This is a genomic window from Leucobacter fengyongliangi, assembly GCF_050971685.1.
Classification (GTDB): Bacteria; Actinomycetota; Actinomycetes; order Actinomycetales; family Microbacteriaceae; genus Leucobacter.
The window spans coordinates 1-57,341 of sequence record NZ_JBPCEU010000014.1 but is presented as its reverse complement, the minus strand read 5'-3'; the positions used below and the strand labels follow the sequence as shown (position 1 = coordinate 57,341).

52 protein-coding genes and 1 tRNA gene (1 of these 53 running past the window's edge) are annotated in these 57,341 nt (G+C 63.6%); 38 read left to right on the top strand and 15 right to left on the bottom strand.

The window, feature by feature from the left end:
- The 3 genes from ACR0R4_RS11095 to ACR0R4_RS11085 all read left to right on the top strand — a co-directional run.
- A protein-coding gene (locus ACR0R4_RS11095) for a hypothetical protein (RefSeq protein WP_433647509.1) crosses the window boundary here: on the top strand, window positions 1-542 show its 3' portion. The gene continues 13 nt to the left of window position 1, outside the view; 542 of the gene's 555 nt are visible here — the last part of the coding sequence; its start codon lies off the left edge, out of view; its stop codon occupies window positions 540-542.
- 140 nt (window positions 543-682) lie between these two features.
- Complete coding sequence (locus ACR0R4_RS11090; RefSeq protein WP_433647507.1) at window positions 683-1,123, top strand: thioredoxin family protein; 441 nt, start codon at window positions 683-685, stop codon at window positions 1,121-1,123.
- A 52-nt stretch (window positions 1,124-1,175) separates the two neighbouring features.
- Entirely contained in the window at window positions 1,176-1,667 is a 492-nt protein-coding gene (locus tag ACR0R4_RS11085; protein ID WP_433647550.1) for a DUF4395 domain-containing protein, read from the top strand.
- 232 nt (window positions 1,668-1,899) lie between these two features.
- On the opposite strand, the gene pdxY is transcribed toward ACR0R4_RS11085, so the two are convergent.
- Window positions 1,900-2,751, bottom strand: coding sequence for a pyridoxal kinase PdxY (pdxY, locus tag ACR0R4_RS11080; RefSeq protein ID WP_433647505.1), 852 nt, complete (start codon window positions 2,749-2,751; stop codon window positions 1,900-1,902).
- Window positions 2,752-2,802: 51 nt separating this feature from the next.
- Between pdxY and ACR0R4_RS11075 the strand changes: the two genes are divergently transcribed.
- Window positions 2,803-3,633, top strand: coding sequence for an SDR family oxidoreductase (locus ACR0R4_RS11075; protein ID WP_433647503.1), 831 nt, complete (start codon window positions 2,803-2,805; stop codon window positions 3,631-3,633).
- Here ACR0R4_RS11075 and ACR0R4_RS11070 read toward each other — a convergent pair.
- Complete coding sequence (locus tag ACR0R4_RS11070; RefSeq protein WP_433647502.1) at window positions 3,630-5,129, bottom strand: DUF2252 domain-containing protein; 1,500 nt, start codon at window positions 5,127-5,129, stop codon at window positions 3,630-3,632. The two genes, ACR0R4_RS11075 and ACR0R4_RS11070, sit on opposite strands and share 4 nt — an antisense overlap.
- Window positions 5,130-5,161: 32 nt before the next feature.
- On the opposite strand from ACR0R4_RS11070, the gene gluQRS reads away from it, so the two are divergent.
- Window positions 5,162-6,076 carry a tRNA glutamyl-Q(34) synthetase GluQRS gene (gluQRS, locus tag ACR0R4_RS11065; protein WP_433647501.1) on the top strand — a complete coding sequence of 305 codons (915 nt, stop codon included), beginning with the start codon at window positions 5,162-5,164 and terminating at the stop codon, window positions 6,074-6,076.
- 3 nt (window positions 6,077-6,079) lie between these two features.
- On the opposite strand, the gene ACR0R4_RS11060 is transcribed toward gluQRS, so the two are convergent.
- Genes ACR0R4_RS11060 through ACR0R4_RS11050 form a run of 3 tightly spaced genes read right to left on the bottom strand, consistent with a single transcriptional unit; the run spans window position 6,080 to window position 8,484 of the window.
- On the bottom strand, window positions 6,080-7,252 hold the full coding sequence (locus tag ACR0R4_RS11060; protein WP_433647500.1) for a glycoside hydrolase family 3 N-terminal domain-containing protein: 1,173 nt from the start codon (window positions 7,250-7,252) through the stop codon (window positions 6,080-6,082).
- Window positions 7,253-7,296: 44 nt separating this feature from the next.
- Window positions 7,297-7,629: a spore germination protein GerW family protein gene (locus ACR0R4_RS11055; RefSeq protein WP_433647498.1), complete on the bottom strand. Its 333-nt coding sequence runs from the start codon at window positions 7,627-7,629 to the stop codon at window positions 7,297-7,299.
- Window positions 7,630-7,689: 60 nt separating this feature from the next.
- On the bottom strand, window positions 7,690-8,484 hold the full coding sequence (locus ACR0R4_RS11050) for an SGNH/GDSL hydrolase family protein (protein WP_433647549.1): 795 nt from the start codon (window positions 8,482-8,484) through the stop codon (window positions 7,690-7,692).
- Window positions 8,485-8,663: 179 nt separating this feature from the next.
- Between ACR0R4_RS11050 and ACR0R4_RS11045 the strand changes: the two genes are divergently transcribed.
- The 7 genes from ACR0R4_RS11045 (at window position 8,664) to ACR0R4_RS11015 (ending at window position 16,233) form a co-directional block, all read left to right on the top strand.
- A complete protein-coding gene (locus tag ACR0R4_RS11045) occupies window positions 8,664-10,469 on the top strand; it encodes a DEAD/DEAH box helicase (RefSeq protein WP_433647497.1) in 1,806 nt (601 codons plus the stop codon).
- A gap of 173 nt (window positions 10,470-10,642) precedes the next feature.
- A tRNA-Leu gene (locus tag ACR0R4_RS11040) sits at window positions 10,643-10,727 on the top strand.
- Between the two features lie 120 nt (window positions 10,728-10,847).
- Window positions 10,848-12,470: a DHA2 family efflux MFS transporter permease subunit gene (locus tag ACR0R4_RS11035; protein WP_433647495.1), complete on the top strand. Its 1,623-nt coding sequence runs from the start codon at window positions 10,848-10,850 to the stop codon at window positions 12,468-12,470.
- Window positions 12,471-12,599: 129 nt separating this feature from the next.
- Window positions 12,600-13,604, top strand: coding sequence for a metal ABC transporter substrate-binding protein (locus ACR0R4_RS11030; protein WP_433647493.1), 1,005 nt, complete (start codon window positions 12,600-12,602; stop codon window positions 13,602-13,604).
- Entirely contained in the window at window positions 13,601-14,368 is a 768-nt protein-coding gene (locus ACR0R4_RS11025; RefSeq protein ID WP_433647491.1) for a metal ABC transporter ATP-binding protein, read from the top strand. Before ACR0R4_RS11030 ends, ACR0R4_RS11025 begins: the two co-directional genes overlap by 4 nt.
- Before the next feature lie 9 nt (window positions 14,369-14,377).
- Window positions 14,378-15,313 (top strand): metal ABC transporter permease, encoded by a 936-nt coding sequence (locus tag ACR0R4_RS11020; RefSeq protein WP_433647489.1) that lies wholly within the window; start codon window positions 14,378-14,380, stop codon window positions 15,311-15,313.
- On the top strand, window positions 15,310-16,233 hold the full coding sequence (locus tag ACR0R4_RS11015; RefSeq protein ID WP_433647487.1) for a metal ABC transporter permease: 924 nt from the start codon (window positions 15,310-15,312) through the stop codon (window positions 16,231-16,233). The genes ACR0R4_RS11020 and ACR0R4_RS11015 overlap by 4 nt, the downstream gene beginning before the upstream one ends.
- On the opposite strand, the gene ACR0R4_RS11010 is transcribed toward ACR0R4_RS11015, so the two are convergent.
- Entirely contained in the window at window positions 16,162-16,881 is a 720-nt protein-coding gene (locus ACR0R4_RS11010; protein WP_433647485.1) for a metal-dependent transcriptional regulator, read from the bottom strand. The two genes, ACR0R4_RS11015 and ACR0R4_RS11010, sit on opposite strands and share 72 nt — an antisense overlap.
- A gap of 72 nt (window positions 16,882-16,953) precedes the next feature.
- A complete protein-coding gene (locus ACR0R4_RS11005) occupies window positions 16,954-17,595 on the bottom strand; it encodes a LysE family translocator (protein WP_433647483.1) in 642 nt (213 codons plus the stop codon).
- A gap of 59 nt (window positions 17,596-17,654) precedes the next feature.
- Here ACR0R4_RS11005 and ACR0R4_RS11000 point away from each other — a divergent pair, with 59 nt between their 5' ends.
- From ACR0R4_RS11000 to mshC, 3 genes are all read left to right on the top strand, one after another.
- The gene (locus tag ACR0R4_RS11000; protein ID WP_433647481.1) at window positions 17,655-18,980 is read left to right on the top strand and encodes a M20/M25/M40 family metallo-hydrolase; all 1,326 of its coding nucleotides are present in this window, start codon (window positions 17,655-17,657) and stop codon (window positions 18,978-18,980) included.
- 103 nt (window positions 18,981-19,083) lie between these two features.
- Window positions 19,084-19,971 (top strand): undecaprenyl-diphosphate phosphatase, encoded by an 888-nt coding sequence (locus ACR0R4_RS10995; protein WP_433647479.1) that lies wholly within the window; start codon window positions 19,084-19,086, stop codon window positions 19,969-19,971.
- Window positions 19,968-21,239: a cysteine--1-D-myo-inosityl 2-amino-2-deoxy-alpha-D-glucopyranoside ligase gene (gene mshC, locus ACR0R4_RS10990; RefSeq protein WP_433647477.1), complete on the top strand. Its 1,272-nt coding sequence runs from the start codon at window positions 19,968-19,970 to the stop codon at window positions 21,237-21,239. Before ACR0R4_RS10995 ends, mshC begins: the two co-directional genes overlap by 4 nt.
- Window positions 21,240-21,281: 42 nt before the next feature.
- Here mshC and ACR0R4_RS10985 read toward each other — a convergent pair whose 3' ends face one another.
- Window positions 21,282-22,211, bottom strand: coding sequence for a PAC2 family protein (locus ACR0R4_RS10985; RefSeq protein ID WP_433647475.1), 930 nt, complete (start codon window positions 22,209-22,211; stop codon window positions 21,282-21,284).
- A gap of 40 nt (window positions 22,212-22,251) precedes the next feature.
- Here ACR0R4_RS10985 and ACR0R4_RS10980 point away from each other — a divergent pair, with 40 nt between their 5' ends.
- The 8 genes from ACR0R4_RS10980 (at window position 22,252) to lnt (ending at window position 31,877) form a co-directional block, all read left to right on the top strand.
- A complete protein-coding gene (locus ACR0R4_RS10980; RefSeq protein WP_433647473.1) occupies window positions 22,252-22,971 on the top strand; it encodes an HAD family hydrolase in 720 nt (239 codons plus the stop codon).
- A 26-nt stretch (window positions 22,972-22,997) separates the two neighbouring features.
- Window positions 22,998-24,038, top strand: a complete 1,041-nt coding sequence (locus ACR0R4_RS10975; RefSeq protein ID WP_433647548.1) for a tRNA (adenine-N1)-methyltransferase — start codon at window positions 22,998-23,000, stop codon at window positions 24,036-24,038.
- Between the two features lie 213 nt (window positions 24,039-24,251).
- Window positions 24,252-25,019 (top strand): peptidylprolyl isomerase, encoded by a 768-nt coding sequence (locus ACR0R4_RS10970; RefSeq protein WP_433647471.1) that lies wholly within the window; start codon window positions 24,252-24,254, stop codon window positions 25,017-25,019.
- Window positions 25,020-25,030: 11 nt separating this feature from the next.
- Complete coding sequence (locus tag ACR0R4_RS10965) at window positions 25,031-26,110, top strand: helix-turn-helix transcriptional regulator (protein WP_433647469.1); 1,080 nt, start codon at window positions 25,031-25,033, stop codon at window positions 26,108-26,110.
- On the top strand, window positions 26,107-27,072 hold the full coding sequence (locus tag ACR0R4_RS10960; protein ID WP_433647467.1) for a helix-turn-helix transcriptional regulator: 966 nt from the start codon (window positions 26,107-26,109) through the stop codon (window positions 27,070-27,072). The genes ACR0R4_RS10965 and ACR0R4_RS10960 overlap by 4 nt, the downstream gene beginning before the upstream one ends.
- 70 nt (window positions 27,073-27,142) lie before the next feature.
- The gene (gene tatC, locus ACR0R4_RS10955; protein WP_433647547.1) at window positions 27,143-27,913 is read left to right on the top strand and encodes a twin-arginine translocase subunit TatC; all 771 of its coding nucleotides are present in this window, start codon (window positions 27,143-27,145) and stop codon (window positions 27,911-27,913) included.
- 5 nt (window positions 27,914-27,918) lie between these two features.
- Window positions 27,919-30,273, top strand: a complete 2,355-nt coding sequence (locus ACR0R4_RS10950) for a DEAD/DEAH box helicase (RefSeq protein WP_433647465.1) — start codon at window positions 27,919-27,921, stop codon at window positions 30,271-30,273.
- A complete protein-coding gene (lnt, locus tag ACR0R4_RS10945; RefSeq protein WP_433647463.1) occupies window positions 30,270-31,877 on the top strand; it encodes an apolipoprotein N-acyltransferase in 1,608 nt (535 codons plus the stop codon). Before ACR0R4_RS10950 ends, lnt begins: the two co-directional genes overlap by 4 nt.
- Here lnt and ACR0R4_RS10940 read toward each other — a convergent pair.
- A complete protein-coding gene (locus ACR0R4_RS10940; RefSeq protein ID WP_433647461.1) occupies window positions 31,874-32,236 on the bottom strand; it encodes an RNA polymerase-binding protein RbpA in 363 nt (120 codons plus the stop codon). The genes lnt and ACR0R4_RS10940 overlap by 4 nt on opposite strands.
- Window positions 32,237-32,433: 197 nt before the next feature.
- Here ACR0R4_RS10940 and ACR0R4_RS10935 point away from each other — a divergent pair, with 197 nt between their 5' ends.
- From ACR0R4_RS10935 to ACR0R4_RS10905, 7 genes are all read left to right on the top strand, one after another.
- A complete protein-coding gene (locus ACR0R4_RS10935) occupies window positions 32,434-33,195 on the top strand; it encodes an SDR family oxidoreductase (protein ID WP_433647459.1) in 762 nt (253 codons plus the stop codon).
- A gap of 263 nt (window positions 33,196-33,458) precedes the next feature.
- Window positions 33,459-38,093, top strand: coding sequence for a glutamate synthase large subunit (gene gltB / locus ACR0R4_RS10930; protein ID WP_433647457.1), 4,635 nt, complete (start codon window positions 33,459-33,461; stop codon window positions 38,091-38,093).
- Window positions 38,086-39,537, top strand: coding sequence for a glutamate synthase subunit beta (locus tag ACR0R4_RS10925; RefSeq protein WP_433647455.1), 1,452 nt, complete (start codon window positions 38,086-38,088; stop codon window positions 39,535-39,537). The genes gltB and ACR0R4_RS10925 overlap by 8 nt, the downstream gene beginning before the upstream one ends.
- 78 nt (window positions 39,538-39,615) lie before the next feature.
- Complete coding sequence (locus ACR0R4_RS10920; RefSeq protein WP_433647453.1) at window positions 39,616-41,190, top strand: class I SAM-dependent methyltransferase; 1,575 nt, start codon at window positions 39,616-39,618, stop codon at window positions 41,188-41,190.
- 9 nt (window positions 41,191-41,199) lie between these two features.
- On the top strand, window positions 41,200-42,531 hold the full coding sequence (hisD, locus tag ACR0R4_RS10915) for a histidinol dehydrogenase (protein ID WP_433647546.1): 1,332 nt from the start codon (window positions 41,200-41,202) through the stop codon (window positions 42,529-42,531).
- Window positions 42,531-43,022 (top strand): transcriptional regulator NrdR, encoded by a 492-nt coding sequence (gene nrdR, locus ACR0R4_RS10910; protein WP_433647451.1) that lies wholly within the window; start codon window positions 42,531-42,533, stop codon window positions 43,020-43,022. The genes hisD and nrdR overlap by 1 nt, the downstream gene beginning before the upstream one ends.
- A gap of 13 nt (window positions 43,023-43,035) precedes the next feature.
- Entirely contained in the window at window positions 43,036-44,076 is a 1,041-nt protein-coding gene (locus ACR0R4_RS10905; RefSeq protein WP_433647545.1) for a quinone-dependent dihydroorotate dehydrogenase, read from the top strand.
- A gap of 24 nt (window positions 44,077-44,100) precedes the next feature.
- Here the strand turns inward: ACR0R4_RS10905 and ACR0R4_RS10900 are convergent, their stop codons facing one another.
- Entirely contained in the window at window positions 44,101-44,667 is a 567-nt protein-coding gene (locus ACR0R4_RS10900; RefSeq protein WP_433647449.1) for a DUF3043 domain-containing protein, read from the bottom strand.
- 135 nt (window positions 44,668-44,802) lie between these two features.
- Here ACR0R4_RS10900 and erpA point away from each other — a divergent pair, with 135 nt between their 5' ends.
- The 6 genes from erpA (at window position 44,803) to ACR0R4_RS10870 (ending at window position 49,366) form a co-directional block, all read left to right on the top strand.
- Window positions 44,803-45,159, top strand: coding sequence for an iron-sulfur cluster insertion protein ErpA (gene erpA, locus ACR0R4_RS10895; protein ID WP_433647448.1), 357 nt, complete (start codon window positions 44,803-44,805; stop codon window positions 45,157-45,159).
- 206 nt (window positions 45,160-45,365) lie between these two features.
- Window positions 45,366-46,214 carry an aa3-type cytochrome oxidase subunit II gene (gene ctaC, locus ACR0R4_RS10890; protein ID WP_433647447.1) on the top strand — a complete coding sequence of 283 codons (849 nt, stop codon included), beginning with the start codon at window positions 45,366-45,368 and terminating at the stop codon, window positions 46,212-46,214.
- Between the two features lie 16 nt (window positions 46,215-46,230).
- The gene (gene ctaD / locus ACR0R4_RS10885) at window positions 46,231-47,877 is read left to right on the top strand and encodes an aa3-type cytochrome oxidase subunit I (protein ID WP_433647445.1); all 1,647 of its coding nucleotides are present in this window, start codon (window positions 46,231-46,233) and stop codon (window positions 47,875-47,877) included.
- 21 nt (window positions 47,878-47,898) lie between these two features.
- Window positions 47,899-48,321: an aa3-type cytochrome oxidase subunit IV gene (ctaF, locus tag ACR0R4_RS10880; protein ID WP_433647443.1), complete on the top strand. Its 423-nt coding sequence runs from the start codon at window positions 47,899-47,901 to the stop codon at window positions 48,319-48,321.
- Between the two features lie 35 nt (window positions 48,322-48,356).
- Window positions 48,357-48,800 carry a GNAT family N-acetyltransferase gene (locus ACR0R4_RS10875; protein ID WP_433647441.1) on the top strand — a complete coding sequence of 148 codons (444 nt, stop codon included), beginning with the start codon at window positions 48,357-48,359 and terminating at the stop codon, window positions 48,798-48,800.
- A 53-nt stretch (window positions 48,801-48,853) separates the two neighbouring features.
- Window positions 48,854-49,366 carry a TetR/AcrR family transcriptional regulator gene (locus ACR0R4_RS10870; RefSeq protein ID WP_433647439.1) on the top strand — a complete coding sequence of 171 codons (513 nt, stop codon included), beginning with the start codon at window positions 48,854-48,856 and terminating at the stop codon, window positions 49,364-49,366.
- 68 nt (window positions 49,367-49,434) lie between these two features.
- Here ACR0R4_RS10870 and qcrB read toward each other — a convergent pair whose 3' ends face one another.
- Genes qcrB through ctaE form a run of 4 tightly spaced genes read right to left on the bottom strand, consistent with a single transcriptional unit; the run spans window position 49,435 to window position 53,630 of the window.
- On the bottom strand, window positions 49,435-51,054 hold the full coding sequence (qcrB, locus tag ACR0R4_RS10865) for a cytochrome bc1 complex cytochrome b subunit (RefSeq protein WP_433647438.1): 1,620 nt from the start codon (window positions 51,052-51,054) through the stop codon (window positions 49,435-49,437).
- A complete protein-coding gene (gene qcrA, locus ACR0R4_RS10860) occupies window positions 51,051-52,139 on the bottom strand; it encodes a cytochrome bc1 complex Rieske iron-sulfur subunit (RefSeq protein ID WP_433647436.1) in 1,089 nt (362 codons plus the stop codon). Before qcrA ends, qcrB begins: the two co-directional genes overlap by 4 nt.
- A 57-nt stretch (window positions 52,140-52,196) precedes the next feature.
- The gene (qcrC, locus tag ACR0R4_RS10855) at window positions 52,197-52,997 is read right to left on the bottom strand and encodes a cytochrome bc1 complex diheme cytochrome c subunit (protein WP_433647435.1); all 801 of its coding nucleotides are present in this window, start codon (window positions 52,995-52,997) and stop codon (window positions 52,197-52,199) included.
- A gap of 18 nt (window positions 52,998-53,015) precedes the next feature.
- Complete coding sequence (ctaE, locus tag ACR0R4_RS10850; protein ID WP_433647433.1) at window positions 53,016-53,630, bottom strand: aa3-type cytochrome oxidase subunit III; 615 nt, start codon at window positions 53,628-53,630, stop codon at window positions 53,016-53,018.
- 206 nt (window positions 53,631-53,836) lie between these two features.
- Here ctaE and trpD point away from each other — a divergent pair, with 206 nt between their 5' ends.
- Complete coding sequence (gene trpD, locus ACR0R4_RS10845) at window positions 53,837-54,904, top strand: anthranilate phosphoribosyltransferase (protein WP_433647432.1); 1,068 nt, start codon at window positions 53,837-53,839, stop codon at window positions 54,902-54,904.
- A gap of 12 nt (window positions 54,905-54,916) precedes the next feature.
- Here trpD and ACR0R4_RS10840 read toward each other — a convergent pair whose 3' ends face one another.
- On the bottom strand, window positions 54,917-55,675 hold the full coding sequence (locus ACR0R4_RS10840; RefSeq protein WP_433647431.1) for a M23 family metallopeptidase: 759 nt from the start codon (window positions 55,673-55,675) through the stop codon (window positions 54,917-54,919).
- A gap of 368 nt (window positions 55,676-56,043) precedes the next feature.
- On the opposite strand from ACR0R4_RS10840, the gene ACR0R4_RS10835 reads away from it, so the two are divergent.
- Window positions 56,044-57,300, top strand: a complete 1,257-nt coding sequence (locus ACR0R4_RS10835) for an integrase catalytic domain-containing protein (protein WP_433645266.1) — start codon at window positions 56,044-56,046, stop codon at window positions 57,298-57,300.
- Window positions 57,301-57,341 lie beyond the last annotated feature (41 nt).

The following is a 57,341-nucleotide window of genomic DNA, read 5'->3' as shown; positions in this document are numbered from 1 at the left end:
GGAAGCACCTCGTGCTAGTCATTCCTGTGATCGTTTCGGGCCTACTGTTTGGCTGCGCCAGCGAACCTGCACTCGTTGAAACTCCTGAGAGTAGTACCGGCACCACTCCGACCTCGGCACCGGAATCCGCCACGGCTGCCCCGGTAGAAACTGAGCCAAACGCAGTCTCGCAGGAGGCGAGTTGCGGGTGGGATGTTGGTCCAGCTACTTGGTCGGGAGAAATGCCGGGTCGGCAACCCGATAGCCTCGTTCCCGGCATTGTGGGGGCGTGGCAACACACTCATGTCAACGACGGTGGCGGAATGAAGCCGGTATCTGGTGACATCAGGTACATTTTTCCCTCTGAGAACGAGATGATCTACTGCCAAGACATTCCTGGCATCACCGACAAAGCAGAGCAACCGACGCTCATCACGATCACAGACAACAGAATCAGCCCGCCCGCGCCCCATCCTGGTTTTGACGTCATGCTCATGGACGAAAACACCATGGTCTGGATCAACAACCTTGACGGCAGCAGTTACGTACTCGTTCGCAGATAACACCATGCGGCAACACCCGACCGGATGACCGGGTTGAAGATCCGAGCGATCTTCAACATATGCTGTGAAGTTATGGTAATTATTGCCAATTGTGACGCGTTCGCTTGGGCGGATCGCCTCTGGCCCCTAGCCTTGAACGCATGGATGTCACTCTCGCACTGACCGTGCTCGGCGCGCTGGTGTTGTCGGCTGGAGGGCTCGGCGTGTTTCTGAAACGCAATGCCGAACGGGCCCGGACCGTTTCGGGGGAGGCGCGAGTTGACGTTGCCTCTCTCGGCCTCGATCGCCTCGGCGCGCGCGCGACCATCGTGCAGTTCAGCACTGAGATGTGCTCGAGGTGCCCGGGCGTGCAGCGAACCATCTCGGGCCTCGTTGAGGAGCAGCCGGGGGTGGCCTTCGTTCACGTCGACGTCACCCACCGACCCGAGCTCGCGAGCGAGTTCAAGCTGCTGCAGACGCCGACTGTGCTGGTGCTCGACGAGGCGGGCCGCCCCCGCACGCGACTGAGCGGTGCGATCAGCCGGCAGTCACTCTCACACGAACTCGACTCAATCACCGGAGGCCTCAGTGTCGCACGATAGTCACGAAGCACAGGCGGTCGCCACCGGTCAGGGAGCCAGGCCGCAGGGATCCATCGACGCGCGCGCGCCTCGCTTCGGCGCGGCCATCACGTCGGTGCTGCTGCTTGTTGGCGTGTTTCTCGCGCTCATCGGTGTCTCAACTGAGGGTTCGCTGGGTGCTGCCTCGCTGGCGCAGCGGGCCCTCGACCCGGGATTCCTCGTGCTCGCCATCGTCGCGGTGCTCTTCACCTGGTCGCTCGTGTCGCCTGGTACTCAGCCCATTCAGGCGCTGTTCCGCGGTGTGGTGCAGCCGAAGCTTGCCGCGCCGTCCGAGTGGGAAGACCCCAGGCCGCCGCGCTTCGCGCAGGGCGTAGGCCTCTTCGTCGTCGGCGTGGGGCTGGTGCTGCACCTCGCGGGCGTGCCATGGGCGCTCGTGATCGCCGGTGCCGCCGCGTTCCTCGCTGCCGCGCTCAACGCGACCGTGGGCTTCTGCCTCGGCTGCGAGCTGTACCTACTGCTCACCCGCGCGGGTGTGATCCGCTCGAAGCGGCCGGCGAGCGCGTAGGTCGGCCTCGCCGGTGCGTGAGTCCACGCCGCCGGTGCGTGGATCGCTTTCGCCGGTGTGTGGATCACTTTCGCCGGTGTGTGGATCCCTTTCGCCGGTTCTGGGTAGGGCGCTAGTGGTTGCTTCACGGAGTTGAAGCAACCACTAGCGCCCTACTCTACGTGGCGCGCGGCAGGGGCGCGGGCGCGCGGCAGGGCCCGGGCGCGCGGCAGGGGCGAACGCGCGTGATCCGCTAGCGAACCCGGCGCACCTCGAAGGTGTGCTTCGGACGCACATACGCCTCCTGCGACTCGATCAGCTGCAGCTCGCGCTCGCCCGAGTTGATGGTGTTCTCGAGCAGTTCGAACACGCTCGCGGCGGTACGCGCCAGCGAGCCCGCTACGTCGCCGGACTCGCGCAGCAGCGTCGCGAACAGCGCCGTCGTCACGTCGCCCGAACCGTTCGCCTTGAACGGCAGGTGCGGGGTCTGCACGATCCACGCGCCCTCGCCGTTGACGGCCAGCATCTCGATCGTGCCCTCGGGCCGGTCGGGGCGCATCACGCTCGTCACCAGCACGGTCTGGGGGCCGCGGGCGCGAACCTGATCCACTGAGGCCAGCGTGTCTTCGAGCGTGAGCGGATCGGTGCCCGTGATGAACCCGAGCTCGAACTGATTCGGGGTGATGAGGTCAGCCTGCGGCACCACGCGATCGCGAATGAGTGACTGCACCTCGGGCGCGACGAAGCAGCCGGATGTGGCGCTGCCCAGCACCGGGTCGCACGCATAGATGGCTTCGGGATTGCGCTGCTTCACGAGCGCGACCGCGTCGAGAATCGCGTCGCCGATGTCGTTGCCGCCCTGATACCCCGAGAGCACGAGTTGCACGTCGTTCAGTCCGCCGCGATCGTCGATGCCGCGCACAATGTCGCGCACGTTGTCGCCGGTGAGCAGCGGCCCACCCCAGGATCCGTAGCCCGTGTGATTCGAGAACACGACGGTATAGACCGGCATCACCTCGTGGCCCATGCGCTGCAGCGGAAACACGGCGGCCGAATTGCCGACGTGGCCGTAGGAAACTGAGCTCTGAATCGAGAGAATGCGCATAGAACGATTCTGCCACGACTGACAGAATCGAAATGTCGAAAGGGGACCTCAGTGAGTCTCAAAGGAAAAACCCTGCTCATGTCGGGCGGTAGCCGGGGCATTGGCCTCGCGATCGCGCTGCGCGCAGCCGCCGATGGCGCGAACATTGCCATGCTCGCAAAGACCGATACGCCGCACCGCAAGCTCGAGGGCACGATCCACACGGCCGCCGATGCGATTCGGGCGGCTGGCGGCAACGCACTGCCCATCTTGGGTGACGTGCGCAGCGATGAAGACGTGGCCGGAGCCGCCGCGCAGGCGGTGAGGGTGTTTGGAGGCATCGACATCGTGCTCAACAACGCGAGCGTGATCGACCTCTCGCGCACGCTCGATCTTGCGCCGAAGAAGTACGACCTCATGCAAGACGTCAACACGCGGGGCACGTTTATGCTGTCGCGGGCGGCGATCCCGGCGCTTCGCGATGCGGAAAACCCGCACATTCTCTCACTCTCGCCGCCAGTGAATATGAACCCCAAGTGGCTCGGAGCACACACCGGCTACACGCTCGCGAAGTACGGGATGACGCTCGCGACGCTCGGCCTCGCGGCAGAGTTCGCGGGTGACGGCATCGCCGCGAACACGCTGTGGCCGCGCACTACGATCGCGACCGCCGCGGTTCAGAACCTGCTGGGTGGCGACCGGGTGATGGCCGCCTCGCGCACGCCCGAGATCTACGCCGACGCGGCGTACGCGGTACTCACAGCACCCGCGAGCGAGCGTACCGGGCAGACGCTGATCGTCGAGGACGTGCTGGAGGCCGCCGGGGTCACCGACTTCGCCCGTTACGCCGCCGTACCGGGTACGCCAGACAGCGAGCTGTTTCCCGACATCTTCCTCGGCTAGGGGGTGTGCATAGGCGCGGTCGTGGCGGTGGATGCGGCGGCTGTGGGAGCCGCTCCCGCCACCGCAACGAACTTCTCGTAGTCGGCGTGGGAGAGCGCCGCATAGGCGTGCCCCCACTCGAGGAGCGCCTCGCCGAGCGCCCGCCCACCGCCCACGTAGCCGCTCGCGATCACCGAGAACGGCGACTGGCTGTGTGCGCGGGCCAGCGTCACCGCGCACGCCTGCGCATAGGTCAGGAACGGCTCATCCTCGAGCGTCTCCGCGTCGATCCCGCCCTTCATGTCGTGGAACTGGCGCACGTATACGTCGACCCCTTCGCCGCGAAGGTACCCTAGGAACGGGTCGGAGACGGACTGCAGGATCCGCTGCATGGCCACCACGCGCCCGCCTTGACCGTGCTCGGTGACAGTCTCCCGCAGCACCCGGGGCTGCGGGATCTTGCCGTACTGCTCGAGCACGCTACGATTCGCCTCTTTCGACTGCAGGATCAGGGGGTGCTGATCGCCATCCTGCAGGAGCAGCAGGGCGCAACGCGTGCCGACGCTCCCGACACCCACGACGCGCCGAGCGAAATCCGAGACGGCGTAGTTGCGCATGAGGAGTCGGATATCGGTGTTGGCGCTCTCGAGATAGCGCCGAAAGTGATGGTGCACGCGCTGCTGCATCTCGGGGTCAGACCTGACCATCGTGGGCGGGTGTTCCACGAAGCGCAGCCGACCGCTGGGGTCGACCGTGGTGAGCTTTTTCGCCGCACGCTCGCCGGTGCGCCTTTTCGCTTGCCTGATGGCCCTGCGAAGTGCACGCGCCGACTCCGGCTCCAACGACTCGAGACCAGCCGCCGCGTCGAAATGCTGGTAGTAGCGTGCCCTCGGGCTGAGCCGCGTGCTTGCTCGCAACGTCACCGCGTACGCTCGCACCGCACCGAGCGCGGCCGCACTGGTCGCCTCCTCGCTGCGGCCGGTCGCCTGCCCCGCAATGATCACGCTGGTGATGAGTCGCTTGAGATCCCAGTCCCACGGCGCCCACGCCGCCTCGTCGAAATCGTTCAGGTCAAACACGAGCGTTTGCTGCGGCGAGGCGTAGAAGCCGAAGTTCGCCACGTGCGCGTCGCCGCCCGCGGGCATCACGATACCACTGTGAACGTCGGCCGCGAGATCCGCCGCCATGATTGCCGCCGTACCCCGATAGAAGGCGAACGGGCTCGCCGCCATGCGCTCGGCACGCAGCGGCACCAGCTCGGGCACGCGGGTCGCGTTCTGTTCGTCAAGAATCGCCAGTGGATCGCGCCGACCCGCCGTCATCTGCGCGAGCGAACGGCGCGGCACACGGCTACGCAGCCGACGACCCGCCTCGAGGCGCTCGGCGACCGAATCGAGCGGATGCCACCTCTCGTTCGGCACTGCAGGAACAAAGTGTGGGCTGTCGACGGCGCGGTCGATGGGGTTCGTTGCCGACGTTTCGAACGGCATGGCCGCATTCTGAGCTCTGGTGGGCATGGTTCATTCTGTCACTGTGGAAGGATGTCTCCATGGAACACGGAGCCGGCCGGTACGCACCGAGTCCGTCCGGCGACCTCCACCTCGGCAATCTCCGCACGGCGATGCTCGCCTGGCTGTGTGCGCGGTCCAGCAATCGTGCCTTCCTGATGCGGATCGAGGATCTCGACCGCGCCCGCGACGCGGGTGCGGCGATCCGCCAACTTGCTGATCTTCGGGCCCTCGGTCTCGACTGGGACGGCGAGCCGGTGATTCAGAGTGATCGGGCACCCGCGCACAATGCGGCGATCGCGCAGCTGCTGGACGCGGGCCTGGTCTACGAGTGCACGTGTACCCGCCGCGAGATCCTGGAGGCACCCTCGGCGCCGCACGCCCCGCCCGGTGCGTACCCGGGCACCTGCCGTGACCGCAGTGATGACGAGCGGGCCGCTGCTCGGATCGAAATCGCGCCCCGACTACCCGCCATCCGGCTGCGTGCACCCGAAGGTGCGCGCGAGACGAGCTTCGTGGATCTGTTCCTCGGCACGGTGACGGGGATCGTCGACGACTTCGTGCTTCGTCGGGGAGACGGCGCGGTTGCCTACAACCTCGCTGTGGTCGTCGACGATGCGGCGATGGGGGTGGATCAGGTGGTGCGGGGTGACGACCTCGCGAGCTCGACCCCCCGACAGATCTTGTTGCAGCGGCTGCTCGGCCTGCCTACTCCAGAGTATGTGCACGTGCCGCTGGTGCTTGGCGCTGCGGGGGCCAGGCTGGCGAAGCGCGACGGGGCGGTGACGCTGCGCGACTTAGACCAGGCGGGCATCGGCGTCGATCGGGTGCGTGAAATGCTCGCTGTCTCGCTCGGGCTCGCTGCAGAGGGCGAGCCCGTCACGATGCGCGAGCTCCTCGCGCGGTTCGATCTCGCGCTGCTCTCGCGGGAGCCCTGGGTCTACCGAGGCGACTGAGGCTCAGCCGGCAAGCTCAAGCCGCAGATCGGTGACGCGGATCGCCGCCTCACGCAGGCGCTCGGCGGGCAGGGTACCCGAGTCGACGGCTGTGACCATGCCAGCAATAACCGCCGACACCGTCGCGGTGTCCGAGCCGCGCACGAGCAGGGCCAGATCGGTGCCGGCGTTGAGGGCCGCAATGGTGACCGCGGTGAGATCGGCGTATTCGGGCACACCGGAATCGAGCAGCATGCCGAGGTCGTCAGACACGATGACGCCGGTGAAGTCGAGTTCGTCACGGGCGATCTGGTGCCAGGTGGGGGAGAGCGAAGCGGGGGCGGGATCGACAGCGATGTATGCCAGGTGACCGAACATGAGCAGTCGCGCACCCGCGTCGATTCCCGCAGCAAATGGCATCGCGTGGGTGGATCGCCAGGCCTCGAGCGGCAGATCCGTCGTCGGCACTCCCGAGTGTGAGTCGCCCGGAGCTGCGCCGTGCCCGGGGAAATGTTTCAGCGTGGAGGCGATGTCGAGCATCTCGCCCTGCTCGCCGGTCACCGCGGCGGTGACCCGAGCCGCCGCATCGTCGAAACCGACACCCAACTGCCGGGAATAGATGAAACTCCACGGGTCGGGGGCGACATCGGCGACGATGCCGAAGTTGACGGTGACCCCGACCTCGCCAAGTGTCACCGCCCGGCTGGCGAACGCCGCTGCCGTTTCGGCCGGATCCACACTCTTGAGCGTGTCTGCGCCTGGAGCCGGATCCCAGGGCAGGCGAGAAACCGTGCCGCCCTCTTGGTCGATGGCGACGAGCGGGGGCAACGCCGGGTCAGCAGTGAGGGCCGCGGTCAGCGCCGCGAGCTGCGTCGGGTCGCCCGAGACATTCGGGGGCATGACGATGAATCCGCCGAGGCCGAGTTGCTGCACGAAAGCACCGGCGACGGCCGGATCGGTGGTGGACACTGTTGCCATGACGACGCTGGCCGCGCGCTGCTCGGTTGACCAGCCGCCGACGATCTCGGTGGCACGCTCGCGTCGCGCCTCGTCGGGAGTCGGCGAGGCGGGTGTGACCGTGGGTGCCGGAGTTGCTTCCTCGATGGGAGCTCGGGTCACCACTGATTCAGGGGCGCACCCGGTGAGCGCGAGCAACATCACCGTAGATGCGCACGTGATGATTCGAGCGAGACTCATATGATGCCAGCGATGTGTGCGCCCAAAAACCAGCGCTCGCGACGCTACTTCTTGAGCGCGCGGATCACCCGAGCGAGTGCGCGCCCGGCGACGCATACGAAGGGGATGGCTACTGCGATCAACGCGATGGTGTTGGGCTCGAATCGGGTGTACCCGTCGCGGGTGACGTACGCGCCTACCGGCATGGCGCTGCCGCCACCGCCACCTCCTGCACCCTCGCCGGAGTTGCCCGCGTCTCCCTCGCCAGCTCCAAAACCGTAACTGACCATTGCCACCGGAACGATGGTCGTGCCATCGAGCTCGACTGGCGCGCCATATGCGGCATGCACGCCAACGGAAGTAACGGTCTCTGCGATCTGCTGTGTAAGGTTCGGCATATTCATAGCGTACGCCAGTTGTGCCTCTGAGCGGAGACTGAATACTGGATCGGCAAGCCCCTACTCAGGCTCGGCGTGCCTGCGCACGGACACGCTGGAGGCAGCGGGTCGCTTCGCTACAACATGGTCGCCAGACGATTGCTGCCGCAAGCGACGAATCACCCAGGGCACCAGGTGTTGCCGTGCCCACACGACATCTTCGGTTCTGGCTCGACGCCAGTTGCGCGGCGGCAGCGGCGGGGGCTCGAGCGGCTGCAGGTCGTTCGGAACGTTCAGCGCGGCAAGCGCAGCCCGAGCGATCGTGTGGTGCCCCAACGCATTAAGGTGCAAGCGATCGTCTGCCCAGTATCGGGTGTCTTGCAACTCTTCGATCGCCCACTGGTCGACGACGATGCAGTCGTGGCGCTGTGCGACTTTGCGCACATTCTCGTTGTAAATCGCGACCTTGCCACGAATCGAACGAAACACTGGCTGAAAGGCCACGTCAACGCCCGTGAACACCAGCACCGTGGCGCCGGTTTCGCGCAGCTTGCGCAGCACAAACTCAAGTTGCTTAGCGACGGCGTCCGGGTCCGAACCCGGGCGAATCACATCGTTGCCACCCGCGCAGACACTTACAAGATCTGGGCGCAGGTCGAGGGCCGGGCTCAGCTGTTCGTCGGTGATCTGACGGATGAGCTTCCCGCGCACCGCGAGGTTTGCATAGGCAAAGTCCTCGCTGTAGCTGCCCAGCACCTCAGCGAACCGGTCGGCCCAACCGCGTAGACCCCCCGGGCTGTCGGCCTCGGGGTCGCCGACACCCTCGGTGAAGGAATCGCCGATCGCTACGAAGCGCGACCAGGGCAAATCCAACAGCTCCGGCTGCGCGGTTTCATTCGGTGCACCCCGCTTGCCTCGCTCGGGGTGACCGACGTGCTCCGCGGTTTCTCCGTGGGCCGTGGTCTGTACGTTCTCGTTCGAAAGAGCTTCAGACACCCGTGCTGCCCCCTGAGTCTGTGTCGCGTGCAGATATGGCACCGCTATTCTAGGGCGTTGTGACCGATTCGAGCGATGCTTTGCACCTCCCGGGCACCAGTGCAGCTGAACATCTGCCGCCCGCCTACCCCGAACGAGCCGCACGCGGCACCGCGGGTTCACTGCGTGCGTGGCAAGAAGAAGCGATCAATCGTTACCTCGAGACGCAACCGCGGGACTTTCTCGCCTCCGCTACGCCGGGCGCAGGCAAGACGACCTTCGCGTTGCGTCTGGCGGCGATCCTGCGCGCGAACCGCACGATCACCCAGGTCATCGTCGTCGCGCCCACCGAGCACCTGAAGTCACAATGGGCCGATGCCGCCGCCCGCGCAGGGATACGCATCAATCCGAACTACGCGAACGGCGACGGCCTCGGCTACGGCGGGCACTATCACGGGGTCGCCGTGACGTATGCGCAGGTCGCCATGAAGCCGGTGCAGCACCGACTGCTTGCCGAGCGTGAGGACACACTGGTCATTCTCGACGAGGTGCACCACGGTGGCGACGCGCTGAGCTGGGGGGAGGCGATTCGAGATGCCTACGGCACGGCGCGGCGGCGGCTCTCGCTGACCGGCACCCCGTTCCGCTCCGACGACGCCACCATTCCATTTGTGGAATATTCACCACAGGGCCACGGATCTCGCATCTCCCGCACCGACTACGACTACGGCTACGGCAGGGCCCTGGCTGACGGCGTCGTGCGGCCGGTGATCTTCATGGTCTATGCGGGGGAGATGCGCTGGCAGACCTCCGCCGGGGAGGAGATGCAGGCGCGGCTGGGAGAGGGCAACACCAAAGACATCACCTCGCAGGCCTGGCGCACCGCGCTCGATCCCGCGGGCGAGTGGATCGCGAAGGTCTTGCGGGCTGCAGACCGGCGCCTCACCGAGGTACGCCACCACATCCCAGATGCTGGCGGGCTCGTGATCGCTACCGACCACGCCTCAGCCCGGGCATACGCATCGATTCTGCAGCAGATCACCGGCCAGGAGGTCGCCCTGATCCTCTCAGATGACTCGGGGGCGAGTGAGCGGATCGACCAGTTCTCTGCGGGGGATGATCGCTGGATGGTGGCCGTGCGCATGGTCTCGGAGGGGGTCGATGTGCCGCGACTCGCGGTTGGGGTCTACGCGACCAGCTCATCGACGCCGCTCTTCTTCGCGCAGGCGATCGGCCGCTTCGTGCGCAGTCGACGCCGCGGCGAGGTGGCGTCGATATTCATCCCGAACGTCCCGACGCTGATGCAGCTCGCGGCCGAACTCGAGAAGGAGCGCGGGCACGTGCTCGAGGGTCCGAAGAGCGCCGAAGAGATGTGGGATGCCGAGGCGGCGCTCATGGCTGAGGCAGAGAGTGAGGATCGCGCGTCGGAGGAGCTGACCGGCGAGTTCGTGTACCAGGCGCTCGGCTCGGATGCCCACTTCGATCGGGCGCTCTTTGACGGTGCCGAGTTCGGCGGATATGCGGAGGTCGACAGCGAGGAGGAGCTCGACTTCCTGGGATTCCCCGGCATTCTTGAGCCCCAGGAGGTGCGCACGCTGCTGCAGCAGCGACAGGCCAAGCAGGCTAAGCGCAGCGCCACGAAGCAAGGGATCCTCGAGCATGCGCCCGAACGCGCAGAGGCACCGGGCGCGCTGCACCGCACCCTTGGCGAGCAGCGCAAGCTGCTGAACAGCCTGGTCGGCATGTACGCGAAGGTGTCGGGGGAGCCACACGGGCAGATTCACTCCGAGCTGCGTCGGGTGTGCGGGGGGCCAGCTGTCGCACAGGCGAGCGTGACGCAGATGCAGCAACGGATCGACCTGCTGCGTCGACGACTGAGCGGATAATGCTCACGGGGGAGCTCTCAGCTTTCACCACCGGTTGTGGGTTCCGGCCACCGAGCATCCGACCCGAGTAAACGTTGCGGCGTGACTCGCTGAGCGGAGTCGCTCGATTCGTCTGTGGTTCGGATCCGTGCTAGGTTATTCTCTGTTCGCCGGAGAAGTTCGGCAGCGTGTTCGCGCGGGTGGCGGAATGGCAGACGCGCTAGCTTGAGGTGCTAGTGCCCGTATTAGGGCGTGGGGGTTCAAGTCCCCCTCCGCGCACGAACAGGAAAAGGCTGATCGAGAGATCAGCCTTTTCTGCTTTCCGCATGAGATCTGGGTTCTTTCACTTTCGTAGATAGTTAGCCAAGCTGTTAATTATAACGGGTGTACTATTCCCGTATGGCAACCGCACACGTGGGGCAAAAGACCCCGACGTTCACTCGCAAACAATGGCTCGCGCTGATCAGCATCAGCCTCTCTGTCGCACTTATTATCGTTGATTCGACGATTGTGAACGTTGCGATCCCCTCGATTGTGGGAGACCTTGGCATCACCTCCACGCAGGTGCAATGGGTGCAAGAAAGCTACACGCTCGTCTTCGCTGCATTGCTCCTGATGTTCGGAGCGCTGGCCGACCGCTATGGGCAGAAACGGCTCCTGGTGCTCGGTGTCGTTATCTTCGCCGGCTCCTCGGTGTTTGCAGCCCTGGCGCCCACGGGTGACCTGCTTATTGCCTCCCGGGTGCTGCAGGGGGTAGGCGGGGCGATGGTGCTCCCCACGACCCTGTCGCTCATCAACACGGGCTTCACCGGTCGGGCGCGGGGGCTCGCCTTCGCGGTCTGGGGTTCGACCATTGGCGGCATGGTCGCGGTCGGGCCGCTGCTTGGTGGCTGGCTCACTACCGCATTTAGCTGGCGTTGGGCGTTTGGCATCAACATTCCGCTCGGAATCTTGATCGTGATCGGCATCGTGCTGACCGTGGTAGATGCGCCGCGCGCTGCTATCTCGCAGCGGATTGATATCGGCGGGGCCGTGCTCTCCGTCGTTGCAAGCGCCAGCCTGGTCTTTGGGCTCATTGAGGGACGAACCCTGGGATGGTGGCTGAGCGATGCAACCGACCCCTTCACCCTGGGGAACTGGACCTGGAACCTGCAGCTTTCTCCGGTGCCGATATCGCTTGCGCTGTTCGTGGTCGCGACGACAGTGTTCATTCTGCGCGCGCGTCACCGGGAGGCTCTTGGCAAACCGACATTGCTTTCTCTGCAGCTCTTCTCGATCCGTTCCTTCCGCAACGGAAATGTGGCCGCGCTCATCGTGTCCCTCGGCGAGTTCGGCATCATCCTGGCACTACCGCTGTGGCTGCAAAATGTCGTGGGGTACGACGCCCTGCAGACCGGATTCGTGCTGCTTGCGCTGGCCCTGGGATCGTTCGTTGCGAGCGGGATGTCTGTCGGCATTTCAAAGAAGGCGACACCGATCACGATGGTGCGCATCGGTCTCGGCGCTGAGGTCATCGGTGTGCTGGGTCTCGCGTGGGCGATGTCGCCCGATGCCAGTTGGCTCGCGGTCACCCCGTTCCTCTTCATCTACGGCATCGGTGTCGGGTTTGCCACGGCGCAACTCACCGGAGTTATTCTGCAAGATGTGCCGGTTGAGCGTAGCGGCCAAGGCTCCGGCACCCAGAGCACCGCGCGCCAGGTGGGTTCCGCGCTCGGTATTGCCCTGCTCGGCACGATTCTCTTCACATCAACCGGTGCGGTTCTCGATGCTCAGTTGCGAAACGATGTGCCCTCGATGAGTGCCGAGGCCCGCACGGAAGTGGTTGACGCGGTGGTCGTGAGCGCCGGGGCAGCGATTCCGCAGCTCATCGCGCAGGATCCCGAGGTGGGCAACGCCGCGGCGACCGCCTTCACCGACGGCACCCGCCTATCCGCGGTCGCAGCGGCTGGGTTTCTGCTTGTGGGGTTCGCGGCGACCTTCAGGCTGCATTCACGACGTGACGAGGATCACGTCACAAGCTAGGTGAGTCTCGACAGCGGAGGTCTTAAGGACCGTTGCGGTTCGCTCCGATCCTCGTCTCGCTGACTTGCCGAAACGGCAGTTGTTTGGCACCATGTTGATTATATGTTCGAGGCATCGAAGTTAAGAATTTTGTGGATCGGAACCCCGGTCCGAGATGGTGCGCGCCCGATAACGACGTACGCCCGCACGCGCACGCGCACTCGTCGACTCGCCGCGGTTCTGGCTATCGGGCTGGCGCTGACAACGGTGACGGGCTGCGGATCCACTCCCGCTGCTTCCGAGCGCGACGTGCTGCGCGTGTACGTGACCACCGGGTATATCGCCGACGCGGTCGCGAACATTGCACCGAATGCCCAGGTGACAACAATGGTCGGACCCGGGGGCGATCCACACAGCTACCAGCCATCGACGCGTGACATCGAGCGGATTCTCGATGCCGACCTCGTACTGTGGAACGGGCTCGAACTCGAAGCGCAGATGTCAGATCAACTCGCCAGCCTCGGGGACCGGCAACTCGCCGTCGCCGAGACGCTGCCTGACGAGCTGCTCATCCCGCTGCCCGAAACGGACTCAGGCGGGCATCCACTGGTCGATCCTCATGTGTGGAATGACCCGGCTGCGTGGGGCCTCGTCGTGCAGGCCATCGCCGAGAAGCTCGGCGAGATCCACCCGGGTGGTGCGACCGGTTATGTCGAGCGCGCGACGGCCTACGCCGGGCAGATTACGCGCGAAGCTGATCGCATCTCGGCGATCCTTGAGGCGATTCCCGAGCCGCGCACGTTGATCACCGGGCATGACGCGTTCTCGTACTTTGGCCGCACCTTCGATCTTGAGGTGCGGGCCACCGACTTTATCTCGACCGAGGCGGCGCTTGGCGCGGGCCAACTCGACGAACTCGCGGCATTGATCGCCGAGAACCGCGTGCCCGTGATTTTCAACGATAACCAGGCAAATCCGCAAGCGATCACGAGCCTGCGCGAGGCGGTGGAGGCACGGGGATGGCGCGTCACGATCTCGGCAGCGGAGTTGTACGCCGACTCGCTCGGCGCCGAAGCCGGGGTCGACACCTACCTCGGGGTGCTCGCGCACAACGCCAATGCAATCGCCGAGACCCTGATCGAGGATACGCGATGAACGATGCTGACGCGCACCGCAGCGCGAGTCCGGCCTGCCGCACGATTGACCTGAGCGTCGCCTATCGCGAGAGCGCGGTGCTCGAGAACGTCTCGATTGACGTGCCCCAGGGAGTGGTGATGGGCATCGTCGGTCCGAACGGCGCGGGCAAATCCACGCTCTTGAAGGCCATGCTCGGCCTCGTGCAGCCGCTGACCGGTCGCGCCGAGTTCTTCGGCAGCACGTTTGAGAAGGCGCGCGGCAGGGTCGGGTATATGCCGCAGTCCTCAAGCGTCGACTGGGACTATCCGGCAACCGTGTTCGACGCAGTGCTGATGGGCACGTATGGGGGTCTGGGGTGGATCCGCCGGCCCGGCAAAGAGGAGCGATCCCGGGCGCGCGAGGCGCTCGAGCGGACGGGAATTGTGGATCTCGCTTCGCGTCAGATCGGCGAACTCTCGGGCGGTCAGCGCCAACGGGTGTTTCTCGCTCGCACCCTGGTGCAAGCCCCCGATCTCACCATCATGGACGAACCATTTCAGGGGGTGGACGCGAAGAGCCAGCATGCGATCCTGACAGTGCTCCACCAGCTGCGCGCCCAAGGCAGCACCGTCGTGATGGTGCATCACGACCTCGCCACGGTGCGCGACTCGTGCGACTACGTGACCCTCCTGAATCGCAGGGTGATTGCCTCGGGCCCCGTCGCCGAGGCGTTCACGACGGAGCACTTGCGCACCGCCTATGAGGCGAGCGGCGGCGACACGTTCCTCGAGCTGCCCCGATAGGTCGTCAGAATGAGCCCGATCGAGTTTTTCGACACCCACACCTATCGCATGGTGTTTTTTGGTACCGCCGTCATCGGACTCGTCGCCGGTGCCCTGGGGCCGTTCGTCTACCTGCGAAAACAATCGCTGATGAGTGACGTCATCTCGCACGCCGCGCTTCCCGGAGCCCTGCTCGCGTTCCTCAGCGCGGTGCTGTTGTTTGGCATTGATGGGAGAAACATGCTCGGGCTGATCGTCGGGGCGGTGGTCATTGGCACACTGGCGGCCCTCGCTGCGAACGCGATCACGCGCGTATCGAAACTCGCGATTGACACTGCCATGGCGGTGGTGCTCACGTTCTTCTTCGGCGTGGGCATGCTGTTGCTGAGCGTGATCACCAACGGCCCGTTCCCCGGCAAGGGCGGCATTCAGGATTACCTGTTCGGAAACGCCTCGGTGATCACCCTCGCCGATCTCGTCACGAGCATTTCGGTGGGCGGGATCGCGCTCGTGATTACTGCGCTGTTCTGGAAAGAATTCGCGGTGCGGACTTTCGATCCCGACCTCGCTGTGGTGCTCGGCTTTCGCGCGCGCGGCATCGATACCCTGCTGTTCATCACGATCGTCATCGCGACGGTGATCGGCGTGAAGGCAGTCGGCCTCGTGCTCATGGTCGCCTTCGTCATCACGCCCCCGGCGGCGGCTCGGCAATGGGTGAGCTCCCTGCGGGGCCTGGTCCTACTGTCCGCGGCAATTGGGGCGGTAGGCAGTGGTGTCGGGGCCTACCTGTCGATTTCGTGGGGCGGTGTGTCGACAGGACCCGTCATTGTGCTCACACTGTTCGCGATCTTTGTGTGTTCGCTTCTGTTTGCCCCGCGGCGAAGCATATTGACCCGCGCGCGGGCGAGGCGCAGGGCGCGCCTGGCGTTGCGAGATTCGCTGCTGAGTACCGGGGGTGCCCGATGAGTTTTGTGCTCGGCACCTCCATACTCGCCGTGGTCACCGCGCTGGCCTGTGCGCTGCCGGGTGTCTTCATCGTGCTGCGAAAGAACTCGATGCTGGTCGATGCGATCAGCCACGCCGTGTTTCCCGGCATCGTCGTGGGCTATCTCTTCTCCAGAGACCTGGATTCCCCGATATTGATCGCCGGAGCCGCGCTCGCCGGGCTGCTCGTGGTTCTGGGCAGCGAGTGGCTCAGTCGCACGGGTCTCATTACGGGGGATGCGCCGCAGGGGCTCATATTTCCTGCATTGTTCAGCATCGGGGTCATCCTCATCACGATGAATTTCTCGAACGTGCACCTCGATACACACACGGTTCTGGTGGGCGACCTTAATCTCGCCTCGTTCGAGCAGTTCGCGGTGCAGGGCATCCCGGTGGCCCCGGTCTATCTGGTGCTGATGCTGGGGATGCTGGCCCTCAATGTCGTGTTCATCGCCGCGCTGTACCCGAGGCTTGCGGTATCGACCTTCGACCCAGAGTTCGCTCGTTCGCTCGGAGTTCGCACCGGGGTGCTGAATGCCGGGCTGATGCTGCTGGTCGCGGTGACTGTCACCGCTGCGTTCAACGCCGCGGGAGCAATACTGGTGGTTGCGCTGGTCATCGCGCCGCCGGCTACCGCGCTTCTGGTGACGCGCGGGCTTCCCGCGATGATCGCCCTGACCCTGGCGATTGCCGCCTTTGGCGCGATTGTGGGCTTCTGGATCGCCTACTGGCTCGACGCCCCCACAAGCGCAAGTATGGCGATCTGGTACGGCGTGATGTTCCTCGCCACCCTTGTGGTCAGCGGCGGTGCGCGGCGCAGGGGCGCGAGGTCAGGCGTCGATTCCGCGATCCACCAGCGACACCCACACCGCATCGGTGGCGGTGCGACCCAAGGAAATTGAGGCGCCAGGAGTGCCAGCAGCTTCACTAGGATCACTCGCACCGACGACGATCTCAAGTGCGTCCGAGAAGGGCGACCCCTCACGTGCCTCGAATGTGGTGCCCACTGCGAGACCGTGTTCGGAGAAGTACTGCAGCAGTGCCGGATCGTCGTCTGAAATGCGTTCGATGCGCAGCACGCTGCCCGGTGAGGCGCTGCTGAGGGGGTGCGCGTCGGGATACACGATCTCACCCGAGGCGCTGGGAATCGGGTCGCCATGTGGATCCCGAACCGGAAATCCGAGGAGCGCGTCGAGCCGGTCGATCATAAAATCTGAGACCGCGTGTTCGAGTGACTCTGCCTCGTCGTGCACGAGATCCCAGCTGTACCCGAGCATCTCGACGAGGAAGGTTTCGATGAGACGGTGGCGACGCACCATTCCTATCGCGTAGGCGCGACCGCTCTCGGTCAGTGTAATCGCGCCGTAGGGCGCGTGATCCAGCAACCCCTTGTCAGCGAGGCGACGCACCGCATCCGACACGGTTGAGAGCTTCATGCCGGTGGCCTCGGCGACGAGAGAGGGCGTCACCGGTGCATCAGACCACTCTTGCAGGCCCCACACGGCCTTGAGATAGTTCTGACTGCTCGGGGAGAGCTCTGAGAGCACCATGCGAAAACTCTACCAAACAAGAAATTTCGAACCAACGAAGTTGGAAGTCGGAAGTCGGAAGTCGAAACACGTTCAGGCTTTGCTGCCGCTGAACGCAAGCACGCAGCCGAGTCCGATCAGCATCCCGCCGCTCGCGCCGCGCATGGTGCTGAGTCGCTTCGGAGAGCCAGCAAACCACGCACGCGCGGTGCCCGCGACGAGCACCCAGACGCTGTCGGAGACGAGGGCGATGACAACAAAGACGACACCGAGCACGATCATCTGCATCGGCACGGCACCCGCGTGAAAGTCGACAAACTGGGGGAGCGCCGCTACGAAAAATACGATGCTCTTCGGGTTGCTCACTCCCACGACAAAGCCCTGCCAGAATAGCGTGCGCCTCGGTACGGCGCTGCGCACCACTCCGTGCTCGGGCTCCGCGCCGCCCCGTCGATGGCGGATCGCTTGCACGCCCAGGTAGACCAGGTAGGCGGCACCGGCGAGTTTGATGACGGTGAAGAGCACCACCGACTGCGCCACGATCGCACCCACGCCGAATGCGACGGCAAGTATCAACGGGAACTGTCCGAATGTGTTGCCGGCTACGGTAATCAGGCCGCCCGCGCGGCCGACGCTCAGTGTACGGGCCACCGCGAACAGCACACTGGGTCCGGGGATCACGACGAGGATCAGCGAGGCGATCGCAAATGCCAGAACGGCCTGAATGGTCGGCATTCGCACAGTCTAGGTGAACGCGAAACGCGGATGTCACAGTCAGTGGATACCCTGGAGCCATGAGTGATCAGCAGAACCCTCACGATCGCGAGCACGAGCTGTCAGAAACGGCGCGGATCGCGCGAGACCTCATCCGCTTCGACACGTCCAACCGAGGCGGCGGGGATGCCAATCCCGAGGCGGAGGCCGCAGCGTATGTCTCGGACTATCTTCGCGAGCTCGGGCTGGATCCGGTGACGATCGAGGCGGCACCCGGCCGCGCGAGCGTCGTCGCGCGCGTTGCGGGCAGCGATCCGACGCTCCCCGCACTGGTGCTGCACGGGCACCTTGACGTGGTGCCCGCCGATCCTGCGAACTGGTCGGTCGACCCCTTCGCGGGAATCGTGAAAGACGGCATGCTGTGGGGTCGCGGCGCGGTCGACATGAAAGATATGGACGCGATGATCCTGACTGCGATCGCCGAGTTGTTGCGCGCGGGGGAGCGGCCGCGCCGCGACACGATCCTGGGCTTCTTCGCCGACGAGGAAGACGGTGGCGCGTTCGGCGCGCACTACCTGGTCGCCAATCACCCCGAACTTTTCGAGGGGGCCGGCACCGCCATCAGCGAGGTCGGTGGCTACTCGATCGATCTGGCTGGCACTCGCGCGTACCTGATTCAAACGGGCGAAAAATCGCTCGACTGGATCAAGCTTCGGGCTCGCGGCACGGCGGCGCACGGCTCTCGGGTGTGGCACGACAACGCGGTGACACGTCTCGCCGAGGCAATCGCCGCGCTTGGCCGTCACGAGTGGCCGATCGCCCTCTGCGACACCACGCGCGAGTTGGTAGACGAGATCGCAAAGATCTTCGGTGAGGATCCGCACGAGGTCGACCCCGAGCAGTTGTTGCTGCGGGCTGGCAAGGGCGCGGGGTTCATTCAGGCGAGTTTGCGTACGACCACGAATCCGACGGTGTTGAGCGCGGGTTACAAGCACAACGTGATTCCCGATACCGCGGAGGCGCTCGTCGACGTGCGTACGTTCCCCGCAAGCCAGGCGGGCATTCTCGCCGAGGTGCAGGCGATTGTCGGCCCAGATATCGAGATCGAGACCGTGCACAGCGACATCGGACTCGAGGTTCCGTTTGCGGGTGAACTCATTGACGCGATGATCGCGAGCCTCGGTCGCCATGACCCTGAAGCCCGAGTGCTGCCATACCTCCTGTCGGGTGGCACCGATAACAAAGCGCTCAGCCTTCTGGGCATCACTGGCTATGGTTTCGCGCCGCTTCGCCTACCCGCTGACCTCGATTTCCCGGGAATGTTCCACGGAGTAGACGAGCGCGTACCGCTCGACGCTCTCGATTTCGGCCACGCGGTGCTGGTAGATCTCCTGCGAAGTTATTAAATACGTAGCGGAGCCATGCCGCGGTGCTCACACCACGGTATGGCTCCGCACGCGTTAGTCTTGTCGCTGGCCCGCGCAACGCACGGGCCCACGGAAGGGAAACATGGGGATCTTCGAGGCCATCCTGCTTGGCATCATTCAGGGGCTCACCGAGTTCTTACCGATCTCATCGAGTGCGCACCTGCGCATCGCGAGCGAACTCATGGGTATTGGTGACGCGGGAGCCGCGTTCACTGCAATCACTCAACTGGGTACCGAAGCGGCAGTCGTTGTGTTCTTCTGGCGCGACATTGTGCGCATCATTGGCCGTTGGTTCCGGTCGCTCACGGGTGCAGTTCCGCGCCGCGATCCTGATGCGCTGATGGGATGGTGGATCATCTTAGGATCAGTCCCCATCGTGATCTTGGGACTCCTCTTTGAAGACCTCATCGACACCACGCTCCGTTCCCTCTGGTTCGTCGCCATAGCGCTCATCGTGTTTGGCCTCCTGCTGGGGTTTGCCGACCGCTATGCCAAACAGGAGCGAGACCTCACACAGCTCGGGTGGAAGCACGGCCTGATTTTTGGGTTCGCACAAGCGCTCGCGCTGATCCCCGGGGTCTCACGTTCCGGCGGCACGATCACGGCCGGTCTCCTCATGGGCTATACGCGCGAGTCCGCCGCCCGCTACTCCTTCCTCCTGGCGATCCCCGCGGTCTTCGGCTCGGGCGGCTACAAGCTCATCAAGTCGATCGGTGACCCGGGTAGCGCAGCAGGCGTGCCCACCCTAATTGCCACGGTGATTGCCTTCGTCGTTGCACTTGTGGTCATCGGTGTGTTCATGCGCTACATCTCGCACGGCAGCTTCATGCCATTCGTGGTATACCGAGTTCTGCTCGGAATTGTCATCATCGTACTTCTGAGCACCGGGGTACTTTCCGCCGAGGGGGGCGTGGCAACGGCACAGACGATCGATGCCGCATCACCAATACTGAATGGGATTGCGCTGTGAGAACCTGGACCCCGCCCACCCTCCCCACGCTGCCTGGCCAGGGCTTCGCGCCGCGCCTGTTCAATGCGGCCACCGGTCGCTTCGAATACCCGGCGATCGAGGATCAGCGAGCGACGCTGTACGTTTGCGGTATCACGCCCTACGACGCGACACACCTTGGGCATGCTGCGACGTACCTCGCCTTCGACACGATGCAGCGTGCATGGCGCGATGCCGGTATCGACACCGAATACGCGCAAAACATCACCGACATCGACGATCCGCTGCTGGAGCGCGCGAACGCCACCGGGGTCGACTGGCGGGCGCTGGCCGAAGAGCAGATTGGCCTCTTCCGCAGCGATATGTTCCGCCTCGGCATGTTGCCGCCTCACCACTACGTCGCGGTGACCGAGAGGATCGACGAGATCGCTGATGCCGTGCACCGCCTCGTCGCGAGTGGACTGGCGTACCCCGTGCCCACTGAGGACGCGGTGGTCGGCGCGGGTCAAGACCTGTACTTCGATACCATTGCCGCCGAGCGAGAGACGCAGTGGCGCCTCGGCGATGTGGCGCCGATCGATCGTGAACTGATGATGCTCTTGAGTTCGGAGCGCGGGGGAGACCCGGATCGGGCAGGCAAGCGCGATCCACTCGACCCGCTGTTGTGGCGAGCCGCTCGTGATGGCGAACCGAGCTGGGAGACTGTGCTCGGGTCAGGCAGACCGGGGTGGCACATCGAGTGCGCTGTCATCGCGACCGGCGCGCTCGGCAATGCTTTTACGGTGCAGGGCGGTGGGGGCGACCTCGCGTTCCCGCATCACGAATTTACTGCGGCCCACGCCACGGCTCTCTCGGGCACACCGTTGGCACACGCGTACTGCCACGCTGGCCTGATCTCGTATCACGGCCACAAGATGTCGAAGTCACGCGGGAATCTCGTGTTGGTCTCGAAATTGCTTGCCGGTGGGGCAGATCCCTCCGCGATCCGACTGGGGCTCCTGTCGCACCACTACCGGTCTGAGTGGGAGTGGTTTGACTCCGACCTTGAGGTGGCGACGAGACGGCTTGAGGCCTGGCGGGAAGGACTCGAACGCGAAGCGGCTGAGCCGGTCAACGCGGTCGCGACCTTGCTGCAGCTTCGTCAGGCGCTCGCCAACGATCTCGACACGCCAGTGATGCTCGCAACGCTCGATGCTGCACTTGATCAAGGGGTGGATGATCCGGACCTGATCGCCGATGCGGTGCTCGCCTTGCTCGGTGTGCACTTGCGCGATACAGAATTGGCCTAGCGCGAAGCAACTGGAGCCAAGAGCGGGCGACCGAAACGGGGCCTACGGGGTGGAGAGCGGTCCGGGCTCGGCGTTCGGGTTTTCATCGGGATCGATGTTGAGGTACTTCTCAAACTCGTGAGCAATGGCCTCGCCAGTGGCCTCAGGTGCGTTCGTTGCGTCACGAGCCTCTTCGAGCGAACGAATGTAGCGCGCCATGTCGTCGTCTCCAGCGGCAATGCGGTTGATGTTTGCTTCCCACGCGGTAGCCTCGCTGAGCATGTCACCTCGTGGGATGACGACATCGAGCAGCTCCTCCAACTTGTCGAGAATTGCGAGCGCTGCCTTGGGCGAGGGCGCGGTGTGCACATAGTGCGGCACTTGCGCCCAGAGGCAGAGCACGGGAACTGCGGCCTCGGTCAGCGCGATGTCGAGCAGTGTGGAGATACCCACGGCTCCCTCGTAGTCGCTCCGCGCCGCGCCGGTGGTGGCCCTCAGTTCGGCGTTTTCGCTCGTGAGTGTGACCGCGATCGGGCGAGAGTGCGGAGCATCGGAAAACAGCGATCCAACGAGGATGACCATATCGATCGCCCATGAGTCGACGACGTCGATAATCTCCTCGGCGAATGCGGTCCAGTCACGCGCGGGCTCGACACCTGCGAGGAGAAAGAGATCCTGCACCCGAGTGCCATCGATGCGGTGCACGGTTTCGGCGCTTGGTTCAGAGGTGGATCCGGGCCGTTGCACGGTGCCGTAGAGTCGAGTTTCGGGCCACTCGATTACGCGGTGGCCGGAGTCAGTGAAGCTCACCTTCGGTCGATGCACCTGGTAGTCAACGAACCCGTCTGCCCCGATCGCATGGAGCATCTCGGCATTGATCAGTTCGCCGAGGTGTTGCAACACGGTCGTCGCCGCCGAGCCAGCGTCGCTCCAGCCTTCGAACGCGGCGATGAGCACCCGCGGGTGTGTGGGGGAATCTGCAGCTTGAGGCACGCACCCAGGATAGTCGCCTCGGATCGGTAGACTCGTTGCAATGACTGAGCAGAATCTCGCAGCCGTACTCTGGGACATGGACGGCACCCTCATCGATTCCGAGCCGCTCTGGCTCGAGGCCGAGTTGGCGATCCTCGATCGCTACGGAATTCCCATGACCCCAGAACTCCGCGATTCCCTCATCGGTTCGGGCCTCTGGGACGCAGCGGAGTCGTTTCGCAAGCTGGGAGTGCCCCTGAGCGCCGACGAAATCGTCGCCGAATGGGCGGCGCATGTGGGCACCGGCCTCAGCAGCACCGAGCCCGCCTGGCGTCCCGGCGCGGTCGAACTCCTTGCCTCCCTCGCCGATGCGGGGATTCCCTGCGCGCTGGTCACTATGTCAGTGCGCACGCTCGCCGAGCAGGTGGTGCGTCTGCTTCCGGCGGGCACCTTCTCGGCGGTTGTCGCGGGTGATGAGGTGGATCACGCGAAGCCTCACCCCGAGCCGTACCTTCGGGGCGCCGAGGCGCTGGGTGTGCCGATCGAGCGGTGCATTGCCCTCGAAGATTCGCCAACCGGCCTGCGGTCGGCAGCAGCGTCAGGCGCGGTCGCAATTGGGCTTCCCAATCTGGTGAGCCTGCGCGGCTCGAGCGCTCACGCGCTCTGGTCAACGCTGCACGCCACGGATGCTCAGATTTTGCGGAGCCAGTTTGCGGCGCTGCGCGGCGGCGATCCACAAGTTCAAGAATCAGTCTGCGATCCGATGGGAGCCCGAGCGTGAGCGAGAGAGCAAGTGACGTTGGGGCTGTGGGCGACGAACCCGTGCTGAGGCCATCGCCGAGTGGCCCTCTGGGCTACGGGGACCGGGTGCAGCTCACTGGGCCAAAGGGTCGGCTCAACACCGTCACGCTAGTACCCGGCGGCGAGTTTCACAGCCACCGAGGCATGATCGCACACGCAGACCTCGTGGGTCTGCACGATGGTTCGGTAGTGGCCAATAGCAGCGGCGAGGAATACCTCGCGTTGCGGCCACTGCTGAGTGACTTCGTGATGTCGATGCCACGTGGTGCGGCAATCGTGTACCCGAAAGATGCTGCGCAGATCCTGTCGCTCGCAGACATCTTCCCCGGAGCGCGCGTGGTGGAGGCCGGTGTTGGGTCTGGTGCGCTGTCGCTGCATCTGTTGCGCGCGATTGGCGGCGAAGGAGAACTGCTCTCGTTCGAGCGACGCGAAGAGTTCGCCGAGATCGCGCGCGCGAACGCGGCCGCATTCTCGGGCACCCTTCCCGAGAATTGGTCGGTGACGGTGGGCGACCTGCAGGAAGCCCTGCCCGCGGCGTGCGCCCCCGCTACGGTCGATCGTGTGGTGCTGGACATGCTTGCGCCATGGGAATGCGTTGGTGTGGCCGCCGATGCGTTGAAACCGGGCGGAGTGATCATCTGCTACGTGGCGACCGTGACGCAACTCTCACGCGTGGCCGAAGAATTACGCCGTCACGGGGGCTTCACGCACCCGCAGGCCAACGAAACCATGGTGCGAGGGTGGCATGTTGAAGGCCTCGCCGTGCGTCCGGATCATCGAATGGTCGCGCACACCGGCTTCCTCATTACGGCACGGCGCTTGGCACCGGGGGCGATTCTGCCGCAGCTCAAGCGCCGAGCGTCGAAGGGTGACTTCACCGCAGAAGACGTCGCGGCCTGGACCCCGGATTTGAACGACGAAGCGGCAGGTGAGTGGACGCCCGAGTCGATCGGTCAGTGGAGCAAGAGCGACAAAGTACTGCGGAAGAAGGTGCGCGTTGCGCAGCAACTCGCGCGCGAACGCGGTGCCGACGAGCCCGAGAACTGATCCGCCCCATCACATCTTCCCAACACCCGCCTGCACTAGAATCGGGTGGTTGCCAGGTTTCACCGAGAGGTTTTCATGCGTCGTCGAGTTCTCCCCGTCACTGCTATTGCGACGCTGGCGTTCGCCGGGTTGACAGGTTGCACCGTCTCAACGACGGGCGCTGAGTCGTGTGTCGCACCCCTGAGCCCGGGGGCACTCAGTGAGAGTGTTTCGGTGGGCAATCTAAGCGGCGGCGACCCAGACGTCTCGATTGATTCGGGGGCCAAGATCGTGAACGCCCAACGCTCGATAGTGAAAGAGGCAGCTGATCGCGATGTCGTCGCGGCAGAGGGCACGATTGTGTCAGCAAATCTGGCGTACTTCGACTCGGTTTCCGGTGACATGCTCGAGGCAAGCCCGACATTTGGGTCTGGCACCGCTGGCGAGTTGTTCCTGGCATCGGCCGAGGGTGGGCCGGTGTTGCAGGGGGTGCTGTGCTCGGCTCCGGGCGACCTCGTGGCGATCGCACTGCCGGCAGATCTCAGCACCGGTGCCGTATCGACCCCGGGTGCCTCTCTCGTCGTCATCGCCGAGATTGTTGACGTTGCGCCCGGCTCGGCCTCGGGCGCGCTCACCCCGCTGCCCTCGGGCTTTCCGGCAGTTGTGACCGACGACGCTGGCAGAGTGGGCCTGGTGCTGCCTCCGCAGGCCGCGCCAGCCGAAACGAAGACCGCGGTGCGCATCATGGGTGACGGCCCGGAGGTGCAGGCCGACAGCATGATTATTGGCAACGTGTTGACCGTGGGCTGGGACGGTCAGCAGCTCAAGAACACGTGGGAGTCGAGCCCGGAGAACCTCGGCTCCGAAGAGCAGATCGAGCAGTCGGGCGCTACGTTCCGGACAGCACTCACCGGGTTCCCCGTGGGTTCGCAGGTCGTGGTCATCGAGCCCGGCGACGGAAGCCCCCGCGTCAGCGTCATCGATATTCTCGCAATCGCATAGGCGACATCACCGTGGCTGGGCCCAGCACGCATCGCTCGATCCCCGCTGAGGAACGGGTGTTCAGCCTCGTCCTCGCGCTGGTGGCGAGCCCACAGGGGCTCACGAAGCGCGAGCTTCTCTCGAGCGTTCACGGCTACTCAGATCGATATCGCGTAGGCGAGACCGATCGGGCGCTCGAACGGCAGTTTGAACGCGACAAAGACCAGGTGCGCGCACTTGGCATCCCCATTGAGACTGTTGATTCGCCTGAGGAATCGGGAAATCTGCAACATTCCCGCTACAGAATTTCAAAGGACCTGTTGCAGTTCCCCTCCGACGCGCGCTTTACTGCTGCTGAGCTCAGCGTGCTGAGGCTCGCGTCGCTGGCCTGGGCGGAGGGCAGTCTCAGCGCGGAATCGAGACGCGCTGCGATGAAACTGGAATCGCTGGGCGCGGGTCTCGACGTCGCCTCACTCGGAATCGCCCCGCACCTCGGAATTCCCGATCCCGCGGCTCCCGCACTACAACGCGCCATCGATGAGCGCAGTGTGACAACCTTCTGGTATCAGCTGCCAGATCGCGATGCTCCGGCGGAGAGACGGGTTGCACCCCTTCGCCTGCATCGGGCGGAAGGACGCTGGCACCTGATCGCCTGGGATCTTGAGCGTGATGCCGGCCGCGTGTTTCTGCTCTCGCGCATTGTGGGAGAAGCGAAGCTTTACTCAGAAACGTTCGATGCTGCCCTGAGCGATCGTGTGGAGGGCATGCTTGACGACCTCCTCGCCCTGCGGGAACGGCAGCTCGCACGGCTCGTGGTACGTCGGGGCTCCATCGCCGAGTCGCGTTTGGCTGCGCGCGCGGTGACGCACCCGATTTCAGCGGACGCTGCACCGGAGGAGGCCGCTCAGGTCGGTGAGCTCCCTGTCGGGTATCGACATCTCACGGTGACGACGCTCGACCTCACCGCCCTTGCAAGCGAACTTGCGGGTTACGGTGATGAGGTGGTCGGTGTGGATCCACCCGCGTTGCGTGAGGCGGTGATAGGCCTGCTCGCCGAGGTGCGGCGACAGCATGAGGTTCCTGTTTCCGACGACGATGGAGGAACTCGATGAGCAGGAGCCTGACCACACCCGATCGCGTGGTGCTACTGCTCGCACTCGTGCCCTACTTGGTCGAACGTGGCCCGACGCCCCTCGCCGATCTCGCTGAGGCCTTCGCCGTCGATGCACGGGTGCTGCGTCAGCTCATCCCGTTTCTGGGCATGGCAGGAATCCCCGGCGAGACGAACACCTATCAAGACCAAGACCTCTTCGACATCGACTGGGACGCGTTCGAGGAACACGAGGTGGTGACCCTCACCCGTGTCATCGCGGTCGACGACACCCCGCGGTTCTCGGCCGTCGAGGCCGCGGCGTTGCTGGCCGGCCTGCACGCGCTGCTCCCCATGCTGCCCGAGCGGGAACGTCGTCACGTGGCATCGGCCGCGGCGAAGCTCGCCGGTGGAATGAACGATCACCAGCAGCTCTCGCTGTCGGTAACGACCGAACCAGAGCATCCTGTTCTCGCGGAGATCTCGGCTGCCATCACCGCGGGGAGGCAGCTGCGTTTCGACTATCGAGACGTGCATGGCCGAGCGACCACGAGACGCGTCGAGCCGCTCGTGCTCGGCCAGGCGAATGGCGACTGGTACCTGCGCGCGCACTGCCTCGATCGAGAGGCCGAGCGCACGTTCGCAGTGGATCGCATCCGAGTGCCTCGGATGCTGCCTGAGGCCGCACGGGCGAGGCCGCAGGGGCGCGTGTCGCTTCCGGCGCTCGACCCGGTGCGTGAGGGGGTCACCGCTCGGCTCCGATTCAGGGTCGGTGTTCTGCATCGACTCGCCGGATTCGTGCCACGGGTGCTGGGGGAACCGGTCGATGGTTGGGTGCGTGCCGAGATCGACCTCGCACATCCCGCGGTCGCGGTGCGCGTGGTGCAGGTCGCCCCGGGTGAGATTGTTTTTGAGACTCCAGCCGAGGCACGCGAGGCGGTGCTCCAGTGGAGCGCTCGTGCACTCGCACCCCACGACGCGTGACTCAGCATTCCGGCAGTAAGCTGGCCTAGTGGCAGTGACAGCACGGCGGCGAAAGAACCCCGATGGCAAGATGAGCCTGGGCGCCCACCTCATCGAATTGCGGAACCGTCTGTTCATCGCTGCCATCGCGATCGGGGTCGCTCTGATAGCGGGCTGGTTTCTCTCCGACTGGGTGTGGACGGTCCTTCGGCAGCCGATCCTTGAGCTCGAGGTTGAAGGGCGCACCGCCCTCATTCAGTACACCGACGTGACGAGTGGCTTCGATACGAAGGTGCAAATCTCGCTCTTCATCGCGGTTCTGCTTGCCTCGCCCGTGTGGCTGTACCAGATCTGGGCATTCCTCGTGCCGGGCCTCACTCGGCGTGAAAAGGGTGTCGCCATTGGGTTTCTCGGCACCGCGGTGCCGCTGTTCCTCCTCGGCGTCTACGCCGGCTGGAGCGTGCTGCCGAATATCGTGCGCATCATGGCTATGTTCCAGCCAGAGGAGGATGCCTTCCAGATCGCTGCACGAAGTTACTTGGATTTCACGATCAAGCTGCTCCTCGCCGTCGGCGTGGGCTTCGTGATGCCGGTCTTCCTGGTGCTGCTGAACTTCATCGGAATTCTCAGCGGAAAATCGATCCTCAAGAGTTGGCGCGTCGCGATACTCTGCATCATCCTGTTTGCCGGCATCGCGACACCCGCAGCGGATCTGATGAGCATGTTCCTGCTTGCGGCGCCAATTATCCTGTTGTACTTCGCGGCGGCAGGGATCGCGATCCTGCACGATAAGCGAGTGGAAAAGAAGCAGGCAAAAGAACTCGCCGAGTACGGCATCGACCCCGTGTCGGAAGCAGAGTGACCGCAATGGAGAACTCGAACGAACCGGCCGAGCCAGCTGGGCCGTCCGTGCCGTCCGAGCCAGCAGGGCCGTCCGGTGCCCGGCAATATCCGGCGCTTGAGGGCTTCGCCGCTCGGCTGAAGTTCCCGCTCGACGCGTTCCAGCGCACCGCCTGTGAGCGGCTGGAGGCCGGCCGCAGCGTGTTGGTGGCTGCGCCCACGGGATCCGGCAAGACCACCGTCGCTGAATTCGCAGTGGCCCTCGCGCGGCGAGAACGCGACGCGCGAATCTTCTACACGGCTCCCATCAAGGCGCTCTCAAATCAGAAGTTTCGCGAACTGTGCGCCGAGTACGGTGACGAAGAGGTGGGACTGCTGACGGGTGACGTCAACATTCGCGGGCACGCCCCGATTGTCGTGATGACCACCGAAGTGCTGCGCAATATGATCTACGCCGAGAGCGACGCGCTAGACGATCTTGCCTTTGTCGTGCTCGACGAGGTGCACTACCTGGGCGACAAATACCGGGGGGCGGTGTGGGAGGAGATCATCCTGCACCTTCCCCAGTCGGTGCGGTTGGTATCCCTGTCCGCCACGGTCTCCAACGCCGAAGAATTCGGCGACTGGATGCACGCAGTGCGCGGAGACACCGATGTGATTCTCAGCGAGCATCGGCCCGTCCCGCTCTATCAGCACGTTCTCACCGCGAAGGCCCTGCTGCCGCTCTACGTCGATGGCGACGGCGAGTTGGTCGAGCGTGGCAGACTCAATCCGGAGCTGCGGGCGCTCGATCGCGGAAGTCGTGGTCAATCGTCCCGCGATCGCAGCGCTGGTTCGCGAGACCGCGCCTCGGAAAGATATCGCAGCTCGCAAGGTCGTTCGCGGGGGAGGGCCCCGGTGCGCCGCACGAAACGCATCACCCGGGCCGACATCGCGCGTGCCCTCGATGAGATGCAACTCACCCCCGCGATCGTGTTTATTTTCAGTAGGAACGGCTGCGACCAGGCAGTGCGGCAGTGTTTGTTCGAAGGGATCCGACTCACCACGCGCGAGGAGCGAGACGAGATCCGCCGTGTCATCGATCGAGAGATCGCAGGAATCGATCCCGAAGACCTGCGTGTACTGGGCGTGAGCGAGTGGATCGCGGGCCTCGAGCGGGGGCTCGCCGCGCATCACGCCGGCATGTTGCCGCAGTTCAAAGCAGTCGTCGAGCAGCTGTTTCAGCGACGCCTCGTCAAGGTGGTGTTTGCCACCGAGACGCTCGCACTCGGCATCAACATGCCAGCGCGCTCGGTGGTGATCGAGAAGCTCGATAAGTTTAACGGCGAGGAGCGGGTACCGCTCACCTCCGGGGAGTACACGCAGTTGACAGGCCGTGCAGGTCGGCGCGGCATCGACCACGAGGGTCACGCAATCGTGGTCTGGAACGAGGGGGCCGACCTTGAGGCGATCGCCCACCTCGCCTCTGCACGCTTGTTTCCGGTGCGGTCGAGTTTTCGGCCCACCCCGAACATGGCCGCGAACCTGCTGCAGCGCATGGATCTGACATTGGCGCGCGAGACCCTCGAACTCTCCTTCGCGCAGTTCCAGGCCGATCGTGCGGTGGTGGATCACGCTCGGGAACTCCGGGCCGAGCAGGAGTCTCTGGCCGGGTATCAAGCCGCCGCCCAGCGGGCGAAGGGGTCTGACAAGAAGCGCTGGGAAGACCGCGAGCGCAAACTTCGCCGCAAGATTGAGCGCGGGCGCCGTCAGATCGCGAGCCGCACGGGAACGATTGCGCGAACATTCGATCGTGTCGTCGACACGCTGACCGATCTCGACTACCTGCAGCACCTCGGAGGGGGACAGGTTGAGGTGGGCGAGTGGGGGCTGCTTCTGTGCCGCATTTACGGCGATCGCGACCTGCTCGTTGCCGAGTGCCTGAGGCGCGATGCCTGGCACGGGATCGATGCCGCCGGTCTCGCCGCACTCGCCTGCGCGCTAACGTACGAACCGCGCCGCGACGACGAGGCCGAGGGCCGCCTCCCGGGAGGCCCCTTCCGGCACGCGTTTGATCGGACGCTCGACCTGTGGGCCCAGCTTGACGATCTGGCCGAACGCAACAGGTTGCCACAGGTGGATGCTCCGCACCCCGGGCTCGCCTCGGCGATGCACGGTTGGGCGAGCGGCTGGACGCTCAGCCGCACACTGGAACACGCCGTGATCGGCGCGGGCGACTTCGTACGCTGGTCGAAGCAAACAATCGATTTGCTCGACCAGATCGCGCAAGCGGCAGAGCACGCCGAGGTCGACATCGACCGCCTCGGCGCACTGGGGGCCGTCGCTCGAGAGGCCAAACGCAAGGTTCGCCGCGGCATCGTCTTGACCTCAAGTAGCTCGTGAATACCGTACGCACCCTGAAATGGTGGATCGCGCTGCCCGCCGCGTTGCTCGGCGGGCTAGCGCTTGACGCGGCCACCCCGTGGCTGAACTGGTGGCCGGCCGGGCTCGTCGGTGCTGCGCTCGTCATCGCGTCCGTGTGGCAGCAGCGCTCGCTCGCCGGATTGCTACTCGGTGCGGTCGCCGGTGCGGCATTTTGGGGCCCACACATCTCGTGGCTGACGCTCTACCTCGGTCCGATTCCCTGGCTCGCGCTCTGCTTCGTCATGGTCTCGTGGTTCGCGCTGTTCGGACTCGTCGCTGCGACAGTCACCCGGGGGCTGTCGCAGGTGCGGATGTCGCGGCTCACCCGAGTCGCCACGCAGTCCCTCACCGTCGCAGGGCTCTGGGTGCTGCGTGAGCAGCTGCAGTCGACGGTGCCATATGGAGGCTTTGCCTGGGGTCGTCTCGCACACACACAGGCGGAAGGACCGTTTTCCGAGCTGGTTTCGTGGGTGGGGTTCGCCGCACTTTCGGGACTGATCGCCCTGATGTGTGCGCTCCCCGTTGCCACTGCCTTTGCCTGGAGGGGCAGTGCGAGAAACGCACCCGGAAGCCGCGCGTGGGCGGGTGCCTTAGCGGGTGTTCTCGCACTGATCGCACTGGCCCTCGTGTCGCCTTTTCAGCTCGAAGAAACGGGCACTCTGCGCGTGGCCGCCGTGCAGGGCAATTCGAAATCAGGGATTTTCGACGACAGAGAATCGGGAGACGTGCTGCGCGATCACCTCGCGGCCACAGAGGCTGTGCTCGACGACCTTGAGGCCGCAGGTGAAAGAGTCGACGTGATCGTCTGGCCTGAGAACAGCGCAGAATTCGATCTCCCCGGCAACCCATACGGCAGCTATGCGGTGCAGCGCCTTGCGAAGCGTGCAGGAGCACCGATCGTCGTGGGCACGATCCTGAAAGATCCGGACGGCACGTACACTAACAGCACCCTGGTGTTTGACGGCAACGGCAGCACGAGCGAACGGTATGACAAGCGGCGCCCCGTGCCGTTTGCCGAATACATGCCGGACCGCGCGTTTTATAGGTCTCTCGTGCCCGAACTGATAGACCTGGTGCAGCTCGACTATGCGTTTGGTACCCGGCCCGCGGTGCTTCCCATTGAGGGCGCGTCTGGTCCCTTCGAAGCGGGCATCGCCATCTGCTTCGACATCATCTTCGACGATCACGCGGCCGCACTGGTGGGCGACGGCGCGGAAGTCATCTTCGCCCAGACGAACAACGCCGACTTTGGGCGCACCGATGAAAGCGCGCAACAGTTACAAATCGCCAGATTGCGTGCGATCGAGACTGGGCGTGCGCTCGTCAACATTTCGACCGTGGGCACGAGTGCGGTCGTCATGCCAGACGGAAGCGACCGCGCGAGCCTCGAACCCTTTACCGCCGATGCCATGGTCACCGACGTACCCCTCGTGCGTGGAGAGACTCCGGCGCTACGCCTGGGCGCATTCTTGGCCGGGATATGGATCACGATCGCTGTCGGCGGGTCACTGCTGAGTGTTTGGGGAGCAAACGTGACACGAATCGTTGGCAACAGCCGAAAAGCGGGGAGCCGACGACGCTAACCTCGGTCTCCTGAGCGCCTGGCGCGTAGGAGTTTCAACCGTTCTTCAAGCAGCTCTTCAAGCTCCTCTCGGGTTCGGCGTTCGAGGAGCATATCCCAGTGCGTGCGCTGGTGCTTTTCCTTATCTTCAAACTCCGAGCGTGCCGTACGCCCGGCCTCATCGTCGAGAAAGCCGACCTCGCCCGTTCGCTGATCAACCCACTCCGCGGGCACCTCGGCATCGGCATCGAACATGACGGTGAATCGATTGCCTTGATCGGTGAGGTACTCCACCCGTCGCCGGGGTGAGAACTCCACTCCCTCTTCTGCCTGCAGGCTCGTCGCCCCAATCCGGGCTCCGCGCAGTGTTCGCTCAGCCATGGGAACCTCCTCGCCTCGCGAGCCACGCTGAGTGGCGCAGCGCCGCGATCCACCGGTCTTTCCTTGACTGCAGCGTAGCGCTCTGGGCGCGGCAGCGTAACCCCCTGCCGGAGGGGGTGCGAGAAGTGCTGCGACATCGTAATATGCAGCCCGGTACGCTGATGGAGACATCTGTCACTTTTTTCAAAGGAGCCTCAGTGACCCAGCCGCTTGCCGCAAACAGTCTTACGGGTGCACGTGCGCTCGTCACCGGATCTTCGCGAGGGATCGGCGCGGACACCGTGCGGTACTTTGCCGAGGCCGGGGCCGATGTTGTGGTGAACTTTCGAAACAAGGCCCCGCGGGCAGAGAAGCTGGGTGCACAACTGCGCGAACTCGGCGTGCGAGTGTTGGTGCAGGGTGCAGACCTGACCGATCAAGCCTCGCTTTCCGCCATGATGGGGGCCGTCGAAGAGGAATTTGGCGGTCTCGATATCCTGGTTCTGAACGCCTCCGGCGGGATGGAAAGCGGCATGGCTGAGGACTACGCGTTGCAGCTCAACCGTGATGCTCAGCTGGCCGTGCTCGACGCGGCGCTTCCGCTACTCGCACCCGGATCGCGCGTGGTGTTTGTCACGAGCCACCAGGCGCACTTCATCCGGACCACACCGACGATGCCCGAGTACGAGCCCGTCGCCCTCTCAAAGCGGGCTGGCGAGGATGCTCTGCGGGAGCGGATCCCGGAACTGGCCAAACGAGGGATTGAGTTCGTCGTAGTGTCGGGCGACATGATCGAGGGAACGGTCACCGCGACGCTACTCGAGCGTGCGAATCCGGGTGCGATCGAGCAGCGCCGAGAATCGGCGGGCAAGCTCTACAACGTTTCCGAGTTCGCTGCCGAGATAGCCCGGGCCGCGGTCGAGCCCATTCCCGAGGATCACACCCGGTTGGTGGGCGATACCTCGGGTTTCAATTCGTAATCGCGCGTGTTACAGCCACGTTTCGGGCGCTTCGCCTGTGCGGCGTAGCTCTGCAACGGCCGAAGATTCTTCGGCTGGTTCGGCAATGATGGGAAACCCGTGAATTAAAAGTGGGGTTCAATTCGTTCTGCCGAAGAAACCAGTGTTAATCTCGAAACTCCGAGCCACCGTGCTTCGTCGTGACAATGGGGTCACGGCGATACCTTTTCGCACGAGGTGAGACCGACCGGGCCGCCGACGTCCCACTGATCGAGAGGACGTCGATGAGCGTGACGCAAGCGACCCCATGCCCCACAGCCGGAGTACGACCCACACGTGGGTCCTTCCCCGCGGCAGAGGGGCTATACGATCCAGCAGAGGAGAAGGACGCCTGCGGACTCGCGTCGGTGGTGTCGCTCAGCGGCGAAGCCAGCCATGAGATCATCGAACTGGCACTTACCGCCCTCGAGAACCTCGAGCACCGTGGCGCGGTGGGATCAGACGCAGGTACCGGCGATGGTGCCGGGATTCTGTGCGCTATGCCCGATGCCTTCTTCCGTCGCGTGCTCGCAGAGGGCGCGCCTGAGATTGTCCTTCCGCAGGCTGGGCAATACGCGACCGGCCTAGCGTTTCTCCCGCAGGAATCCGCAGAACGGCGAGCTGTGCGCTACCGAATCGGAGCCATCGCCGCTGAGGAGGGCTTGGCGATTGTGGCCTGGCGCCCAGTTGCGGTGCGACCGGAGGTGTTGGGCGAGTCGGCCAGAGATGTCGCCCCGGTCATCGAACAGCCCTTCCTCGTCGCTAGCGACGGGCAGGCCGCCGACGAACTCCAGATCGAACGACGCGCGTTCCGCACCCGCAAGCGCATCGAGCGCGAAACCGGCGTGTACCTGCCCTCGCTGTCTGCGCGCACCATCGTCTACAAGGGCATGGTCACCACACTGCAGCTCCCCGGCTTCTACCCAGAACTCTCTGCAAGCGATTTCGCCGCCAGGTTCGCCATCGTGCACTCTCGGTACTCGACCAACACGTTCCCATCCTGGCACCTTGCGCAGCCGCTGCGACTCGTCGCGCACAACGGTGAAATCAACACGGTACGAGGCAACCGCAACTGGATGCGTGCACGCGAGGATCAACTCGAAAGCGACGTTCTCGGCGACCTTCGCCCTCTCCGGCCGATCTGCTCCGAAGGCGGAAGCGACTCCGCGAGCTTCGACGAGGTGCTCGAGTTGCTCGTCATGGCCGGCCGAAGCCTCCCGCACGCCCTCGCGATGATGGTTCCGGAGGCCTGGGAATCCGAGGATGGCCTCACACCCGAACTGCGGGACTTTCTTGAGTATCACTCACTGGTGATGGAGCCGTGGGACGGCCCCGCAGCAATGATCGCCACCGATGGCACCGAGCTGGTAGCTCTGCTCGATCGCAACGGGCTCCGGCCCGGTCGTTTCCAGGTCACCAAGAGCGGGCTTCTGGTGATCGCCAGCGAGACCGGTGTGCTTGAGTTTACGCCCGACCAGGTGGTGCGTCGCGGGCGCCTGCAACCAGGCCGCATGCTCGCGGTAGATCTTGCCACGGGCACGATCCGCGAGGATCACGAGGTGAAGAGCGCACTCGCGGCCGCGGCCCCCTGGGGTCAGTGGCTGAACGAGGGCCGGATCCACCTGAGCGATCTGCCCGAGCGGGAGCACCTCGTGCACCCACCGGCCTCGATCGTGCGCCGCCAGCGCACGTTTGGGTACACGGAGGAGGAGCTTCGCCTGCTGCTCACGCCGATGGCACGCGAGGGCGCGGAGCCGATTGCGGCCATGGGTACCGACACGCCGATCGCCGTGCTTTCGGAGCGACCACGACTGGTCTTCGACTACTTCGTGCAACAGTTCGCGCAGGTCACAAACCCGCCGCTCGACGCGCTTCGTGAAGAACTCGTGACGAGCCTGTGGACCGGGATCGGGCCACAGGCCAACCTACTCACGCAGTCAGCCGAGCACGCCAGACAGGTGATTCTGAACTTCCCCGTCATCGACAATGACGCGCTCGCGCGCATCATGCACTTCGGTGACGATCCTGAGCGCGAGCGCACCGTGACCGTGCGCGGCCTGTACCCGGTTGATGGCGGTGCCCCGGCACTTGCGTTACGTCTGGAGGCGATGTGCCGTGAGGCAAGCGCCGCGATTGACGCTGGTGCCGAGTTCCTCATCTTGAGTGACCGCGACAGTAACAAGGATCAGGCGCCCGTGCCGTCCCTGTTGGCGGTCTCGGCGGTGCACCACCATCTCATTCGCGAGGGCAAACGGATGCGTGTGGCACTCATCGCAGAGGCCGGAGATGTACGTGAGGTGCATCACGTCGCCGCGCTGATTGGATACGGTGCGGCCGCGGTTAACCCGTACTTGGCGATGGAAACCGTCGAGGGTTTGGTGCGCTCCGGCGAGCTCGAGGGCATCGAACCCACTGAGGCGGTGGCTCACCTCATCAAGGCGCTCGGTAAGGGCATGCTGAAGGTGATGAGCAAGATGGGCATTTCGACCGTCGCCTCCTACTGCGGTGCGCAGACGTTTGAGGCCATCGGGCTCGCGAAAGACGTTGTGGATCGCTACTTCACCGGAACGGCTTCGAAGCTCGGCGGAGTCGGGCTCGATGTCATCGCCGCAGAGGTCGCGGCCCGCCATCGTCGCGCCTATCCCGATGACCCTGCCGCGCTCGCACACCGCCGACTCGAGACCGGTGGCGAGTATCGCTGGCGTCGCGGCGAGGAACCGCACCTCTTTGACCCCGAAACGATCTACAAACTGCAGCACGCGACGCGCACGGCACGCCGCGACATCTTTACCGAGTACACCTCGCGGGTCAACGAGCAGCAGGAGCGGCTGATGACGCTGCGCGGTCTGTTCAAGTTCTCGCCGCAGCGACCCGCGGTTCCGCTCGATGAGGTCGAACCCATCGAATCGATCATGCGGCGATTCGCGACCGGGGCCATGAGCTACGGCTCCATCTCGCAGGAGGCGCACCAGGTTCTCGCGATCGCGATGAACCGCATCGGCGGTAAGTCGAACACCGGCGAGGGCGGTGAAGACGAGGAGCGGCTGCTCGACCCCGAGCGCCGCAGCTCGATTAAGCAGGTTGCGTCGGGCCGCTTTGGCGTGACGAGCATGTACCTCACGAACGCCGACGAGATCCAGATCAAGTTGGCACAGGGAGCGAAGCCGGGGGAGGGCGGTCAGCTTCCACCCCAAAAGATGTACCCGTGGATCGCGAGCACGCGCCACGCGACCCCGGGTGTTGGTCTTATCTCGCCGCCCCCGCACCACGACATCTACTCGATCGAGGATCTCAAGCAGCTCATTTTCGACCTGAAGCGCGCAAATCCTCGCGCCCGCATCAGCACCAAGCTCGTGAGCCAGAGTGGCATCGGCCCAGTTGCAGCCGGGGTCGCAAAGGCACTCAGCGATGTTGTGCTCATCTCGGGTCACGACGGCGGCACGGGTGCGAGCCCGATGAACTCGCTCAAGCACGCAGGATCGCCGTGGGAGCTGGGGATCGCGGAGGCGCAGCAGACGCTCATGCTGAATGGGCTGCGCGATCGCGTCGTCCTGCAGGTCGACGGGCAGTTGAAGACCGGCCGCGATGTCGTGATCGCAGCCCTGCTCGGTGCCGAGGAGTTCGGCTTCGCGACCGCTCCGCTCGTGGTTTCCGGGTGCATCATGATGCGCGTCTGTCATCTCGACACCTGCCCGGTGGGTGTCGCGACACAGAATCCCGAGTTGCGTGCCCGATTTACCGGACAGGCCGAGCACGTCGTGAACTTCTTCCGCTTCATCGCCGAGGAAGTGCGAGAGCTCCTTGCCGAGCTCGGCTACCGCAACCTCGAGGAGGCGGTGGGAGATACCGCATCTCTCGATATCGACGAGGCGCTGCGACACTGGAAGGCAGAGGGTCTTGACCTTTCGCCGATCCTGAGCGGCCCCAAGATGGCAGCCGATCAACCGCGCAGGCATGCACGCGAGCAAGATCACGGGCTCGAAGAGCACTTCGACCACCGACTTATCGCCGCGTCGCAGGCTGCACTGGATCGACGCGATTCCGTTGTGATCGACCTTCCCATCCGGAATGTCGACCGCGCGGTCGGAACAATGCTCGGGCACGAGGTGACGAAGCGATTCGGCTCGGCGGGGCTCGCGCCTGGCACGATCGATGTCATGCTCACGGGCTCCGCCGGACAGTCTCTCGGGGCATTCCTCCCGCCTGGCATCACGCTCCGCCTGATCGGCGATGCGAACGACTACGTGGGCAAGGGACTCTCGGGAGGCGAGATCACGGTCCGCCCGCACGCCGACGCGGGTCACCCCGCCGCTGGCAACGTGATCGCCGGAAACGTAATCGGGTATGGCGCGACCAGTGGTTCACTGTGGATCGCGGGCGTAGTCGGTGAGCGCTTTCTCGTGCGCGGCTCAGGTGCGACCGCGGTTGTGGAGGGTACTGGAGACCACGCGCTTGAGTATTTCACCGGAGGCTTTGCGCTGATCCTTGGTCCGACCGGGCGCAATATCGGAGCAGGGATGTCTGGCGGTGAAGCCGTGCTACTTGACCTTGATCCGCTCCACGTCAACTCAGCGGAGTTGGCTTCTGGATCGCTCCTGCTCCAGCCGTTCTCTGAGCTCGACGGTTCCGCTGGCAATGATCTGCGCGCCTCTGTCTCTGCGCTCCTGCAGCGCCACGTGGAACAAACGGGATCCGAGCTCGCCGCAGATCTTCTGCAGCAACTCGCGCGCGATCCACAGTCAACGTTCGCTCGTTTCACCCGGTTGATTCCGCGCGACTATGCCCGAGTGCTCGAGATCCGCGAGCGTGCACGCGACGAAGGTATTGACCCCGACGGCGACCGGGCTTGGTCGCAGATTCTGGAGGCAACCCGTGGCTGATCCGCGTGGTTTTCTGAAGGTTCGTGAGCGCGAACTGGCACCCAAGCGTCCCGTCGCGCTGCGCTTGCAGGATTGGCGGGAGGTGGTGGATCCCGCCGATCCGACCCTCGTGGCGAGGCAGGCCTCGCGCTGCATGGACTGCGGGGTGGCCTTCTGTCATCAGGGGTGCCCGCTCGGCAACCTAATCCCGGAATGGAACGACCTGGTGTGGCGCGGTCGCGAGCAGGAGGCGCTTGAACGCCTGCACGCCACCAATAATTTCCCGGAGTTCACCGGTCGCGCATGCCCGGCCCCCTGTGAGTCGTCCTGTGTGCTGGGCATCAATCAGCCGGCGGTGACCATCAAACAGGTCGAAAACAGCATCATCGATCAGGGTTTTGCGAATGGCTGGGTGCTCCCGGTACCCCCCGAACGCCTCACCGGCAAGACCGTCGCAGTTGTCGGATCCGGGCCCGCGGGGCTCGCGGCCGCGCAGCAGCTCACCCGTGCGGGTCACACGGTCGCGGTGTACGAACGCGACGAGCAGCCCGGCGGCTTGCTACGTTTCGGCATTCCCGACTTTAAGCTCGAGAAGACGCTGGTTGAGCGGCGCATCGCGCAGCTCAAAGCTGAAGGTACGCGCTTCCGCACCGGCATCGAAGTGGGTCGCGATTTAAGCTGGGGCGAGCTCCGACGGCGTTACGACGCTGTTGTTGTCGCAACAGGATCAACCGTTCCTCGGGAGCTCGATATTCCGGGCCGCGACCTGGTGGGTGTGATGCCCGCGATGCCCTACCTCTCTGCATCGAACCGCGTCGTCGCCGGAAGCCTCGCCGAGACGCCCTTTGACGCTGCGGGTAAACACGTGATCGTGATCGGTGGGGGAGATACTGGGGCCGACTGCGTGGGAACCGCAAACCGCCAGGGGGCCGCGTCCGTGACGAATCTGGCGATCGGACGGAAGCCCAGCCAGACGCGCACGGAGTCGCAGCCATGGCCAGTGCACCCGACCCTGTTTGAGGTGACGAGCTCACACGAGGAGGGTGGAGAGCGTCGGTACTTGGCATCGACGGTGGAATTCCTCGGAGACGCACGGGGCAACGTGCACGGACTCCGTGTCGCCGAGACGGGTATCACCGAGCGCGGCCGCGAGCCGATTCCTGGCACCGAGCGCGTGCTGGAGGCCGACCTCGTGCTGATCGCCATGGGGTTCAGCGGCCCTGAGCACATTGACGATGCTGGGTTCCCACTCGGGCGTTCCGCCCGCGGGGCGTTTGCTCGCGAACGGGACTATTCCACCGAGCTTCCTGGGGTGTTCGTCGCGGGGGACGCGGGACGAGGGCAGTCGCTCATCGTGTGGGCGATCGCCGAGGGGCGAGCGGCTGCTGCGGCGGTCGATGCGTACCTCATGGGCTCGACGGTGCTCCCGTCCCCGCTTTTGGCGACCGACCACGCCTTCGCCTAGAGGCCGCAACCTCCGGTCACGACTCACCGGTGCCGCATCGTCAGCGGTCAACCGTCGCGCACTCAGTACGCTGGGTGAGTGGATTCAGAATGCATTGACCGGCTCCGGGAAGATCTCACTGCTGCAGGGTACAGACTCAGTGCAATTAGAGACCTCATTGGTGAGGAATCGGATGCTGCCCGCGTGCGGGGGGTGTTCGCCCCCGCACGGAGATCATTGGCCGCACGCAGCGCGGATCCACTTGCCACACTGACCCGCCTCTTCCTCCTCGGCGACATCGTCGAGGAGGACTCGCTCGCAACAGCGCTTCCGCGTCTCGGGATCACCGGCGCCCACACGCTGGGCCTGGTGAAGTTTGCTCCGGGGGGCCTGTGTGCGGCGATTTCGCTCAACCCTGTCGAGATTGCTGATCCGCGCGTCCCCGTTCCAGGTCATTGGTGGATCCTCTCAGACCTTGACGATGCGCTCCGTCTCGGCCCCGCTCAACCCGATCACGTCATGGGTGTGGGGGGCGCGACGCGCACCCTCATTGCACAGGCACCCCCCGCAGATGTCCGCAGATCCCTCGAAATAGGCACGGGGTGCGGTGTTGTCGCGCTGCATCTCGCGCTTCGCGGCCCGGTAGTGGCGACAGATATCTCGGCGCGGGCACTCAGGTTTGCGTGCGCCAATGCGCGGCTCAACGGTGTGACGGGCATCGAGTTTCGGCAGGGTGATTTGTTCGCACCGGTCGCGGGTGAAGAATTCGATCTCATTCTTTCGAATCCACCATTTGTCGTGACCCCGCGCAAGTCGGATGCGCAGCGCTACGAGTATCGAGATGCCGGGCTCGTCGGCGACGAACTTGCGGAACGGGTTGTGCGTCGGGCTCCCGAGCATCTGTGTCACGGGGGCACGCTCCTGTGCCTCGCGAACTGGGAGAGCCCCTGGGGTCAGGATGGCCTGAATCGGGTGACCGAGTGGATCTCCGAGGCCGATCGTGCACTGGGATCTGGCTCGCGCATCGCTGGCTGGGTGATTGAGCGCGACCGGATCTCTCCCGTGCGCTACGCAGAAACGTGGTCCAGAGACGGCGGAGCCAGGCCGGGCGACCCGGAGTTCGAACGAATGATGACGTCGTGGCTCGACGACTTCTCGGAGCGACGAGTGGTTGCGCTCGGACTCGGTTCGATCAGGTTGAGGAGGATTTCGGCCGGCGACGATTCCTCTGTGCCGTCTCCTGCAGCCCCGCTCGTGCACGTCGAACGAGCGGCGGGCACTTTCTCCGAGGCTGCGGGCGAACACCTCGCCGCGACGTTCGATATGGCCTTGACCGCCGTTCACCTCAGTGATGCCGAAGTGCTTGCCGAGCGGTGGGTACGCTCTCCCGGCGTCGTTGAACACCGTCAGCATGTGCCGGGCGAGGAGGCTCCCTACGCGATCGCTTTGGAGGCTTCAGCAGGCATATCCCGCCGGGTGACCGCCGATCCGCTGCTTGCGGCCGCAGTCGGGGCGTGTGATGGCGAGTTGTCCCTGGGGCAAATCGCAGACGCGCTGGCCACCCTGCTGGAGGTCGACGCTGGGGCTGCTGCGGAGGCACTCGTCGCGGGGGTGCGCGAGCTCGTGTGGATGGGGATGCTCGGTCTGGGCACCGCATCGCGAGCGGTAGACTGAGGCCCTATGATGCGAACGATTGATCTGCGTGGGCAAGAACTATCCCGGGCCGAACTTCTACGTTTGGTTCCCCGTGCCGCGGTTGATACGACAGCTGCCGTTCATCGCGTGCGGCCCCTGGTCGATGCCGTTCGCGATCGCGGCGAGGAAGCACTGCGCGAGCAGGCGCGTGATTTTGATCGAGTCGAGGGTCACGGGCTCCGGGTGCCCGAGCAACGGGTCGCGAGTTCCCTCGAGACTTGCCCGCCCGAGGTGCGTGCGGCCCTTGAGCTCTTGATCACTCGCCTGCGGCGCGCGTCGGCGGCCCAGGTTCCCCTTGAACAGGTGACCCGGCTTGCCGATGGAGCCACGATTCGGCAGCGCTGGCAACCGGTCACTCGAGTGGGTCTGTATGCGCCAGGAGGGAAGGCCGCGTACCCGTCGTCGGTGCTCATGAACGCCATCGCCGCGCAAGCCGCGGGCGTGGAAAGCCTCGCGCTCGCCTCTCCCGCGCAGCCTAACAATGGGGGAGCGCCGCACGAGGCTGTGCTGTGGGCCGCCGCGCTCGCCGGGGTGAGCGAGGTCTACGCCATCGGCGGGGCCGGAGCAATTGCTGCGTTTGCGCACGGGGTGCCGAGCCTTGGCCTCGACCCGGTCGACGTGGTGACCGGACCCGGCAACGTCTTTGTGGCAGCGGCAAAGCGCGCCGTCGCGGGGCTCGTTGGTATTGATTCCGAGGCCGGCACCACCGAGATCCTCGTGATCGCCGACGACACCGCAAATTCGGCGTTTGTCGCCGCTGACCTCATCAGCCAGGCTGAGCACGACGAGTCCGCAGCCTCCGTTCTGGTGACCGATTCACCAGATCTCGCGGAGCGCGTCCGCGCCGAGATCATCGCCCGCGCGCCTCACACGTGCCATGCCGAACGTGTACGTGAGGCTCTCTCCGGGCCGCAATCGGCCATCATCTTGGTCGACGACCTCACCGTCGCCGCGCGGGTGAGTAACGCCTACGGGCCCGAGCACCTCGAGATTCAGACGCGCGACGACGAGGGCGTGCTCGCCCACATCGACGACGCGGGTGCGGTCTTCATGGGTGGCTTCACCCCGGTGAGCCTCGGTGACTACCTCGCCGGATCTAATCACGTGTTGCCCACGGGGGGCACGGCCCGTTTCGCGGCGGGTCTCGGGGCGCACACCTTTTTGAGGCCCCAGCAGATCATCAGCTACGATCGGTCTGCACTCTCTTCGGTGCACGCGCCGCTGCTGGCGCTTGCACAGACCGAGGGGCTGCCGGCGCACGGCGAAGCCGTCTCCGCACGGTTCGAGAGCGTGGCCGAGAGACAAGTGGGTAGCGAGTAATGCACTGTCCATTCTGCAGGCACCCGGACAGTCGGGTCATCGATTCGCGTACGAGCGACGATGGACTGTCGATCCGCCGTCGTCGGCAATGCCCGGAATGCGGGCGCCGCTTCTCGACCACAGAGACCGCGAGCCTCACGGTGATCAAGCGGTCGGGCGTAGTCGAGCCCTTCAGCCGCGAAAAAGTGGTGAGTGGGGTGCGCAAGGCCTGCCAGGGCAGGCCGGTCACTGAGAGCGATCTGGCCATGCTCGCTCAGCAAGTTGAGGAGTCCCTGCGGCAGACCGGACAGGCGCAGCTCGACGCAAACGACATCGGCCTCGCGGTTCTCCCGCACCTCCGAGTGCTCGACGAGGTCGCGTTTCTCAGATTTGCGAGCGTCTACCAGGCGTTCGAATCGCTTGAGGACTTCGACGCAGCCATCGCAGAGCTGCGAGACCAGTCGCACACGAAGACGGGTGCCGACGAAGCCGCGGCCGACGAGAAGGACTAGCCCAGACATGCGCATGTACCCCACCCTCTTCAATTCCGTGCTGCGTCACCTCGATCCCGAGACTGCGCACAACCTCGCCTTCCGCGCGATTCAGGCGGCACCGTACGCAGGTGCCGTGCTCCGCCGCGCGTGCGCGCCGGAGCCCTCGCTTCGGGTGCGTGCGCTCGGGTTGGAGTTTCCGAGCCCCTTCGGTCTCGCGGCTGGTTTCGATAAGAATGCGACCGCGATCCTGGGCCTCGGCGCGCTCGGATTCGGTCACGTGGAGGTGGGCACGCTCACGCGACACGCGCAACCGGGCAACCCGAAGCCCCGCTCGTTTCGCCTGATTGACGATCGAGCTTTGATCAACCGGATGGGCTTCAATAACGGTGGATCCGCGGCCGCGGTGCCCCGGATAGAACGTGCGCGGCTCAGCTCCCACCGTCCGGTCATCGGGGTGAACATCGGCAAGAGTCGCATCACCGAGGTGGAAGACGCCACCGCCGACTACGTCTGGAGCGCCCAGCGGCTGGCTCCCATTGCCGACTATCTGGCGGTCAATGTCAGCTCACCGAACACCCCGGGGCTGCGTGGTTTGCAGGAGCTTTCGGCTCTCGAGCCGCTTCTCGCTAACGTGAAGCAGGCCGCCGGTGATACGCCGCTCCTGGTGAAGATCGCGCCAGACATGGACGACGAACAACTCGAAGGGATTGCGAGGCTCGCGGTCAAGCTTGATCTTGACGGGATCATTGCGACCAATACGACCGTGTCTCGCTCGGGGCTTCACGCTCCGGCTCACGAGGTCGAGGCGATCGGTGCCGGGGGGCTCTCTGGCCACCCCTTGGCCGCGCGATCGCTGGAGGTACTGACCCGCATTCGCGAGGTGGTACCCCCCGAATTCTGTGTGATTTCAGTCGGGGGAGTGACGACCGCGGGAGACGTATTGGCGCGACTTGACGCTGGAGCAACCCTGGTTCAGGGCTACACGGCGTTCATCTACGAGGGGCCACTCTGGGCCCGAGAGATCAACCATGGCCTTGCGGCCGTCGGCTGGCGACAGGAAGTCTCTCCCTGAATCGCCAGCCGCGGCTGAATGACTCTATTTTGGGTAGTCCCCGCGCTTCACCTGCGGCTTGGGAATGCGCAGTGGGCGGAACTGGAAGGCACGCATCGCCGCGTACCAGCGGAAGCCCTTCTGCACGTTTCCAACACCGAACTTCGCTTCAAGCTTGCGGTTCAGGAGGAGGCCTAAGAAAACTGCATCGAGTACGGCGATCAGCACGTAGCCCCAGATAACCGCCAAGCTGATGACCTGGAAGATCCCCGGCAGAAACGTCATCACGAGCACAACCAGCATCAGTGGGATGAGGAACTCGCCGACGCTGAATCGAGCGTCAACATAGTCACGCACGAATCTGCGCTGCGGGCCCTTGTCGCGAATCGACAGGTATCGTTCATCGCCCTGCATCATGCCTTGCCGCGCTCGTTCGCGGGCCTCCATTTGCTTCTGCTTCTGCGCCTTCATAGCGGTCTTGTCTCGACCCCCCACGAGTGGCTGCGCCCTTGCTGCTTGTGCCTCTTTGCGTGAGGGGGTTGGCCTACCCTTGCCGAGTTGCGCTTCCGCTTGCTCGTCGCTGCTCGCTGCCGAGGTGTCTTCCTTCGCCACGCCATTCCTCTCGTTGCCCTGCGTTGCCTAATGTGCCGGAGGCACCGATCCACACAGGGAATAAGACTACCCGGACACAGCGTTGACGTATGAGAGGGCGCGTAGACTGGGCCCAAGAGCAACCGAGGAGACGTCATGAGCGCAACTGCGACCGACACTGCACCGGCCCACCAGGTGGGTCTCACCGACACAGCAAAAGAGAAGGTCGGCAGCCTGCTTGCCCAGGAAGGTCGTGACGACCTTCGCCTCCGGATCGCCGTGCAACCGGGGGGTTGCTCAGGCCTTATTTACCAGTTGTTTTTTGATGAGCGGGTGCTCGAGAACGACGCTGTCGTCGATTTTGGCGGGGTCTCGGTCGTCGTTGACCAGATGAGCGTGCCCTACTTGAGTGGGGCCACCATCGATTTCGAAGACACCATTCAGAAGCAGGGCTTCACGATCGACAACCCGAACGCTCAGGGCAGTTGTGCGTGCGGAGATAGCTTCAGCTAGATCGACCTAGCGGGGAAAGTGAGCCACCGTGATGCCGCACATCGGCATCACGGTGGCCTTTTTCGTCTAAATCGCGACCAAGCCGCGGCGTGTGTTCAGTAAACCTCAAGGTTCGCGCTAAGCTTGCAAGGAGTCAATAGTTGGGCCCGCCAGGCGGGTCATAACAACAAAGTTTCGAAAGGTATGCGGTGCGTTCCAATCGTCGAATGAAATGGGTAGCGGCCCCGGTCGCAGTGACCGCTGCACTCGCACTGGCCGGATGTACTCCGGCACAGTTGCGCGGGTTCTTGCCTGAGGGGTCCACCGACGCGACCAACCACACGCCCGGCATCACGAGCCTCTGGGTGAACGCGTGGATCGTGCTGCTTGCAGTGGGCGTACTCACGTGGGCGCTGATCATCTGGGCCACTATTGCGTATCGTCGGCGCAAGGGTCAGACCGGTCTGCCAGTACAGCTTCGGTACAACATGCCGATCGAGACGCTGTTCACTGTGGTGCCCGTGATCTTGGTACTCGGATTCTTCGCGTTTACTGCGCAGGAGCAGTCGAAGATCGAGGCACGTGATGAGAACCCCGACAACGTCGTAGAGGTCATTGGCAAGCGCTGGGCGTGGGATTTCAACTACGTCACCGACGACGTGTTCTTCCAGGGTGTTCAGGTGCAGACCGACGACAGCGGCTCCGCGATCCCTGAGACCATGCCGGTGCTCTACTTGCCCGTCAACCAGTCGACCGAGGTTCGTCTCGAGACCCGAGATGTCATCCACTCCTTCTGGATTGTGGAGTTCCTTCAGAAGAAGGACATGATTCCGGGGCAGACAAATTACATCACTTTCACCCCAACTAAGACCGGCACATTCATGGGCAAGTGCGCAGAACTCTGCGGCGAATACCATTCGATGATGTTGTTCGAGGTAAAGGTTGTCGAGCAGGCCGAATACGACGCGTATGTGGCATCGCTGCGGGAGCAGGGTAACGAGGGTCAGGTTGGCACAGAATTCAACCCGAACCAGGAGTTCTTCTTCGGTGATGAAGCCAAGGCCGAGAACGAGTAGCGAGGAATAGGCGAAAATGAAGAAGGGCAACGTTATCGTTTCGTGGATCACCTCCACGGACCACAAAGTTGTCGGGTACATGTACCTGATCAGCTCGTTCGTTTGGTTCCTCGTCGGCGGGTTGATGGCGCTGATCATCCGTGCGCAGTTGTTCGCGCCCGGTCTCGAGGTCGTCGCCACAAAAGAGCAGTACAACCAGCTCTTCACCATGCACGGAACCATCATGCTTCTGATGTTCGCGACGCCGCTCTTTGCCGGCTTTGCGAACGTCTTGATGCCGCTCCAGATTGGCGCTCCAGACGTCGCGTTCCCGCGTCTCAACGCCTTCGCGTTTTGGCTCTACACCTTCGGCTCCCTCATGGCGGTGGGTGGTTTCCTCACCCCGCAGGGTGCGGCATCCTTTGGCTGGTTCGCATACGCTCCGCTCTCTGACGTGACGTTCTCGCCGGGTGTGGGTGGAAACCTGTGGATCCTGGGACTCGGTATCGGTGGTTTCGGCACGATCATGGGTGGCGTGAACTTCATCACCACGATCGTCACCATGCGTGCTCCCGGAATGACCATGTGGCGTATGTCGATCTTTACCTGGAACACCATGATTACCTCGATCTTGGTCATCCTCGTGTTCCCGGTTCTTGCTGCGGCATTCTTCGCACTCGCAGCGGACCGCATATTTGGGGCGCACATCTTCAACGGTGAGGGCGGGGCCATTCTGTGGCAGCACCTGTTCTGGTTCTTCGGTCACCCCGAGGTCTACATCATCGCGCTCCCGTTCTTCGGTATCGTTTCTGAGATTTTCCCGGTGTTTAGCCGGAAACCCATCTTCGGGTACAAGACTCTCGTCTATGCCACGATTGCAATTGCCGCTCTGTCCATGACCGTTTGGGCGCACCACATGTACGTCACCGGCTCTGTCCTGCTGCCGTTCTTCGCACTCATGACCATGTTGATTGCGGTTCCAACGGGTGTGAAGATTTTCAACTGGCTCGGCACCATGTGGCGAGGCTCGATCACTTTTGAAACCCCCATGCTGTGGTCGCTGGGATTCCTCGTGTCGTTCGTTTTCGGCGGCCTGACCGGTGTGATCCTGGCATCCCCGGCTCTCGACTTCCATATTTCCGACACCTATTTCGTGGTGGCGCACTTCCACTACGTGATTTTCGGTACCGTCGTCTTCGCGATGTTCGCTGGCTTCTACTTCTGGTGGCCCAAGTGGACCGGCAAGATGCTCGACGAGCGACTGGGCAAGATCCATTTCTGGATTCTCTTCATCGGCTTCCACATGACCTTCCTGGTGCAGCACTGGCTGGGTGTCATGGCCATGCCTCGGCGGTACTACACCTACCTTCCAGAAGATGGCGTGACTTGGATGAACCAGCTCTCCACCGTGGGAGCGATGATTCTGGGTGTATCGATGATCCCGTTCCTGCTCAATGTGTACCTGACCGCGCGTCGAGCGCCGAAGGTCACCGTCAACGATCCGTGGGGCTTCGGCCGCTCGCTCGAGTGGGCCACGTCCTGCCCGCCTCCGCGTCACAACTTCACCTCGATCCCTCGGATTCGCTCGGAGTCGCCCGCGTTCGACCTCAACCACCCCGAGGTCACCGGTGTCACTCAGCCAGGCCAGGAGAGCGAGCAGCACAAGCTCGCCCCGCAGAAGTAACGCTGAAAGGTATTTGAAACCATGAAGTCAAATGTCGTAGTATTCAGCATCCTGACGGCGTACTTCGTCATCGTTGCATCCGTGTACACGGTATGGAACCTGATTGAGCACGGTCGTCTGGAGTGGGCGGGTTCTCTCGCGATTCTGCTTTCGGGTGCTCTCACCGGCTTCATCGCCGCATATCTAGCCCTCGTTCAGAAGAAGCAGGGAGGCGTGCTCGTCGAGGATCAGCTAGACAGCGACATCGATGACGGCGACCCTGAGATGGGCGAATTCAGCCCCTGGAGCTGGTGGCCGATGTTCCTCGCATTCGCTATCGCCGTGGTTGTTCTCGGTTTGTGCATTGGGTTCAACTTCTGGTTGACGTTCTTGGGCTTGCCGCTCGTGCTTGTGGGCGTGGTCGGGTGGGTCTACGAGTACTACCGCGGATACTTCGCTCGGTAGAGGTTAGTCAGCTCCACACCCGGTAGGCTGGGGTGGTGAGCATTTCAATTCGACGGGGCAAGGCCGAAGACGCATCAGCGCTCTTCGGCCTTGCGCGTCAGTACCAGACAGGTCGCGAGGCTATTGGCCGCGACGAGTTCAGCGTAGCCCTTGATAATGTGCTGCGGCAGCGCGATCAGGAGACCAACGTACTGTTTGTCGCAGAGGAGGACGAACGGGTTGTTGGCTACTCCTTGATGACCGTCTCTCGCCTTCTGCACGCACCCGGCCTGACCGCCCACCTGCAGGAGATCGTGGTGGATGAGTCTGCCCGAGGTCACGGCACGGGAGACCGGCTCATGGAGGCGAACGAGCACTACTGCATGGGGAGAGGGGTCCGTCAACTCTCGGCCTCGACGGCGCGAATCGGCTCGTTCTACAACCACCGCGGGTTCGAAGCGATGGGCCAGCACTATCGCAAGCTTCTCGATCTCGGCTAACCAGGCCGCCATTGGATTCACACCCCGCAGCCCCAGCGCCGGAGGAATTCCCGATGCCCGCTGTACGACGCACGAGGCGTCGCCCGGGGGAGAACCGTGAACGGCTTATTGCCGCGGCGACGATTGACTTTGCGATTCACGGCTACCGGGGTAGTTCAACCGCCACGATTGGTACACGTGCCGGCGTGCCGCAGCCGCATGTGTACGCGAGCTTCCAGAGCAAGCGTGAGCTCTATGTCGCCGCCGCTGAGCGCGTCCGAGAATCCGTACAGTTCATGAGTGCAGAGGGCTCGGACTTGTGCCCTGCGTCAGGTGTTCGGGTGCAGTCAACTGTGACTGCTTTGCACAGCAAATCCGTTTCTCACAGAGCAGATCTCCCTGGTGCCGAGATCTGCGGAAGCTTTCTCCTGCAGGCTCTCGCCTCCATGTCCGATCCTGAAATCGGTCACGCATCGCGTTCTTTGGTTACCCTCACACAACAGCTCCTGGGCCCGGACCAGTTCGCAGAGTCGCTCCTCGGTGGAGCTCACTACCTGATGGAAGTGGCAGAGCAGTCTTTCGGATAAATCGCACTGCAAGGATGCAGAGAACCCCGGCGAGATTGATACTCGCCGGGGTTCTCTATTGCTCGGGCCTAGTGGCCTTCGTGGTGGCCCTGATCTAGTTCCTTCTGCGTGGGAGGCACGATGCGGTTCTCGAAGAACCAGCGGCTCATGCCGGCACGCAGACGCTTGCCAAACGGGATGCGTCCGTCGTCGTTTGGACGCAACATCATCGGCTCGTAATCGTGGTAGCTCACAAGCTCCCAGCGTTCGTAGTCGGTGACCGGCTTGTGAACCTCAATGAACTCGCCGCCAGGCATCCGCACGATCCGGCCAGACTCGTAGCCGTGCAGAGCGATCGAGCGATCCTTCTTCTGCAGCGCCAGACAGGTCCGCTTGGCGATCTGGTAGGCAATGATCGGTGCCAGGAAGAGGAGTGCCTGCAGTGTGTGGATCACGCCTTCCATCGCCAACTGGAAGTGGGTCGCCATGATGTCCGAGCTCGCGCCCGCCCACATGACGGCGTAGAAGGTCACTCCGGCCGCGCCGATCGCGGTACGGGTGGGAGCGTTACGTGGGCGATCGAGAATGTGGTGTTCGCGCTTGTCGCCCGTGACCCAAGCTTCAATGAAGGGATAGATTGCAACCACGATCAGGAAGCCGACCATCACAATGATGGGAACTAGCATGTTCCAGGACCAGGTGTACCCGAACCATTCGGTCTCCCAGCCCGGCGGGATCAGTCGCAGCATGCCGTCGGCGAAACCGATGTACCAGTCAGGCTGAGTTCCCGCGGAGACGGGGGAGGGGTCGTATGGACCGTAGTTCCAGATCGGGTTGATCCCAACGAAGGAGGCGATCAACATGATGACACCGAAGACGATGAAGAAGAATCCGCCAGCCTTTGCGGCGTAGACGGGCAACACGGGGAAGCCGACTACGTTCTGCTGCGTCTTGCCGGGGCCGGGGTACTGCGTGTGCTTGTGAATCACGACGAACGCGAGGTGAAGTGCGACGAAGAGAATCACCATTGCGGGCAACAGCATGATGTGAAGCATGTACAGTCTGCCAACGATGTCGGTTCCGGGGAACTCGCCACCGAAGAAGAGGAACGACATCCAGGTGCCCACTACGGGAACGGCCTTGATGATTCCGTCGATAATCCGCAGACCGTTGCCCGAAAGCACATCATCGGGAAGCGAGTAGCCGGTGAAGCCCTCGGCCATTGCGAGAACGAACAGTACGAAACCGATGACCCAGTTGAGCTCGCGCGGCTTGCGGAACGCACCAGTGAAGAAGATACGCAGCATATGCAGACCGATGGACGCGACAAACAGCAGAGCCGCCCAGTGATGCACATGACGCATCAGGAGACCACCGCGAACAGAGAAGGAGATATCAAGTGTCGAGGCCATAGCGACCGACATCTCGACGCCCTTCATGGGCACGTAAGGTCCTGTGTAGAAGACCTCAGCCATTGACGCCTGGAAGAACAGCGTCAGGAATGTGCCCGAGAGCAGGATGACGACGAAGCTGTAGAGTGCGACCTCACCGAGCAGAAACGACCAGTGGTCCGGGAAGACCTTGCGTCCGAACTCCTTGACTGCAACACCGATCTTGGTGCGCTCGTCAATGTAGTTCGCCGCGGCAGAGGTGAAGCGGCTGGATCCACTCTGATTCTGGGTCGGTGGTGGGGTGACTGTGGTGCTCACTTGAGACGCTCCCAGAAGCTCGGGCCGACAGGTTCTTGGAAGTCGCTCTGCGCGACCAGGTATCCCTCGTCATCCACCGTGATGGGCAGCTGCGGCAGGGGACGCTTTGCCGGGCCAAAAATGACCTTCGCCTCGTCAGTCACGTCGAACTGTGACTGGTGGCAGGGGCAAAGCAGATGGTGTGTGTGCTGCTCATAGAGCGCCACCGGGCAGCCCACGTGGGTGCACACCTTTGAGTACGCAACAATGCCGTCATAGGACCAGCCCTTGCGCTCGTCGCGCTCCTTGAGCTTTTCGGGCTCAAGACGCATCAGCAACACCACAGCCTTTGCTTTCTCATCAAGGAGGTTCGTCGCTTGACTCAGGTTCTCAGGCACAACGTGAAATACGGAACCAATGGTGACATCGGCTGCGCGAATCGCGCCACCGACTCCGTGGCCTCCTGTGTCACGGGCGAGGCGAATGCCCTCTTCCCACATTGTGTGCTTCAGGAGCGTGACCGGATCCTGGTCCTGCGGCGCAAGTCCGCGCAACAAAGTAATACCCGGAAGCGGGAACGCGATCAGTGCGCCGATGAGGCTGTTGCGCACCAGTGATCGACGAGAGAATCCCGACTCCTCATTGGCGAGTGTGAAGACCTCCACTGCCTCCGCACGAGTAGCCGAGTCGCTCGGTACCGGGTGGCGCTCATCAATGGACTCGTGATCCGCCATGATTGCTTTGCCCCAGTGAACCGCGCCGATGCCGACGGCAAGCAGCGACAACGTCATGCCAACGCCCACGAACATCGTGTGCAGGCGAATGTCCCACAAATCTCCCGACTCGATCGGGAAGAACATGTACGCGAGAACCGCGCCCAAGCTTCCGGCGATCGAGACGTAGAAAAGGGTGTAGACCGTGCGCTCCGCACGCTTCTCAACCTTTGGATCTAGGTCGGTGACGCGCTTCCGGTGCGGGGGAAGGCCCGGGTTTTGGACGGCGTCGGTCGCGATGACTGCTGTTCCTGCAGCTGGTGCGACCGCACCGTGGCCCTCGGCGGGGACAACGGCGCCTTCGCTACCGTTGTACTTCGCTGCCTCTGCCATGTTGCTCCTTGGTTCCTGACTATTCACGAGGGTTTTGATTGTGCTGGATCGAACGTTCTAGTTCGACTTCGCAGTGACCCACACGGTGAACGCGACGATAATTCCGAGTCCGATGATCCAGATGAAGAGGCCCTCTGCGACCGGCCCGATAGATCCGAGGGTGAGGCCGCCGACAGCGGGCTTTTCCTCGATGTACTTCAGGTAGCTGATGATGTCAGCCTTTTCCTGCGGTGTGATGTTGGCATCGCTGAAGACCGGCATGTTCTGCGGGCCGGTCACCATTGCCTCGTACACGTGATCTGCGCCCACACCGATCAGGCTGGGTGCGAACTTGCCCTCCGTGAGCGCACCACCGGCGGCAGCCACGTTGTGGCACATTGCGCAGTTAATACGGAACAGAGTTGCACCGTTTGCCACATCGCCATCGCCCTGCAGGTACTGGGAATCGGGAAGGCCGGGGCCTGGGGCCAAGGACGCGACGAACGCTGCCATCTGCAAAGTCTGCTCGTCAGTGAACTGAACGGGCTTAACCATGCCCTGAGGGCCCTGGAAGGCAAGAGGCATACGACCGGTGCCGACCTGGAAATGCACGGAAGCGGCACCAGATCCGATGAGCGACGGGCCGTCGACGGTGCCTTCTGCTTCCATGCCGTGGCATGTTGCGCAGTTGGCAGCGAACAACTTCTCGCCAGCTTCAATAGTTGCGGGTGAGGAGAGATCCACTTCTGCGGTTGCTGTGGTCTGGCTAAACCCGGTGTAGGCAACCCCTGTCACGAGGAGCCCGACTGCCACCAATGCGACGGTGGCGAGAGGGTGCCGACGACCTGACTTGCTGACGTTCTTCTTGGCGCGAGCCATGATGTCGTTTCTCCTGACCTATTTGACCATGTAGATGACGATGAAGAGCCCAATCCACACGATGTCGACGAAGTGCCAGTAGTACGACACGACGACAGCGGTGGTCTCTTCCTTGTGGGTGAAGTTCTTCACCGCGTAAATGCGGCCAATGACCAACAAGAAGGCGATAAGACCCAAAGACACGTGAATACCGTGGAAACCGGTAGTGAGGTAGAAAGCAGAGCCGTAGGGATCTGATCCCAACGTAATGCCCTCAGAGATAAAGGTCGCGTACTCCCACGCCTGCCCCGCGACGAAGATGGCGCCCAGGAAGAAGGTGAGGTAGAACCACTCCACGGCACCCCACTTTGAGGGGCTCGATCCGGTGGCGCGAGGCTGCATGCGCTCGGCTGCAAACACACCTGCCTGGCAGGTGAAGGATGATGCCACCAGGATCAACGTGTTGATCAGGGCGAAGGTGAAGTTGTGCTTTGCCGTCTGCTCTGCCCACAATTCAGGGTTCATGGCCCGAAGAGTGAAGTAGATTGCGAACAGACCCGCGAAGAACATAACCTCGCTGCCCAGCCACACGATGGTGCCGACGGCGACAGTGTTGGGGCGTTGCACCGTTGGCACGGATAACTTCGTATTCATAGTGGTTGTCGTCACCCCTCCATTATGGCTGAAAGTTTGGTGTGCATATTTCACATTCACACGGCGTGCCGAACTTTCCGCGACTTCTCGTCTCAGCCTACCGTGTCCCCGCTCCCGGTGTGACCGTCGATTGACCACGCCACAGGTGATTCGGTGCGGAAGGAAGGGCCCGCTGCGTGTTACTGAGCCTCGATAGACTCCTTGTCATGATGGATGAACGTACCTGGCCCTCGATCCTCACCAGCATGCTCGAGGAGCGCGACCTCAGCGTGTCTCAAGCGGACTGGGCAATGGCCGAAATTATGACCGGGCGCGCAACCGCAGCCCAAATGGGCGGTTTTCTCGTTGCACTGCAGAAAAAAGGTGTTACGGTCGATGAAATCGTCGGCTTCCGAGACGCTATTCTCGCTGAGGCTCGTGAGGTTCCCCTGCCCAGTATGTCTCTCGACATCGTCGGCACCGGGGGTGACCGGTTCGGAACCGTCAACATTTCTACGATGGCTTCGATCGTCTGCGCGGCGAGTGGGGTGCCCGTGGTCAAGCATGGGAACAAGGCCGCAAGTAGCCTGTCCGGGTCCTCCGACGTGCTCACGGCTCTCGGCATCGATTTCTCACTCGAACCCGACCAGCTGGCTGAAGCGTTTGATCGTGTGGGCATCGCATTCGTGCACGCGGCCAAGTTCCTTCCGGGGTTTCGGCACGTGGCACCTGTCCGAGCAGAGCTTGGGATCCAGACCGTGTTCAATTACCTCGGCCCCCTGTGCAATCCGGTGCGCCCAGAAGCGACCGCTGCGGGCGTCGCTGATCATGCGCGTGCGCCCCTATTCGCTGACCTCTTCCGCTTCCGTGGTGCCTCTGCACTCGTGTTTCGCGGCGACGACGGTCTCGACGAACTCACGACGACCGGACACTCTCACGTGTGGGAGGTGAGTCGCGGAGCGCTCACCGAGCACGATCTCGATCCCCGTGATCTCGGAATCGCTCGCTCGCAAATGAGCGACCTGGTCGGCGGGACGCCCCAGCACAACGCTGCCGTGGTGCGTCGTGTTTTCGAGGGGGAGTCAGGGCCGGTTCGCGATATCGTCTTACTCAATGCCGCCGCTGGACTCGTGGCATTTGATTTGGCGCACAAGCCTGCCAGCGCAGACCTGCCGTTCCTTGAGAGGCTCAGCCTTGGCCTGGAAAAAGCAGGTGCAGCGCTTGATAGCGGTGCGGCACTCTCCAAGCTTGATCAGTGGGCTGCGGTCACCAGCGAGCTGGGATCCGCTAGCTGAAGCCAGAAACCGTCACATCTTCTCTGATGTCTCACGCGTGAGTCGGTTGTATTTCAGCAGAAATGGCATGGGATCGATCGCCTCTTTGTTGACCGTCAGCGCGAAGTGTAGGTGGGAGCCAAACGACAACCCGGTATTACCGACCCGTCCGACGGGATCTCCGACTCGCACCGTGTCGCCAATCTGATGGTCGTGTGAGCCCGCCTGCATGTGGCAATACCGGGCTGTGACGTAGAGGCCTTCGATCTCATGCTCGACTTTGAGTCCGAACCCGCAGCCATCGTTCGCGTAGCCTGCCTCGACTACCACCCCGTCGGCGATCGACTGAATGGTGGTGCCGTCAGGAGCCGCGAAATCTTGAGCGTCGTGGAAGCCGGCGACGGGCCATTGTCGTTCACCAAACGGATCGGTCAGGGGAACGGACTGGGCAAAGGGGAACTGAACCCTTGCATCGACGTAGTTTTCGAAGGAGCCGCTACTGTCGCCTGCCCCGACACTGACTGAGTTCAGGGCATCGAATGACGCCGATGAGTTCCCGGTACCTCCGGTGTTGAGTAGCTGGGCCTGTAATGCTGCCGCAGCCTGCTCGGATTCACCGAAACGGATTCCGGGGAGCGACACAGTGAGCAGCAGCGAAACAACCGCAGCGCCGGCGGCGGAGGCTGCGAATACGCGTTTCTTGGGTCGGTGCGGCTGGATCGCTGGCTTTTCCGGCACCGCACCCGAGGGGGGTGGATCATCGGGATCAGCTTGGGGGAGAAGCGGTGGCAATAACACTGCACCCTGAGTGGGGTGTGTGGAGACTGCCGAAGTTTGGAGTGCTGCGCGAAGCTCACGTCGACTCGGGAATGCTGGTTCCGCAGGAGCCGCATGTCTCGGCATGCGTCTCCCTTCTACTCAGCGACCACGGGGGCGCACAGCGCGAGCGCGAGTCCCGAGCTGTGGCTCCGGGCCTTTCCCCAGCATTGTGAGGGCCGGACAAGACGGCCCTCACAATGTAACGATCAGATTACAACGGATCTACTGCATCCGCCAGTTGACGACGTGCCTCACCTAATATGCCCGCGAAACACTTCCGGTGCATCACGTAAAAATGCCCGCGAAACGGAATCATCAGTTTCATGGGAAGTGGGCTATCAATGCGTGCCAGACACGAGATCACACGAAAGTTCGCGAAGCAGTATGCCGCAGCGGCCAAGAAGGAGAAGAGCCGTCTCCTTGACGAGGTATGCGCGATCACGGGCTGGTCCAGAGACAACGCGCGCAGACAGTTACAAGCTGCGCTGAAACCGCGTCGGGTAGGGGCCCGGCAACGTAAGCCGCGCCCGCTGAAGTACTCACATGACGCGTTGAAAGTGCTGCAGAAAGTGTGGGCGTTCGCGGGCGGGATCAGCGGGAAATACTTGGCCGCGTCAATGGAACTCCAACTCATGCTGCTGGAAGCGCACGGCGAACTGGTCCCAGGCCGGGGCAGGTACAGTCACCACGTCGCGGACGAGTTGCTGGCAATGTCACCGGCCACGATCGACCGCTACCTCGCCCCAGCCCGCGCGAGGGACCCACTCCGCGGGATCGCCACCACCACGCCAGGCCCGCTGCTGCGGAACTCGATCACGATCAGGAAAGCCGGTGACGAGATCGAGGCCGTACCCGGGTTCTTCGAGGGCGACACCGTCGCACACTGCGGGCCCGTCTTGAAGGGTGAGTTCTGTCGCAGTGTTGATCTCACCGACATGCACACCGGTTGGACGTACACGCGCTCGATCCGGAACAACGCACACCTGCACATTCGTGACGCCCTCGACCGATTCATCAGCGAAGTGCCGTTCGAGGTGACCGGGGTGGATTTTGATAACGGGTCCGAGTTCATCAACTACGACGTCATCGGTTGGGCTGCAGAACTTGACATCTACTTCACGAGGTCCCGGCCGTACAAGAAGAATGATCAGGCCACGATCGAGTCGAAAAACAATCAGATCGTGCGCCGGTACGCGTTCTACTGGAGGTACGACACCGCGCCTCTGCTGAAGCTATTGAACGAGTTATGGCCGCTGGTGAACGATCGCCATAATTTCCTCACCCCCACGAAGAAACCCATCGGTTGGGCGACCGATCAAAGGGGGCGCCGTAAACGTGTCTACGATGAGCTCGCGACACCATTCGACCGGCTCCAGCGTTCCGGTGTGCTCAGCGCCGAGAAGACCGCCGAGTTGACCGGGTACCGTGACAGCTTGAACCCGGCCCACATCGCTCGCGAGATCGACCGAATCCAGCAGCGCCTCACCTACCTCGCGGCCGAGAAGACTCGCACGCTCGAAGCGATCGAACTCGCGAAAGCACCAAACGCGGCAGCCGGGGTCAAGCCGGCCCGCGCGAGCAGGAAACAGGCAAGCTAAGCTCGAGAATTACGCGGGCATTCTTATGTGAGTCACCGGTG

Coding starts and splice junctions, on each gene's coding strand:
- ACR0R4_RS11005 (WP_433647483.1), bottom strand. CDS start 17,595: ATGCCGACCATTCAGGCCGTTCTGGCATTTGCGATCGCCTCGCTGATC.
- ctaE (WP_433647433.1), bottom strand. CDS start 53,630: ATGAATACGAAGTTATCCGTGCCAACGGTGCAACGCCCCAACACTGTC.
- ctaD (WP_433647445.1), top strand. CDS start 46,231: ATGAAGAAGGGCAACGTTATCGTTTCGTGGATCACCTCCACGGACCAC.
- ACR0R4_RS10995 (WP_433647479.1), top strand. CDS start 19,084: ATGGGGATCTTCGAGGCCATCCTGCTTGGCATCATTCAGGGGCTCACC.
- ACR0R4_RS10950 (WP_433647465.1), top strand. CDS start 27,919: ATGGAGAACTCGAACGAACCGGCCGAGCCAGCTGGGCCGTCCGTGCCG.
- gluQRS (WP_433647501.1), top strand. CDS start 5,162: ATGGAACACGGAGCCGGCCGGTACGCACCGAGTCCGTCCGGCGACCTC.
- ACR0R4_RS10905 (WP_433647545.1), top strand. CDS start 43,036: ATGTACCCCACCCTCTTCAATTCCGTGCTGCGTCACCTCGATCCCGAG.
- ACR0R4_RS11015 (WP_433647487.1), top strand. CDS start 15,310: ATGAGTTTTGTGCTCGGCACCTCCATACTCGCCGTGGTCACCGCGCTG.
- ACR0R4_RS10940 (WP_433647461.1), bottom strand. CDS start 32,236: ATGGCTGAGCGAACACTGCGCGGAGCCCGGATTGGGGCGACGAGCCTG.
- erpA (WP_433647448.1), top strand. CDS start 44,803: ATGAGCGCAACTGCGACCGACACTGCACCGGCCCACCAGGTGGGTCTC.
- tatC (WP_433647547.1), top strand. CDS start 27,143: ATGAGCCTGGGCGCCCACCTCATCGAATTGCGGAACCGTCTGTTCATC.
- ACR0R4_RS11010 (WP_433647485.1), bottom strand. CDS start 16,881: ATGGTGCTCTCAGAGCTCTCCCCGAGCAGTCAGAACTATCTCAAGGCC.
- gltB (WP_433647457.1), top strand. CDS start 33,459: ATGAGCGTGACGCAAGCGACCCCATGCCCCACAGCCGGAGTACGACCC.
- ACR0R4_RS10980 (WP_433647473.1), top strand. CDS start 22,252: ATGACTGAGCAGAATCTCGCAGCCGTACTCTGGGACATGGACGGCACC.
- hisD (WP_433647546.1), top strand. CDS start 41,200: ATGCGAACGATTGATCTGCGTGGGCAAGAACTATCCCGGGCCGAACTT.
- ACR0R4_RS10870 (WP_433647439.1), top strand. CDS start 48,854: ATGCCCGCTGTACGACGCACGAGGCGTCGCCCGGGGGAGAACCGTGAA.
- ACR0R4_RS10835 (WP_433645266.1), top strand. CDS start 56,044: ATGCGTGCCAGACACGAGATCACACGAAAGTTCGCGAAGCAGTATGCC.
- trpD (WP_433647432.1), top strand. CDS start 53,837: ATGATGGATGAACGTACCTGGCCCTCGATCCTCACCAGCATGCTCGAG.
- pdxY (WP_433647505.1), bottom strand. CDS start 2,751: ATGCGCATTCTCTCGATTCAGAGCTCAGTTTCCTACGGCCACGTCGGC.
- ACR0R4_RS11020 (WP_433647489.1), top strand. CDS start 14,378: ATGAGCCCGATCGAGTTTTTCGACACCCACACCTATCGCATGGTGTTT.
- ctaC (WP_433647447.1), top strand. CDS start 45,366: ATGAAATGGGTAGCGGCCCCGGTCGCAGTGACCGCTGCACTCGCACTG.
- ACR0R4_RS11025 (WP_433647491.1), top strand. CDS start 13,601: ATGAACGATGCTGACGCGCACCGCAGCGCGAGTCCGGCCTGCCGCACG.
- nrdR (WP_433647451.1), top strand. CDS start 42,531: ATGCACTGTCCATTCTGCAGGCACCCGGACAGTCGGGTCATCGATTCG.
- ACR0R4_RS11035 (WP_433647495.1), top strand. CDS start 10,848: ATGGCAACCGCACACGTGGGGCAAAAGACCCCGACGTTCACTCGCAAA.
- ctaF (WP_433647443.1), top strand. CDS start 47,899: ATGAAGTCAAATGTCGTAGTATTCAGCATCCTGACGGCGTACTTCGTC.
- ACR0R4_RS11060 (WP_433647500.1), bottom strand. CDS start 7,252: ATGAGTCTCGCTCGAATCATCACGTGCGCATCTACGGTGATGTTGCTC.
- ACR0R4_RS10960 (WP_433647467.1), top strand. CDS start 26,107: ATGAGCAGGAGCCTGACCACACCCGATCGCGTGGTGCTACTGCTCGCA.
- qcrC (WP_433647435.1), bottom strand. CDS start 52,997: ATGGCTCGCGCCAAGAAGAACGTCAGCAAGTCAGGTCGTCGGCACCCT.
- ACR0R4_RS11055 (WP_433647498.1), bottom strand. CDS start 7,629: ATGCCGAACCTTACACAGCAGATCGCAGAGACCGTTACTTCCGTTGGC.
- ACR0R4_RS11070 (WP_433647502.1), bottom strand. CDS start 5,129: ATGCCCACCAGAGCTCAGAATGCGGCCATGCCGTTCGAAACGTCGGCA.
- ACR0R4_RS11000 (WP_433647481.1), top strand. CDS start 17,655: ATGAGTGATCAGCAGAACCCTCACGATCGCGAGCACGAGCTGTCAGAA.
- qcrA (WP_433647436.1), bottom strand. CDS start 52,139: ATGGCAGAGGCAGCGAAGTACAACGGTAGCGAAGGCGCCGTTGTCCCC.
- ACR0R4_RS11090 (WP_433647507.1), top strand. CDS start 683: ATGGATGTCACTCTCGCACTGACCGTGCTCGGCGCGCTGGTGTTGTCG.